The 56,042-nt window shown below is 34.1% G+C and carries 54 protein-coding genes; 18 read left to right on the top strand and 36 right to left on the bottom strand.

Annotation, left to right across the window (positions count from 1 at the left end):
• The first annotated feature begins 93 nt into the window (after positions 1-93).
• Positions 94-348, top strand: coding sequence for a hypothetical protein (locus UMM65_RS14970; protein ID WP_321977705.1), 255 nt, complete (start codon positions 94-96; stop codon positions 346-348).
• A gap of 24 nt (positions 349-372) precedes the next feature.
• Here UMM65_RS14970 and UMM65_RS14965 read toward each other — a convergent pair whose 3' ends face one another.
• The 6 genes from UMM65_RS14965 to UMM65_RS14940 form a co-directional block, all read right to left on the bottom strand.
• Positions 373-1,323 (bottom strand): OmpA/MotB family protein, encoded by a 951-nt coding sequence (locus tag UMM65_RS14965; RefSeq protein WP_321977703.1) that lies wholly within the window; start codon positions 1,321-1,323, stop codon positions 373-375.
• A 99-nt stretch (positions 1,324-1,422) separates the two neighbouring features.
• Positions 1,423-2,220 (bottom strand): exodeoxyribonuclease III, encoded by a 798-nt coding sequence (locus UMM65_RS14960; protein WP_321977701.1) that lies wholly within the window; start codon positions 2,218-2,220, stop codon positions 1,423-1,425.
• Positions 2,221-2,293: 73 nt separating this feature from the next.
• Complete coding sequence (locus UMM65_RS14955) at positions 2,294-4,111, bottom strand: AMP-binding protein (protein ID WP_321977700.1); 1,818 nt, start codon at positions 4,109-4,111, stop codon at positions 2,294-2,296.
• A gap of 11 nt (positions 4,112-4,122) precedes the next feature.
• Positions 4,123-6,420: a penicillin-binding protein 1A gene (locus UMM65_RS14950; RefSeq protein WP_321977698.1), complete on the bottom strand. Its 2,298-nt coding sequence runs from the start codon at positions 6,418-6,420 to the stop codon at positions 4,123-4,125.
• Positions 6,413-6,904: a gliding motility lipoprotein GldH gene (locus UMM65_RS14945; protein WP_321977696.1), complete on the bottom strand. Its 492-nt coding sequence runs from the start codon at positions 6,902-6,904 to the stop codon at positions 6,413-6,415. Before UMM65_RS14945 ends, UMM65_RS14950 begins: the two co-directional genes overlap by 8 nt.
• On the bottom strand, positions 6,897-8,066 hold the full coding sequence (locus UMM65_RS14940) for a PSP1 domain-containing protein (protein ID WP_321977695.1): 1,170 nt from the start codon (positions 8,064-8,066) through the stop codon (positions 6,897-6,899). The genes UMM65_RS14945 and UMM65_RS14940 overlap by 8 nt, the downstream gene beginning before the upstream one ends.
• Before the next feature lie 209 nt (positions 8,067-8,275).
• On the opposite strand from UMM65_RS14940, the gene UMM65_RS14935 reads away from it, so the two are divergent.
• The 6 genes from UMM65_RS14935 (at position 8,276) to UMM65_RS14910 (ending at position 14,180) form a co-directional block, all read left to right on the top strand.
• Positions 8,276-9,649: a peptidoglycan DD-metalloendopeptidase family protein gene (locus UMM65_RS14935; RefSeq protein ID WP_321977693.1), complete on the top strand. Its 1,374-nt coding sequence runs from the start codon at positions 8,276-8,278 to the stop codon at positions 9,647-9,649.
• Positions 9,650-10,807, top strand: coding sequence for a DNA polymerase III subunit (locus tag UMM65_RS14930; RefSeq protein ID WP_321977691.1), 1,158 nt, complete (start codon positions 9,650-9,652; stop codon positions 10,805-10,807).
• A 147-nt stretch (positions 10,808-10,954) separates the two neighbouring features.
• Complete coding sequence (locus UMM65_RS14925) at positions 10,955-11,824, top strand: M23 family metallopeptidase (RefSeq protein ID WP_321977690.1); 870 nt, start codon at positions 10,955-10,957, stop codon at positions 11,822-11,824.
• Entirely contained in the window at positions 11,824-13,332 is a 1,509-nt protein-coding gene (locus tag UMM65_RS14920) for a GH3 auxin-responsive promoter family protein (RefSeq protein WP_321977688.1), read from the top strand. Before UMM65_RS14925 ends, UMM65_RS14920 begins: the two co-directional genes overlap by 1 nt.
• 22 nt (positions 13,333-13,354) lie before the next feature.
• Positions 13,355-13,903, top strand: a complete 549-nt coding sequence (locus UMM65_RS14915; RefSeq protein ID WP_321977686.1) for an MOSC domain-containing protein — start codon at positions 13,355-13,357, stop codon at positions 13,901-13,903.
• 55 nt (positions 13,904-13,958) lie between these two features.
• Positions 13,959-14,180, top strand: coding sequence for a DUF6515 family protein (locus tag UMM65_RS14910; RefSeq protein WP_321977685.1), 222 nt, complete (start codon positions 13,959-13,961; stop codon positions 14,178-14,180).
• 64 nt (positions 14,181-14,244) lie between these two features.
• Here the strand turns inward: UMM65_RS14910 and mscL are convergent, their stop codons facing one another.
• The 3 genes from mscL to UMM65_RS14895 are packed head-to-tail and all read right to left on the bottom strand — an operon-like array spanning position 14,245 to position 16,440.
• Complete coding sequence (gene mscL / locus UMM65_RS14905) at positions 14,245-14,646, bottom strand: large conductance mechanosensitive channel protein MscL (RefSeq protein ID WP_321977683.1); 402 nt, start codon at positions 14,644-14,646, stop codon at positions 14,245-14,247.
• Positions 14,647-14,697: 51 nt separating this feature from the next.
• Complete coding sequence (gene alr, locus UMM65_RS14900) at positions 14,698-15,801, bottom strand: alanine racemase (RefSeq protein ID WP_321977681.1); 1,104 nt, start codon at positions 15,799-15,801, stop codon at positions 14,698-14,700.
• Positions 15,802-16,440 carry a thymidine kinase gene (locus tag UMM65_RS14895; RefSeq protein ID WP_321977679.1) on the bottom strand — a complete coding sequence of 213 codons (639 nt, stop codon included), beginning with the start codon at positions 16,438-16,440 and terminating at the stop codon, positions 15,802-15,804.
• Positions 16,441-16,544: 104 nt separating this feature from the next.
• Here UMM65_RS14895 and UMM65_RS14890 point away from each other — a divergent pair, with 104 nt between their 5' ends.
• The 3 genes from UMM65_RS14890 to UMM65_RS14880 all read left to right on the top strand — a co-directional run bounded on the left by UMM65_RS14890 (position 16,545) and on the right by UMM65_RS14880 (position 17,875).
• A complete protein-coding gene (locus tag UMM65_RS14890; RefSeq protein WP_321977678.1) occupies positions 16,545-16,892 on the top strand; it encodes a hypothetical protein in 348 nt (115 codons plus the stop codon).
• 142 nt (positions 16,893-17,034) lie between these two features.
• Positions 17,035-17,268, top strand: a complete 234-nt coding sequence (locus tag UMM65_RS14885; protein WP_321977677.1) for a hypothetical protein — start codon at positions 17,035-17,037, stop codon at positions 17,266-17,268.
• Between the two features lie 4 nt (positions 17,269-17,272).
• On the top strand, positions 17,273-17,875 hold the full coding sequence (locus UMM65_RS14880; RefSeq protein WP_321977676.1) for a DUF4254 domain-containing protein: 603 nt from the start codon (positions 17,273-17,275) through the stop codon (positions 17,873-17,875).
• Here UMM65_RS14880 and UMM65_RS14875 read toward each other — a convergent pair whose 3' ends face one another.
• Positions 17,876-18,223 carry an arsenate reductase family protein gene (locus UMM65_RS14875; protein WP_321977675.1) on the bottom strand — a complete coding sequence of 116 codons (348 nt, stop codon included), beginning with the start codon at positions 18,221-18,223 and terminating at the stop codon, positions 17,876-17,878.
• A 50-nt stretch (positions 18,224-18,273) separates the two neighbouring features.
• On the opposite strand from UMM65_RS14875, the gene UMM65_RS14870 reads away from it, so the two are divergent.
• Positions 18,274-18,729, top strand: a complete 456-nt coding sequence (locus tag UMM65_RS14870; RefSeq protein WP_321977674.1) for a DinB family protein — start codon at positions 18,274-18,276, stop codon at positions 18,727-18,729.
• Positions 18,730-18,772: 43 nt separating this feature from the next.
• Entirely contained in the window at positions 18,773-19,918 is a 1,146-nt protein-coding gene (locus UMM65_RS14865; protein ID WP_321977673.1) for a cystathionine gamma-synthase, read from the top strand.
• Here the strand turns inward: UMM65_RS14865 and UMM65_RS14860 are convergent.
• The 4 genes from UMM65_RS14860 to UMM65_RS14845 all read right to left on the bottom strand — a co-directional run bounded on the left by UMM65_RS14860 (position 19,915) and on the right by UMM65_RS14845 (position 22,059).
• Complete coding sequence (locus UMM65_RS14860) at positions 19,915-20,715, bottom strand: THC0290_0291 family protein (protein ID WP_321977671.1); 801 nt, start codon at positions 20,713-20,715, stop codon at positions 19,915-19,917. The genes UMM65_RS14865 and UMM65_RS14860 overlap by 4 nt on opposite strands.
• Positions 20,716-20,821: 106 nt before the next feature.
• Positions 20,822-21,142, bottom strand: a complete 321-nt coding sequence (locus tag UMM65_RS14855; protein ID WP_321977669.1) for an MGMT family protein — start codon at positions 21,140-21,142, stop codon at positions 20,822-20,824.
• Positions 21,143-21,177: 35 nt separating this feature from the next.
• A complete protein-coding gene (trmB, locus tag UMM65_RS14850) occupies positions 21,178-21,849 on the bottom strand; it encodes a tRNA (guanosine(46)-N7)-methyltransferase TrmB (protein WP_321977667.1) in 672 nt (223 codons plus the stop codon).
• Between the two features lie 12 nt (positions 21,850-21,861).
• Entirely contained in the window at positions 21,862-22,059 is a 198-nt protein-coding gene (locus tag UMM65_RS14845; RefSeq protein WP_321977665.1) for a DUF6341 family protein, read from the bottom strand.
• A 42-nt stretch (positions 22,060-22,101) separates the two neighbouring features.
• Between UMM65_RS14845 and UMM65_RS14840 the strand changes: the two genes are divergently transcribed.
• Positions 22,102-23,019, top strand: coding sequence for a DUF6427 family protein (locus UMM65_RS14840; RefSeq protein ID WP_321977663.1), 918 nt, complete (start codon positions 22,102-22,104; stop codon positions 23,017-23,019).
• Here the strand turns inward: UMM65_RS14840 and upp are convergent.
• The gene (upp, locus tag UMM65_RS14835; RefSeq protein WP_321977661.1) at positions 23,014-23,667 is read right to left on the bottom strand and encodes a uracil phosphoribosyltransferase; all 654 of its coding nucleotides are present in this window, start codon (positions 23,665-23,667) and stop codon (positions 23,014-23,016) included. The genes UMM65_RS14840 and upp overlap by 6 nt on opposite strands.
• Before the next feature lie 142 nt (positions 23,668-23,809).
• Between upp and lysM the strand changes: the two genes are divergently transcribed.
• Positions 23,810-24,295 (top strand): peptidoglycan-binding protein LysM, encoded by a 486-nt coding sequence (lysM, locus tag UMM65_RS14830; protein ID WP_321977659.1) that lies wholly within the window; start codon positions 23,810-23,812, stop codon positions 24,293-24,295.
• Between the two features lie 65 nt (positions 24,296-24,360).
• On the opposite strand, the gene UMM65_RS14825 is transcribed toward lysM, so the two are convergent.
• The 9 genes from UMM65_RS14825 to UMM65_RS14785 all read right to left on the bottom strand — a co-directional run bounded on the left by UMM65_RS14825 (position 24,361) and on the right by UMM65_RS14785 (position 33,211).
• Positions 24,361-25,431, bottom strand: a complete 1,071-nt coding sequence (locus UMM65_RS14825) for a coiled-coil domain-containing protein (RefSeq protein ID WP_321977658.1) — start codon at positions 25,429-25,431, stop codon at positions 24,361-24,363.
• A 75-nt stretch (positions 25,432-25,506) separates the two neighbouring features.
• A complete protein-coding gene (locus UMM65_RS14820; RefSeq protein ID WP_321977656.1) occupies positions 25,507-26,271 on the bottom strand; it encodes a hypothetical protein in 765 nt (254 codons plus the stop codon).
• Positions 26,258-26,821: an RNA polymerase sigma factor gene (locus tag UMM65_RS14815; protein ID WP_321977654.1), complete on the bottom strand. Its 564-nt coding sequence runs from the start codon at positions 26,819-26,821 to the stop codon at positions 26,258-26,260. The genes UMM65_RS14820 and UMM65_RS14815 overlap by 14 nt, the downstream gene beginning before the upstream one ends.
• Positions 26,822-26,905: 84 nt before the next feature.
• Positions 26,906-27,760: a DUF4846 domain-containing protein gene (locus UMM65_RS14810; protein WP_321977652.1), complete on the bottom strand. Its 855-nt coding sequence runs from the start codon at positions 27,758-27,760 to the stop codon at positions 26,906-26,908.
• Positions 27,761-27,888: 128 nt separating this feature from the next.
• The gene (locus tag UMM65_RS14805; RefSeq protein ID WP_321977650.1) at positions 27,889-28,953 is read right to left on the bottom strand and encodes a glycosyltransferase family 9 protein; all 1,065 of its coding nucleotides are present in this window, start codon (positions 28,951-28,953) and stop codon (positions 27,889-27,891) included.
• Positions 28,954-29,215: 262 nt separating this feature from the next.
• Positions 29,216-30,295: a bifunctional 3-deoxy-7-phosphoheptulonate synthase/chorismate mutase type II gene (locus tag UMM65_RS14800; RefSeq protein ID WP_321977648.1), complete on the bottom strand. Its 1,080-nt coding sequence runs from the start codon at positions 30,293-30,295 to the stop codon at positions 29,216-29,218.
• Between the two features lie 84 nt (positions 30,296-30,379).
• On the bottom strand, positions 30,380-31,231 hold the full coding sequence (locus UMM65_RS14795) for a prephenate dehydrogenase (RefSeq protein ID WP_321977646.1): 852 nt from the start codon (positions 31,229-31,231) through the stop codon (positions 30,380-30,382).
• A complete protein-coding gene (locus UMM65_RS14790) occupies positions 31,231-32,385 on the bottom strand; it encodes a pyridoxal phosphate-dependent aminotransferase (RefSeq protein WP_321977645.1) in 1,155 nt (384 codons plus the stop codon). Before UMM65_RS14790 ends, UMM65_RS14795 begins: the two co-directional genes overlap by 1 nt.
• Positions 32,375-33,211 carry a prephenate dehydratase gene (locus UMM65_RS14785; RefSeq protein ID WP_321977644.1) on the bottom strand — a complete coding sequence of 279 codons (837 nt, stop codon included), beginning with the start codon at positions 33,209-33,211 and terminating at the stop codon, positions 32,375-32,377. Before UMM65_RS14785 ends, UMM65_RS14790 begins: the two co-directional genes overlap by 11 nt.
• A gap of 553 nt (positions 33,212-33,764) precedes the next feature.
• On the opposite strand from UMM65_RS14785, the gene UMM65_RS14780 reads away from it, so the two are divergent.
• From UMM65_RS14780 to UMM65_RS14770, 3 genes are all read left to right on the top strand, one after another.
• Complete coding sequence (locus UMM65_RS14780; RefSeq protein WP_321977643.1) at positions 33,765-35,372, top strand: sulfatase family protein; 1,608 nt, start codon at positions 33,765-33,767, stop codon at positions 35,370-35,372.
• 131 nt (positions 35,373-35,503) lie between these two features.
• The gene (locus UMM65_RS14775) at positions 35,504-36,061 is read left to right on the top strand and encodes a hypothetical protein (protein ID WP_321977642.1); all 558 of its coding nucleotides are present in this window, start codon (positions 35,504-35,506) and stop codon (positions 36,059-36,061) included.
• A 79-nt stretch (positions 36,062-36,140) separates the two neighbouring features.
• Complete coding sequence (locus UMM65_RS14770; protein ID WP_321977640.1) at positions 36,141-36,698, top strand: REP-associated tyrosine transposase; 558 nt, start codon at positions 36,141-36,143, stop codon at positions 36,696-36,698.
• A 295-nt stretch (positions 36,699-36,993) separates the two neighbouring features.
• Here UMM65_RS14770 and UMM65_RS14765 read toward each other — a convergent pair whose 3' ends face one another.
• Both UMM65_RS14765 and UMM65_RS14760 read right to left on the bottom strand, forming a co-directional pair.
• On the bottom strand, positions 36,994-39,273 hold the full coding sequence (locus tag UMM65_RS14765; protein WP_321977638.1) for an inorganic phosphate transporter: 2,280 nt from the start codon (positions 39,271-39,273) through the stop codon (positions 36,994-36,996).
• 71 nt (positions 39,274-39,344) lie between these two features.
• A complete protein-coding gene (locus UMM65_RS14760) occupies positions 39,345-40,556 on the bottom strand; it encodes an OprO/OprP family phosphate-selective porin (protein WP_321977636.1) in 1,212 nt (403 codons plus the stop codon).
• Positions 40,557-40,757: 201 nt separating this feature from the next.
• Between UMM65_RS14760 and UMM65_RS14755 the strand changes: the two genes are divergently transcribed.
• Entirely contained in the window at positions 40,758-41,117 is a 360-nt protein-coding gene (locus tag UMM65_RS14755) for a toxin-antitoxin system YwqK family antitoxin (protein ID WP_321977634.1), read from the top strand.
• A gap of 70 nt (positions 41,118-41,187) precedes the next feature.
• Here UMM65_RS14755 and UMM65_RS14750 read toward each other — a convergent pair whose 3' ends face one another.
• The 10 genes from UMM65_RS14750 to UMM65_RS14705 all read right to left on the bottom strand — a co-directional run bounded on the left by UMM65_RS14750 (position 41,188) and on the right by UMM65_RS14705 (position 55,823).
• The gene (locus UMM65_RS14750) at positions 41,188-43,992 is read right to left on the bottom strand and encodes a TonB-dependent receptor (RefSeq protein ID WP_321977633.1); all 2,805 of its coding nucleotides are present in this window, start codon (positions 43,990-43,992) and stop codon (positions 41,188-41,190) included.
• 112 nt (positions 43,993-44,104) lie between these two features.
• Positions 44,105-45,331: a hypothetical protein gene (locus UMM65_RS14745; RefSeq protein ID WP_321977632.1), complete on the bottom strand. Its 1,227-nt coding sequence runs from the start codon at positions 45,329-45,331 to the stop codon at positions 44,105-44,107.
• Positions 45,332-45,573: 242 nt separating this feature from the next.
• On the bottom strand, positions 45,574-47,142 hold the full coding sequence (gene pgi, locus UMM65_RS14740) for a glucose-6-phosphate isomerase (protein WP_321977631.1): 1,569 nt from the start codon (positions 47,140-47,142) through the stop codon (positions 45,574-45,576).
• 122 nt (positions 47,143-47,264) lie between these two features.
• Complete coding sequence (locus tag UMM65_RS14735; RefSeq protein WP_321977630.1) at positions 47,265-48,425, bottom strand: peptidoglycan DD-metalloendopeptidase family protein; 1,161 nt, start codon at positions 48,423-48,425, stop codon at positions 47,265-47,267.
• A gap of 125 nt (positions 48,426-48,550) precedes the next feature.
• Positions 48,551-49,327: a DUF3108 domain-containing protein gene (locus tag UMM65_RS14730; RefSeq protein WP_321977629.1), complete on the bottom strand. Its 777-nt coding sequence runs from the start codon at positions 49,325-49,327 to the stop codon at positions 48,551-48,553.
• 270 nt (positions 49,328-49,597) lie between these two features.
• Positions 49,598-49,993 carry a hypothetical protein gene (locus tag UMM65_RS14725; protein WP_321977627.1) on the bottom strand — a complete coding sequence of 132 codons (396 nt, stop codon included), beginning with the start codon at positions 49,991-49,993 and terminating at the stop codon, positions 49,598-49,600.
• A 62-nt stretch (positions 49,994-50,055) separates the two neighbouring features.
• The gene (locus UMM65_RS14720; RefSeq protein WP_321977625.1) at positions 50,056-50,997 is read right to left on the bottom strand and encodes a tryptophan 2,3-dioxygenase family protein; all 942 of its coding nucleotides are present in this window, start codon (positions 50,995-50,997) and stop codon (positions 50,056-50,058) included.
• A gap of 183 nt (positions 50,998-51,180) precedes the next feature.
• Positions 51,181-52,578, bottom strand: coding sequence for a tRNA lysidine(34) synthetase TilS (tilS, locus tag UMM65_RS14715; protein WP_321977622.1), 1,398 nt, complete (start codon positions 52,576-52,578; stop codon positions 51,181-51,183).
• A gap of 228 nt (positions 52,579-52,806) precedes the next feature.
• Positions 52,807-55,173: a sodium-translocating pyrophosphatase gene (locus tag UMM65_RS14710; RefSeq protein ID WP_321977620.1), complete on the bottom strand. Its 2,367-nt coding sequence runs from the start codon at positions 55,171-55,173 to the stop codon at positions 52,807-52,809.
• A gap of 122 nt (positions 55,174-55,295) precedes the next feature.
• Complete coding sequence (locus tag UMM65_RS14705; protein ID WP_321977618.1) at positions 55,296-55,823, bottom strand: inorganic diphosphatase; 528 nt, start codon at positions 55,821-55,823, stop codon at positions 55,296-55,298.
• Positions 55,824-56,042: the final 219 nt, after the last annotated feature.

Genomic DNA, 56,042 nt, shown 5'->3' with positions numbered 1-56,042 from the left:
CGCTACAAGATAAAATTACTGAGATGGTAAACCAACTAACTCCTGAACTTATAAAATCTATCACCAGTTATCAATTATACACTAAAACATTTTTTGAGTATTTTTAAATCAGAAATGGTATTAAATGAATCTGAAAAAATTGAACGAGAAATAGATCGTATAAAAAATATTTATGGTTGCCATGTTATCGCTAATGGATTGGTAAATTCATTGAAATATTATTTGCGTCTATTATCTGACACATCAGAATTTATAGAAAACTATGTAAATTTAGTAGAATCTGATAAAGCGTTAAAGTATGAACATAAAAAGCAATGGAATGTCATAATATCTGGAATGTCTCGCTAAGTTATAAAATGAATTCTCTCCATATCACTCCTCCAACAGCTCATTAATAGCATCTAAATTAGGTGCTAAAATGATTTCTATACGCCTATTTTTGGCTTTACCCGTTGAAGAAGCATTACTAGCTATGGGCATAAATTTACTACGGCCAGCAGCTGTAACTTGTTTGGGGTCAACGTTGTTATCCACTAAAATACGTACAATTGCTGTAGCTCTTTTTGTAGAAAGATCCCAATTGTCAATTAGTACGCCTTTTCCGCCATAAGGTACGTCATCAGTGTGTCCTTCGATCAAAACATCAATATCAGGATTTTGAGTCAACACCTCTGCTAAATTATTAACTGCTCTTCGCCCTTCGCTATTTACAGCCCAACTTCCAGAGCTAAACAATAATTTATTTTCCATGGAAACATAAACTTTACCGTTTTTGCGTTCAACGGTCAACCCTTTACCCTCAAAACCTTGCAACGCAGCAGAAACGGCATCTTTTAACTGTTGCATAGCGGCTTCTTTGGCCGCAATCAATCCTTCTAATTGATCTACCCGGGCTGAACGTTCACTTAGTTGACTTTGTAATTCTGCTAATCGGTCACTTTCGGCTGCAAGTTTAGCTTCCTTTTCTTGTAGTTGTACCAATAACTTCCTGTTTTCTTCTGCTTTAGCGGAGAGTTGCTGCTCGCTATCATTTGCCAAATTTTCATATTCTGCTTCTAGTTTGCTTTTTTTAGCCTCCAATTGATTTACAGCATTGGTAATTCGTTCTTTTTCTTCTGCGAGATTATCGAGTTCTGATTGCAACTTTAATCTTGCCGCTTCCAATTCTTTCTTTTGGTCGATCAAATCCTGATTTTCGCTAAATAAAGCTTCGTTACTTCCTCTGAGTTTATCATATTTTTCTTCAAGTTCGGTATATACTTTTTTAGAAACACAAGAACTGAATAAAGTTAAGGTTAGAATTAATAATGCTACTTTTTTCATAATTTAAAGTCTTTAGTCGGTGGTCTTTGGTTATTAGTCCAAAGCTATGATATAATTTAAAATTGTTTTTCTAAATGTTATTCATTCAAAATTTTCACGTCACAAACGTTCCCTTCCCTTGGGGAAGGGCTTGGGATGGGCTTCTATTTCCACTCCAATAGGACAATGGTCAGAATGTTTGGCTTCCGGCAAAATATAAGCTCTTTTCAACCTGTCTTTTAAAGGTTTAGATGCCATACAGTAATCAATACGCCAACCTTTGTTGTTATTTCTGGAATTAGCTCTGTAACTCCACCAACTGTAATGGCCTGGCTCTTTATTAAAATGCCTAAAAGTGTCTATAAAACCACTATCAATAAACTTGCCAATCCACTCACGTTCTATGGGTAAAAACCCTGAAACGCCTTTCATTTTTGGGTTGTGAATGTCAATTTCTTCATGGCAAATGTTATAATCGCCACAGATAATCAGGTTGGGGATTTCCTTTTTAAGTTCGTTTATATATTCCTGAAATTCAGCCATAAAATTAAGTTTAAATCCTAATCTGGCATCATTGGTTCCCGATGGTAAGTACAAGCTCATTATGGAAACATCATCAAAATCCAACCGTAAATTTCTACCTTCAAAATCCATTGTGGGAATACCTGTACCGTATTCCACATGGTTAGGTTTTGTTTTGGAGAGTACTGCCACACCGCTATATCCTTTTTTGTTAGCTGATAGCCAATAATGATAAGGATAACCCGCTTGTTCAAAAATTTCTAAGTCTAATTGGTCTCTATGGGCTTTGGTTTCTTGAATGCAAATAACATCAGGATTTACCGCTTGTAACCAAGTCATAAATCCTTTTTTTAAAGCCGCCCTTATACCGTTTACGTTGTAGGAAATAATATTCACTTTATTGATTTTTTATTTGTGGTTAGTTAGTTTTCGCAAAGTTCAAAAATAATTAATTATCAATAGCTATTTGTTAATCATTTCCCAAATACAAATCTCTAAGTTTTCTACGCATAACTTTGCGCGATGCCGTTCTGGGCAATTTATCGATTTTTTTAAGCTCCTTAGCTCTAAACAGCGGATTTAATTCTGTTTTTATCAATTTATTTACCACATTGAGGTATGTACCATTTTTTTCATCGCTTTCGTTAATGCCATTTTCAACATAATAAATCACAAGTGTACTCGGCCCACCATCCTCGGGGGAAACAGCAATAGCAGCAGATTCTTTAATAAAATCCAGCCGATTTACTACAGCTTCTATTTGAACCGAACTGACTTTTATTCCACCTAAATTCATGGCATCATCAACACGCCCCATGGCTTTATAATAACCATTTTCCAATTTCACTAGTTGATCGCCATGACGGCGTAATTTTTGCCCCTTGTAAGTAGGAGCATCTTTAAAGTAAACCTCGTGATGGTTTCTGTTCAATAACTTCTCCGACAATCCCATTATGGGTGGAATCAAAAAAATCTCTCCTTTATCGGCAACATTATTTTCATCATCTAACAAAACAAATTCACCTCCCAATGCCTGTGTTGAAAATGTGCTAGGTATATTTTCTTGCACCATTGTACTTGTAACATAACCACCACCTATTTCCGTACCGCCACAATATTCAATAATAGGTTTGTTATTGGCCAACTGCATTAAATATTCCATTTCTTTAGAATTGGATGCTTCGCCCGTTGAACTAAAACACTTAATAGCATTCCAATCTAAATTCTCGTTGCACTTGGTATTAATCCAATGCTTTACAATACTTGGCACCAAACCGAGCATGGTTACCTTAGCATTTTGCACAAACTCGCCAAAGTTTCTATCAATTGGGGCTTCATAGTACAATGCAATACTTGCATTATTTATCAGTGCAGCAAAAATGAGCCACGGTCCCATCATCCAACCTAAATTGGTAGGCCAACAAACTACATCGTTTTTCTGAATGTTATGATGATAATATCCATCAGACACTCCTTTTATAGGTGTAGTGTGTGTCCAAGGAATGGCTTTTGGTTCGCCCGTTGTTCCGGATGAAAATAAAATGGTTATTACATCATCAGGATTTTGAATTACGCTTTTAAAAGTTGTATTGTCCGATAAAAAATCGTCCCAAAATATATCATTCTTTCTCAAATTAATTGATTGCATAGTCGCCTTAATTACAACGGCTTTTGGAGTATTTGCTTCCACTACTTTTGAGTATAATGGTAAGGTTTTACCTGCTCTTAACAAGTAATCTTGAGTAAAAATAAGTTTGGGTTGGGTAATTTTTAATCGTACGGCAATTTCATTAGGTGTAAAACTATCTGCAACAGTTGCTACGGGAATTCCCGCTTTAATAGCTGCTAAATAAATAGCTACGGCTTTCAAGGTCATGGGCATATCAATGGCAATAACATCACCTTTTACGAGACCGGCATTGTACAAACTATTGGCAATGCGATTGACCAGTCTTTCTAAATTTTGTTGCGAAATCTTTTGAAGTTGCCCGTTTTCATCTTGATAAATTACCGCCGTAGCCTCATCGTCATTTTGAAAACAGCTATCCACAATATTAAATTTGGAACCTTTTAACCATTGTGGATTTTCAACATCAGTGCTATCAAAAACGGAGGTAAATGGTTTTGACAATTTAATCCCCAAATTATCGATGGTCTCTGACCAAAATTCTTTTTTGTGAGTAACCGACCATTGCCAAAAATTATGATAATCCGAAAAATGATGTTGTAGCATCATTTTTTGGATATTGCTTCTTTTTATAATCTCTTCACTAGGTTTCCAAGACATTTAAAGTCGGTTTAAAATTCAGGATCTTCAACGGTATCTCCATTAGAAATTTCTTGCTGCTTTTTATATTTTTCACAATCTAGCTCAATGTCAAGGCCAGAAGGTTTTTTAAAAGCCCCATCGCTAATTTCAAGTTCTTTATCTGCATAACATTTTTTCATATACAATGCCCAAATAGGTAGTGCCATAGAAGCACCCTGTCCTCTACCAATATCAGCAAAGTGTATGGCTCTATCCTCACCGCCAACCCAAACCCCGGTTGTTAAATTTGGCACAAAACCCATAAACCAACCGTCGGATTGATTTTGTGTTGTACCCGTTTTACCCGCAATAGGATTAGTAAATTTATATGGAAAGCCAGAAACAATACTGTCAGGATATTTACCCCATGATGTACGCAAACGTGCACCGGACCCAAATTGTGTAACTCCTTCCAATAAATTCACAACTGTATAAGCAGATTCTTCGCTCAGCACTTCTTTGGTTTCAGGTGTGAAATTGTCAATAACAGTCCCATTTTTATCTTCAATACGTAGCACCATCATAGGCTTTACATACATACCTTTATTAGGAAATGTATTGTACGCTCCTGTCATTTCAAACAGTGATAGATCTACACTCCCCAATGCAATAGCTGGCACCTCTGGAATTTCATTTTCAATTCCTAAATTCTTTGCTAATTTAACCACGTTTTGAGGTGTGGTTTTATCAATCAATTGAGCAGTAACAACATTGGTAGAAGTTGCCAATGCATTTTTTAAGGTTTTAAATCCACCGTATTTATGGTCCGAATTATCAGGTGCCCAGTCTTTATCCAATCCATATTTTCCTTTTGGTATGGTCCAAATGGTATTAGACAGTTCCTCGCAAGGCGATATTTGTAATTGATTGATGGCCGTAGCATATACAAAAGGCTTAAAAGTAGAACCTACTTGACGTTTCCCTTGTTTTACCTGATCGTATTGAAAATGCTTGTAATTGATGCCGCCTACCCAAGCTTTTACATGCCCTGTCTGTGGCTCCATTGACATTAAACTTGCACGCATAAAAGATTTGTAATATCTTATAGAGTCCATCGGTGTCATTAAAGTATCTATTTCACCTTTCCATGAAAATACACGCATTTCCGTTTTTTCTTCAAAAGATTTTTTAATATCCGCTTCGGAAATTCCTGCTTTTTTCATCCTTTTGTAACGGTTAGAACGCTTCATGGCAGACTCCATATTCCGCTCAATTTGTTTTTCCGTTAAATCGTAAAAAGGAGCTTTTTTATTCTTTGCTTGTTGCTTGTTAAAAACACGTTGCAGATTTGCCATGTGTTCTTGCATAGCATCTTCAGCGTATTGCTGCATACGGGAATCTAAGGTTACATAAATCTTTAAACCGTCTCGGTAAATATTATATTCCGTACCATCAGGTTTTTTATTATCCTTAACCCAATCTTTTAAAAAGCTACGCAAGTATTCCCTGAAGTAAGTGGCAACACCATAACCCGTATCTTCTGGAGAAAAATTGATGACCATTGGCAATTTTTGCAAAGAATCTTTTTGCTTTAATGTAATTACCTCATTTCTTTCCATTTGTTTTAACACTACATTTCGTCGTTGTTTGGCAATTTTTTTGGTACGCTCCCTTTGCGGATTGTACAAACTAGGATTTTTAAGCATGGCTACCAATACTGCTGCTTCTTCTATTTTTAAATCCTTAGGTTCTTTACCAAAATAGATTCGAGCAGCAGAACGCAAACCTACAGCATTATATAAGAAATCCTGCTTATTAAAATACATGGTAATTATTTCATCCTTAGTATATTGTCGCTCTAACCTTAGGGCAATAATCCACTCTTTAATTTTTTGTAAGAGTCTTTCTGGAAGGTTTTTTGAACCCTCACCATGAAACAACAACTTTGCCAATTGTTGTGTTACGGTACTTGCCCCACCATCGCGACCAAAATTTGCAAACGCTCTGGCAGTTCCATAAAAATCAATACCTGAATGTTCGTAGAAACGAACATCTTCAGTGGCAATTAAGGCCTTTACTATATTTTCAGGGATATCTTTATATTTAATGGGCGTTCTATTCTCGTTAAAATATTTTCCTAGGGTTTTATCGTCAATAGAAATTACTTCAGTAGCCAAATTATTTTCAGGGTTTTCAAGCTCTTCAAAAGTTGGTAATTTACCAAACACACCTAAAGAGCCAAGCAAAAACAACAGAGCTATAACCCCAAAACCACTTAAAAACAATATCCAGAGCCATTTTGTATATTTTTTAAATACAGCTGTGTTTTCTGATTTTTTCTTAGTCATTTGTATTCATTTTTTCAATTTTTAAACCTACATCCGTAACACCGTTTAACAATGTTATTCCGTCAACTTCTCCACTTTTACGCATTGCATGTTGAATTGAAAAGGTATAAGTGCCAGTAGTAGGAAAAATTACATTGGTTTTAAATTCTAATGGATTTTCTTTAAGATCGGTAAAACCTTCGCCCAAAAATTTGCCCTCTGCATCGGTCATTTCATATTCTAACGTATCTACAACTTTATAATTGTTAGGAAAGTCTATCCCAACAATTAAAAATAAATTACTGTAGCCATAATCGTTATTGTTTCTGAGATTAATATATAAATTGTTTCTTGAGACAGTATCTATTGGATTGAATTCGAACTTAACGATAGAATCCTTATGCCATTCAGCATTTGGCATTGATTTATATTGATCGAAAACCAAATTGTTAGTACATGAAATTAATAATATTAAAACGATAAGTAGTCCTAAAATATTACGCATTTTTGCGGGGAGATTTTCTTTTGTTATTTCTGTTCTTTCTTCTCTTGTTGTTCTTTTTCCCTTTCTTTTTATCAAATCTAGTTAAACTGTCTTGACCGACCACATTGGTAAAAACTTTTTCAGAAACTGGAGCTAAATTCGTTTTAGAAGCATACATTTCTAAACTAGCTACTTTTTTTCCCTCTTTATTCAGTTTTATAATTTCATTTACCTGATCTACCTCAAGATCAACCCATTGCATGGGATTGTCTTTATAAGCATACCAAAGTAAGCCTTTAAAAATATCCATTTTTTGGAAAACGGCTGTTCCTTTTTCAGTTTGCAACCAAGTATCGGTTTTTGGGAAATTTTTTAAAGCATCTAGATAAGAGTCCAACTCATAATTTAAACAACATTTTAATTTACCACATTGTCCAGCTAATTTCTGAGGGTTCAGGGATAGCTGTTGGTATCTGGCAGCTGATGTGCTAACGGATCTAAAATCGGTCAACCAAGTAGAGCAGCACAATTCCCTGCCACAAGAGCCAATACCGCCAAGTCTGGCCGCCTCTTGACGCAATCCGACCTGTTTCATTTCTACCCTAATTTTAAAGGTCGAGGCCAATTCTTTGATTAACATTCTAAAATCCACCCGCTCATCTGCTGTGTAGTAAAATGTTGCTTTATTGCCGTCTCCTTGAAATTCAATATCCGAAAGTTTCATTTTAAGACCTAAACGGGATACAATTAATCTCGATTTACGCTGTACTTCCTGCTCTTTGTCTCTAGCTGATTGCCAAACATCAATATCACGTTGAGAGGCTTTTCTGTAGATTTGTTTTATTTCTTCGCTATCAAAACCAACATCTTTTTTACGCATTTGTATTTTAACCAATTCACCGGTTAAGGAAACCGTGCCAATATCATGTCCTGGGGAAGATTCTACCGCGACAACATCCCCAATAGCAATGGGCAGGTTTTTTGTATTCTTAAAAAAATGTTTTCTGCCGTTTTTAAAACGCACTTCGGCAATATTAAAAGTGGATTGGCTATTTGGTATATTCATATTAGATAGCCAATCAAAAACCGTTAATTTATCACAACTCCCCGTACCACAGCTTCCATTACTTTTGCATCCTTTAGGTACACCATTTGTATCCGTAGAGCAACTATTACAGCTCATATTTGTAAATTATATTTAAAATTACACCTATTGAAAAAGCATAATGTTAATTCATATTCAATCAATATGCAATAGGTTTTCTACTGCATCATTTTGATTTTTTATTAATCTGTAAATATAATTATAATTCATAACTTTAAAAGTTAATAAATTTATATTTAAAAATTAGGTACTTTTGTTTGAAGAACCTTTGCTAAAATAAGCTAAACATGTATAAATTATTACTAGTATTATTATTGTTGCCATTGTTCGGTTTTTCTCAAATAATTGGGGAAGCGAATGGTGGGGAATTCAAATTTAATCCTGACAATATACCCTGTATAACGGATGAGGTCAAGGCAAAAATCAATGCTGAAGTAGAGGTTAACGTTGCCTATTTGCAGCAACAAGGGAAATTATCGTTTAAAAAATCTAATTTGGCTGCACCTACCTTTATTTGGCCAGTCAAAAAATCTGCAACTGCAGAGTTTAATGATGTTTGGGCAATCTCCAATTACGTAGACCATGATGCGATGTTTCCCGATAAATTGGAAGATTACAATTGTGGTGCCAGAACTTATGATACTGACGATGGCTATAACCACTCAGGAACCGATATTTTTACATGGCCTTTTTCCTGGTATCAACAAGAAAACAATATTGCTGAAGTTGTAGCTGCTGCACCTGGTAAAATAGTTTATAAAAATGATGGAGAATCTGATATGAGTTGTAACTTTAATTCTAACAATTGGAACGCGGTTTATTTAGAACATAGTGATGGTAGTAGAACTTGGTATGGTCATTTAAAGAATGGTAGTTTAACTGCAAAAAATGTTGGAGATGACGTTGTAGAAGGTGAATATTTAGGCATCGTGGGAAGTTCAGGTAATTCAACTGGGCCACATTTACATTTTGAGGTTTATGATAGCAGTAATAATTTAATAGACCCTTTCAACGGCAATTGTAATAATATCACAACTTGGTGGCAAAACCAACCCGATTATCGTGACCCAAATATCAATGCCGTTTTAACACATTCTTCTCCACCTATATTTAATACTTGTCCAGCAACTGAAACCACTAATTTACAAAATAAATTTTTGCCAAATACAAACGTTGTCACTGCTGTTTATTTAAAAGATCAACTCGCCGGTACAACTGCTTTTTGGAGATTATACAGACCTAACAACACATTTACACAATGGACTAACAATTTAGCAAATACTTATGGGAGTTCTTATTGGTATTGGACTTTTAATAACTTGTCTCAATTAGGCACATATAGATTAGAAGTTACTTATCAAGGTCAAAAAGTTACTCATGAGTTTGAGGTAGCAACGACCTTAGGTGTAGAAGATGAAAAATTGGCAAAAGTATCAGTATCTCCAAATCCTTTCGACTCTCAGATAAAAATTTCTGGTTTTTCGTTAGAACAGGCAGACTATAAAATATCCGTCTATAACCAATTAGGACAAAAAGTTGTTCAGAAAAATGGATTTACTGAGCAATTAGAGTTGTATTTTCTGTCAGAAGGGTTGTACTTTCTGAATATTAGTAATAAAGCTACAGGAGGTTCTAAATCTTTTAAAATCATAAAAAAATAAATGCTTTTTTCAGACATTATAAATCAAGAAACAGTAAAAAAACAGCTTTTTTATAGTGTTGAAAGTGGACGGATTCCCCATGCACAATTATTTGTAGCCCCAAAAGGTACAGGTGCTTTGCCTTTAGCTATTGCATACTCCCAATATATTTTGTGCAATAATAAAGATGGTGAAAATACCAATGGTAACGAAGCTTGTAATATTAAGGTTAATAATTTAAGTCACCCCGATCTGCATTTTGCTTTTCCTGTTGCCACTACGGATAAGGTAAAAAGACACCCTGTAAGTGATTTGTTTTTAGAAGAATGGCGTCAGTTTTTAAAAGATAACCCTTACGGAGATTTACTAAACTGGTACGCACATCTGGGGATAGAAAATAAACAAGGGCAGATTGGCGTAGATGAAGCCGAAGCCATTGTAAAAAAACTAGTCTTAAAATCATACGAAGGTGGACATAAGGTGATGATTATTTGGATGGCGGAAAAGTTAAATACCGCAGCTGCCAATAAATTACTTAAACTGGTAGAAGAACCGCCCAATAAAACTATCTTATTGTTGATTACCGAAAATCAAGAACAGATTATTAGTACCATTTTATCGCGTTGTCAAGTCATAAAATTAAAACCTTTAAGTGAAAACCATATCAAAGATGCATTGATGGCACAAGAAGACATTTCAGAAAATGAAGCTCTGAAAATTGCCCATCAATCGGATGGAAATTGGAATAAAGCTTTACATATTTTAAATAATTCTACTAATGAAGAACAATTTGAACAATGGTTTATTACTTGGGTTCGCACTGCTTTTAAAGCGAAAGGCAATGCAGCTGTAATACAAGACTTGATAGCTTGGAGCGATGCTATTGCCAGTAATGGAAGGGAAGTTCAAAAAAGTTTTCTAAACTATTGTCTGCAGTTTTTTAGACAAGCCATGCTCAAAAATTATACAGCAGATTCATTGGTTTTTTTAGAACCTTATACCGAGACTTTTGATTTAGACAAATTTGCTCCATTTATACATAGCGGAAATATTTTGGAAATTTCTAACGAATTAAATGATGCCATTTATCATATTGAACGTAACGGCAATGCTAAGATAATTTTGTTGGATTTATCCATAAAATTGACACGATTGTTGCATCAAAAAGAGAACGCATAAGATAAGTTGTTCATCCTGTTTTTATTTTGTGGATATATGAACTTATAATCAATTTTATTTTCTGGATATCAGATAATAAATATATTAATCTGTACTTTCCCAAACCGTTCCAAACTCAAAAAACCGTCGTATATTTGTTATTTCCATATGGCAAAACAAAAAGTAAATAAAGCAAAAATCAAAGAAAAATTGACGTTTAAATACCGTTTTGTGGTATTGAACGAAGATACTTTTGAAGAACGTTTTTCTTTTAAACTTAACAGGCTTAATGTGCTGATATTAAGTTCTTTGTTTTCTGTTCTGTTAGTGGGTTCCACCATTTTTTTAATTGCATTTACGCCTTTAAAAGAATATATTCCTGGGTATTCTTCTACCGCTTTAAAGAAAAAAGCTACAGACTTGGTTTATAAGGTAGATTCCTTACAACAAAAGTTAGCCGTTAACGATGTCTATCTTCAAAATATTCAACAAGTCTTGACTGGCAAAGTAAAAGACATTGCCATAAATAGGGACTCTATTGAACAACAATTGCAGATTGAAGATGTAAATTTAGATAATAACATTTCCCCAATTGATTCTGCTTTTAGAGAAGAAGTTGAGCGTGAAGACAGGTTTAGTGTTTTTGAAAAAGCTACCAAAAAGACAGATTTAGTGTTTTTTGCACCTATTTCAGGTAAAATTACAGATGTTTATAATCCCGAAGAAAAACATTATGCCATAGATATTGCGGTTGAAAAAGATTCTCCCGTAAAGGCTGTAGCTGATGGAACCGTTATTTTTACGGGCTTTACCGCAGAAACAGGGTTTGTAATTATTTTAGAGCATCAAAAAGGATTTTTATCTGTTTACAAACATAATTCGTCTCTGCACAAAGAGCAGGGCGATATTGTAAAATCGGGTGAGGCGATTGCCAATGCTGGCTCTACGGGCGAATTATCCACAGGTCCTCATTTGCATTTTGAATTGTGGAACGACGGTTTTCCTGTTAATCCCATAAATTTTATAGATTTTAAGTAATGCGTATCAAATCTATTTTAGCGAAACCCATTGCTAAGCGTATTCAAAAACGAACCTATAAATGGGCAAACGTTCCCGAAAAAACCCAAGAAAAAGTATTCAAAAAACTGATCACTCAGGCGAAGAATACCACTTTTGGGAAAGAACATAATTTCGATAAAATTAAGAGCTATCAAGATTTTAAAAAACAAGTTCCCATTAGGGACTATGAGGACTTAAAACCTTATATTGAGCAAATATTGAAAGGTAAATCGGATGTGCTTTGGCACGGGAAACCTCTTTATTTTGCCAAAACCTCTGGCACTACTTCAGGAGCGAAATATATTCCACTCACGGCAGCATCTATGCCTTTTCACATTAAAGCAGCTCGCAATGCTTTGTTGATGTATATTGCCGAAACTGGCAATGCCGATTTTGTTAATGGTAAAATGATCTTTTTACAGGGCAGCCCAATAATTAATGAAAAAAACGGTATAAAAATGGGGCGGTTATCAGGAATAGTAGCTCATTTTGTGCCTAATTACCTACAAAAAAACAGAATGCCCAGCTGGGAAACCAATTGTATTGACGATTGGGAAACCAAAGTTGACACCATTGTTGATGAAACATTACAAGAAGATATGACGCTAATTAGCGGCATCCCTTCTTGGGTTCAAATGTATTTTGAAAAATTAATGGCTAAAACTGGTAAAAGCATTAGTGAAATTTTTCCAAATTTCAATTTGTTTGTTTATGGTGGTGTAAACTATGAGCCTTACCGAAATAAATTTGAAACAATGATGGGCAAAAAAGTTGATTCCATTGAATTGTTTCCAGCATCGGAAGGGTTTTTTGCTTATCAGGACAAACAGAATGAAAAAGGGATGCTACTCCTATTAAATAGCGGTATTTTTTATGAATTTGTTAAGGCTGACGAATTTTTTGACGAAAGTCCTGAAAGGCTTACAGTAGCCGATGTAGAATTGGGCGTAAATTACGTAATGATAATTTCGACCAACGCCGGGCTTTGGGCCTATAATCTTGGCGATACGGTTCAGTTTACTTCGTTAAAACCACTTAGGATAATTGTTTCGGGTAGGATTAAACATTTCATTTCTGCTTTTGGCGAACATGTTATCGCCAAAGAAGTTGAACAAGCTTTGAAGGATGCTACAGCTGGTACAACTATTGAAGTTAATGAATTTACGGTGGCTCCACAGACCAACCCTGAAAGCGTATTGCCCTATCACGAGTGGTTTATTGAATTTGAGAAAGAACCCGCTAATATGGTTGATTTTCTAACTAAAATGGACAATAGTATGCAACAACAAAACTCGTATTACTACGATTTAATTACTGGTAATATTTTGCAACCCTTAAAAGTAACCAAAATAAAAAAGGACGGTTTTCAAGAATACATGAAATCTATCGGTAAATTAGGCGGACAAAATAAGATACCAAGATTATCAAACGACAGGAAAATAGCGGATCAGTTGGCGGAATTCAGAATTGATCAATCAGCCAATTAACGAAACGATTGTAATGACAAGTATGAAAATTATTTCACTAAATATCGGCGAAAGAAGAACCGTTCAATGGCGAAAAAAAACCTTTGAAACGGGTATTTTTAAATACCCTGTAAACCATCCCATTTATTTAGATATTGAAAAAGTAAAAAATGATACTATTGCAGACAGAAAACATCATGGAGGCATAGAACAAGCCGTTTATGCTTATGGGAAAAATCACTACCAATACTTTAAACAGTTACACCCAGATTTAGATTGGCAGTATGGAATGTTTGGCGAAAACATAACACTAAGCCATTTAGAAGAAACCGAAATTCATGTTGGTGAAGTTTATCAATTAGGAGAAGCTAAAATACAGGTTACTAAATCTAGACAACCTTGTTATAAACTAGGTATTAGATTTAACGATCAATCCATTGTAAAACAATTTTGGAATTCTACCAAATGTGGGGTTTATTTTAAAGTGCTTCAAAAGGGCAACGTAACTGTTGGCGATAAATTGATTTTACTTGAAACTGCATTTGAAAATCCTACAATAGCAGAGGTATATCACAGCAAAAAACCTTCTTAATTTAAACTTTTTTATAATCATTTAGTCAAATAGTTAAAATGCTAAAACTATGATTATGAAAAATTTAATTATAATTTTATTAATAAGTATCTTATCAATATTTAGTACATCTTGTGTAACCACTGTTAGACCCGCTCAAGTACATACCAAAACAGTTGTTGTTAAAAAAGCACCCAAACATCATAAAGTGGTTTATGTAAAAGGGTACAGATATTACACTTGGGGCGGTAAATATTATAAAAAGACCAGAAAAGGTTATATAGTGGTAAAGTTTTAAAAACAAAAAACCCAAGTTAAAAACTCGGGTTTTAAGGGTAATTGATTTTGGTTATTACGAAATATTATTTTTTCAAAAGATCTCTGATTTCCGCTAATAACTCCTCTTGAGTAGGTCCAGCTGGAGCTTCTGGTGCTGGTGGTGTTTTTGTTTTGTTGTACGCTTTTACGATCATAAACAATACAAAGCCTACAATAATTAAATTGATGATCGAATTTATCCATTTACCGTACATAACTGCATTTTCGGGTTTAAAATCAGGGTCTCCAGCAACTCCTACCGCAGGCGATAGTACATATTTTAAATCCGCAAAATCTACGCCCCCGGCGAAGTTACCAACAATAGGCATCATAATGTCGGTTACAAATCCGTTTACGACCAAACCTACAGCACCTGCAAGTATAACCGCTACGGCCAAGTCTATGACGTTGCCCGTCATAATAAAATCTTTAAATTCTTTTAACATTTTTAGTTTGTTTAATAGGTTAATAAGCCGCTAATATACAAAAATTAACATTTACTTAACAATTCTTTTTACACGTTGAGAAATTGTGGTCAAAATTTCATAAGGTATTGATTTTATAATATCTGCCCATTCGTTTATCGTTTTTTGATCATTAAAAATTATCACTTCATCCCCTTCCTCGCAATCTATTTCACTAATATTTACCATTAGCATATCCATACATACGTTTCCTACAATGGGTGCTTTAGCTCCATTAATCTTTACAGAGGCTTTACCATTTCCAAAAGCCCTGTGAATGCCATCGGCATGACCGATGGGTATAGTAGCTGTTTTTATGTTTTTGTTAGCCTTAAAAGCTCTGTTATAGCCAACCGATTGTCCTTTTTCTATAGTGTGAATCTGTGATATTATCGATTTTAACGAAGCTACATTCTTTAAGTTTTTGGTCAATTTTTCATCATTTGCAAATCCATACAAACCTATTCCTATCCTGACCATATCAAAATGAGCATTGGGAAAGTTCAAAACACCAGAAGTATTGGTCATGTGGAAAAGTGGCGAATAGTCTATTTTTAATTTGACCTTATTAATGATATCTTTAAAAGTTCGGATTTGCTGCTCGGAAAAATCTTTTTCTTTCAAGTCTTCGCTTGCAACCAAATGCGAGAAAATCGATGCAATTTTTATAGACTTTGTTTTATTGGTTTTTTCTATTATACTATCAATTTCATTACTGTTAAAACCTAATCTGTTAAGGCCAGTGTTGAATTTAATATGAGTTGGGTAATACTTTTGATTTTCCGATTCCGCTACTTTTATAAATGCCTCTAGTGTACGTTTACTGTATAAATTAGGTTCTAAACAATACTTGATAATATCCTTAAAATCAATAATTTGAGGATGCAACACTAAAATTGGTGTCTTAATTCCAGCCCCTCGTAAAGCAACTCCTTCTTTAGCATAAGCAACGGCAAAATAATCTACTTTTAATTTTTCCAAGTGTTTGGCAACAATACAAGCATCCGTTCCATAGCCAAAAGCCTTTACAACCGCTAAGGTCTTAGTGTTCTTATGAAGTTTTGACTTTAAGTATTCGAAATTGTGCTGAAGTGCCTTGAGGTCGATTTCTAAAACCGTTTCTTGCGTTTCGCTCATTTATTGCTCAGGTTTAGGTGTGATTTTTTGAGCATCTTTCACTTCCATGTTTTTTACCTTTTCTTGTAACATTTCCTTGTAATATGCTGCCCTGCTCAAAGGTTCGTATTCTTCGGTCTCTCCTAAAAAAACTACATTGTCATTTTTTATTTTTCTATGGCTGTAATGAGCCAAATTTCCCGTTTTTGTACAGACCGCATGTACTTTGGTAACATATTCTGCCGTTGCCATTAATGCTGGCATTGGCCCAAACGGATTACCTTTAAAATCCATATCCAATCCAGCTATGATTACCCTAACTCCCCTGTTTGCCAAATCATTGCAAACGGCTACAATTTCATCGTCAAAAAACTGGGCTTCATCAATACCCACCACGTCCACATCATTGGCCAAAATTCTAATATTCGCAGCAGCTGGAACCGGGGTAGATCTAATCTCGTTGGCATCGTGCGAAACCACATTGTCCTCATCATAACGCTTGTCAATCGTGGGTTTAAAAATCTCTACTTTTTGTTTTGCAAACTGAGCTCTTTTAAGTCTTCGAATTAATTCTTCTGTTTTACCCGAAAACATAGAACCGCAGATAACTTCTATCCAACCAAATTGTTCTGCTTGATTTACCGTATTTTCGAGAAACATTTTGTAATTTTAAGCGTTGTTATAATAGTAACTTGTTTTAGATTTTAGAATCTTAACAAATCTATTAAAAATTAGTCCTACAACATAAATAAAATTATCATTTTATGCACAAAAAACTAGAAGCAGAGTTAGTGAGTCTAGCTCATAGCATTTTACAAATGAAAAATAGGGATGAGGCTTTGGCCCTGCAAGAAAAGGCAAGATTGCTCTACGAAAAACTCTCTGTGCTTGCTTTTGTAGATGATTATGTGGCAACAACGCCAAATCTTCAAAAATCCAAGGAGCAACTTATTTCTGAAGTTCAAACCAAAATAGAGAAAAAAAGTGCTGAAATACCTGTGGTCAACAAACCTGAGCCTTCTATAATACCCATAGCAAAACCTGTAGTAAAGCCCTTAGAGCCAAAAAAGGAAGTGGAAGAAAAAAAGTCTTTTCGAACCTACTTTCGATAAGGTAAAAATAGATATTAAAGGGCTAAGAGCCAATCAAATAAGTTCTAAAGAAGAATTTAGGGATTCGGTTTCAGCCGATAAGACCTCAACGCTTTTTGACGATGACGATAAACCTAACGAAAAGAAAACACTGAACGATAAAATGTTCAATAAAACTATCCAAATAGGGCTGAACGACAGAATTGCATTTGTAAAGAACCTGTTCAATTTCAGTCAAGCCGATTTCAATAGAGTTTTATCTCAATTGAATACCTTGAAATCTGAAAAAGAAGCAAAAGATTTTATTTACAACCAAATTAAACCAGAATATGACTGGGCAGGAAAAGAAGAGTATGAAGCAAGGTTAATTACTATTATTGAAAGAAAATTCTCATAAAAACATGCAAACATCAGATTTTAATGCCCTTTTTGATAAAGTTATAGAAAAGTACCATATTAAAGATTCAGTTGACCAGCCTTTTGAAAATCCTTATGGCAAAAATACATTGGAACATTTACTTTACCGAAAATGTTGGATAGATACCGTGCAATGGCATTACGAGGACATTATCCGTTTACCGGATATCAATCCTAAAGAGGCATTGATCTTAAAGCGAAAAATCGATGCTTCAAATCAAGATCGAACCAATATGGTTGAGTATATTGATAGTTATTACTTCGATATTTATAAGGGTGTTAACGTCAAATCCAATGCAACTATCAATACCGAAAGTCCGGCATGGGCCATAGACCGCTTGTCTATTTTGGCACTTAAAATCTATCATATGAAAGAGGAAGCCAACAGAACATCGGCTTCTGAAGAACATAGGGCAAACTGCCAACAAAAATTAGATGTTCTTTTGGAGCAACGCGTAGATTTAAGTACCGCTATTGACGAATTATTGAACGACATTTCAGAAGGAAAAAAATATATGAAAGTTTATAAACAGATGAAAATGTACAATGATGATGAGCTTAACCCGATGTTGTACGCTAAAAAATGATTATTTAAGCTGATTTTTTAACGCTTCTATCGTTTTTTTAGCATTTCCCACAAAAATCTTACCGTCAACAATAATTACAGGGCGTTTTAAAAACGTGTATTCGTCTAAAATTAGACGTTTATAGTCTTTTTCCGATAAGGTTTGATTTTTTAAATCCATTGCTGCATACTTTTTGGAACGTTTACTGAACAATGCTTCATAACTATTGGTTAAAGCGTACATTTCTTCTAATTGTTTAACCGTAATCGGGTCAGATTTAATTTCTTGAAGGACAAATCTGTCCGTATTAATTTCTTTTAAAATTCTTCGACAAGTATCACAGGTTTTTAAAAAATATATTTTTTTCATTAAGGTGGATTTAAAATTTAAAGCATTATTTTCACGCTAAATTAAATAATATGGATAAACAATTTGATATTTTAAAGGCAAATAGGCTTTTAATTCTCAAAATAATCGATGGTTTAACTATAAAGCAGCTTAATAAAATTCCCACAGGGTTTAAAAACAATATTGTTTGGAATGTGGCTCATTTAGTGGTTACACATCAGTTGTTATGTTACAGGTTTTCTGGACTGCCATTATATATTTCAGATGAAATGGTCGAAAAATATAAAAAGGGTACAGCTCCGAAAAATGATATTGACCTGGAAGAATTTGAACAAATAAAAACACGGTTTTTATCTTTACCTGATAAATTTGTGCAAGATTATGAAAATGGAACTTTTAAAACCTATCGGTCTTACACTACAAGTGCCAATGTTACCTTAAATTCCATTTCGGATGCCATTGAATTCAATAACTTTCACGAAGGTATTCACTTAGGATACATCCTAGCTTTAAAAAAATTAGTTTAATAGTGCTACATTTGCATTTTAAATTCTCAATCAACAATATTACATGAAATTCAACACAAAAACCATACACGGAGGTCAACAACACGACCCTTCAACTGGGGCGGTAATGCCTCCAATATATCAAACATCTACTTTTGCACAAAGCAGTCCCGGCAAACATAAAGGCTATGAATATTCTAGGGCCGCAAACCCTACCAGAACAGCTTTAGAAAACAATTTTGCTGCAATTGAAAATGGTACTCACGGTTTTGCGTTTTCATCGGGTTTGGCCGCTACGGATTGTGTTATAAAACTGCTGAACCCTGGAGATGAAGTTATTGCCGGAGACGATTTGTATGGTGGTTCATACCGAATGTTTACCAAATTATTCGAAAAATACGGTATAAAATTCCATTTTGTAAATATGGAAGACGCTTCAAACGTGGAAAATTATATCAATGAAAATACAAAGTTAATATGGTTGGAAACACCTACCAATCCGTTAATGAAAGTAGCAGATATTGAGCAAATTTCTAAAAATGTTAAGGCTATTGATAGTTCTATTTTAATTGCCGTTGACAACACTTTTGCTACACCCTACTTGCAACTGCCATTAGATTTGGGTGCTGACATAGTGATGCACTCTGCCACTAAATATCTAGGAGGCCATTCTGATCTGGTTATGGGTGCTTTAATGGTAAAAGATAAGGAACTAGCAGAAAAAATTCATTTTATACAGTTTGCAGGCGGGGCAATTGCTGGCCCTCAGGATAGTTTTTTAGCTTTAAGAGGTATTAAAACACTTCATTTAAGAATGCAACGCCATAGCGAAAATGGACTAGCGGTAGCTGAATACCTATCATCACACCCAAAGGTAAGCGAAGTTTTTTACCCTGGATTACATAGCAATAAAAATTACGCTATTGCTAAAAAACAAATGAAAAGTTTTGGCGGAATGGTATCTTTCAAATTAAAGAATGAAAATAAAAGTGCAACTTTTAAAATATTGGAAAGTTTTAAGGTATTTACCTTAGCGGAATCTTTAGGCGGGGTTGAGAGTTTGGTAAATCATCCAGAAACAATGACGCATGCCTCCATTCCCGAAACTGAAAGAGAAAAGATAGGTATAACTACCAACTTAATAAGATTGAGCGTAGGTATTGAAGATATTGACGACCTCTTAGAGGATTTAAAAAATGCCTTAGATTAATATTTTCTTGCAAAGGTTTCCATGTCAAAAACAACACCTACACTAAAATAAATTAAAGTGTCATTGAACTTACTAGAATTATCTTTTTTAGAATCTAGCCCATCAAATTTATCAGTAAAGAAGTATTGCCATCTTGCATCTAAAACCAAATCAAAATTATTTAGTTTGTAACGCGTACCAGCACTCATAGTCATAGAAAACGCATTTTGTTTACCAACATATACTTGGTCTTGCCATTTTTCAGGTAAAACCGAAGGGTTAGTAGTCCAATCTCCAAGGTCAGATGTAAGTTCTGGAGTAAAAATGTTGAATTGGATTCCTGCACTTATATAAGGTGCAAATCTATCGTCATCATTAAATAAAAGACCATAATCTTCTAAATTCTTAAAATAATATTCTAAGCTAGTACCAAAGTTGAGAGATTTGGTTTTACCTTTCATGGCTCTTAACTCATCTACTATTGGATTGTTTGCACCATCCTGCACATAACGCCCTTTGTGTTCTAGACTATTGTTAAAATAGTAAGACACCTCCGTTTTTAATTTAAAATGATCAGAAAAATAACTGGCCCCATTTCTCCAATTGTAGTTACTACCATAAAAACTTAAATAATGAACTGCCGCCACACCGAAACTAGTAGCCGTACTACTCGGTAAATGATGCCTTTCACCATAATCTGTTTGCATGGTAACTGGTCCTGTGGTAATTCCAAATTCATGACTTAACTCTAACTGTGCAAAGGCACTAGATGTTGAAAAAAGTATGATTAATGTAAATAATTTATAAGATAGTTTCATGTACTCTCCCTTTTGGGTCGCAATTTAGTAAAAAATATGCAATAGCATTATTTAAAAACACTATTAAAACTTAAATTTATTAAAAATATTGTTTGTTTTTTAACATTTACTCTTTTGGGTTCCAAAAAACCGTCTCAAAGTTTATAATCTTAGCATCTTTTACCTCGATTCCTTCGTTTTCCAATAGTTGTTGCATTAAATTAATTCCGTTAAAGTGATGCTTGCCTGTTAAAATCCCATTTCTATTTACAACTCTGTGAGCTGGTATCGTATCGTCAAGGCCACTTGCGTTCATAGCCCAACCTACCATTCTAGCAGACTTAGCAGCACCTAAATGTTTGGCTATTGCTCCGTAAGAGGTAACTCTGCCATAAGGAATTCTCCTAGCAACTTTATATACTTTTTCAAAAAAATTATCTTCCTTCATCTTAAGGAATAAAAATATAAAAAATATTTAGAACGTTAGTAGTTAGTTCTAAATTTAGTATAAGTTATAGCTTTGTCTTGCTCTAAAAATTGTTTTTCGTAAAAAGTTTGGATATTTATAACCTCCAACGGACTGTGATGGTTCTTGTATATGTCATGATGGGCATAAATAATGTCATGCCCTCCTTCTTGTAATAAACCTAGTGTGTATCCGTGTAAAAACTCGCTATCGGTTTTTAGGTGAACTATCCCTTTATCATTAAGTATTTGCTGGTATTTTTTTAGAAATTCGGGGTTCGTAAGACGATGTTTCATTCGCTTAAACTTAATTTGAGGATCAGGAAAGGTAATCCAAATTTCACTAATCTCGTTGTCGGCAAAGCACAAATCTATCAACTCAATCTGGGTGCGGAGAAAAGCAACATTGTTAAGGTTGTCTTCCAAAGCGGTCTTGGCACCACGCCAAAAACGTGCCCCTTTTATATCAATACCTATATAATTTATTTGCGGATTTTGCTTGGCCAAAGCCACAGTATATTCGCCTTTGCCACAACCCAATTCTAAAACAATAGGATTGTTATTTTTAAAAAAAGTGTTCCACTTAGATTTTAAATGAAAACCATCAAAAATTTCTTTTCGAGAAGGTTGTAAAACATTTGCAAACGTTTCATTCTCTCGAAAGCGTTTTAATTTGTTTTTACTTCCCAAAATATGCTTTTGTTAAAGACTATTTTCTCTTTGATGTTTTACCATTTTGCCCAACCAATAAAAAGTTGCAATAAAACCTAAAAGCACTATTATAGTATTAAATATATTAGATGTCCACCAACCATCCATAGATCTAAAAAAATCATATGGTACAAATAAAACATTTGTGAAAAAATCGCCTAAAGCTCTAAAAATATTGTTTGCAATCATATCTTAAGTATATTTACAGGGCAAAAATATGAATAATTACCAATGATTGCCAATTTTTTTAATAAATCAACACCAATAACAACTTTTACGATTTTTATTTTGTTAACATTGGTAATTGTAGCTGCTATTTTTTCACTTCCAGAAGTTGATTTCACCTTAATTTTCTTTTTAAATAGGTTGAGCATTTTAATCTTGCTTTTGCTCACGCTTTTTTTAGTTCAGTTTATTACTAAAAAAAACGGTTTGATAAAAGATAATGCGTATGATTTGTTTTTGACGGTAATCTTTATTGCCATGTTTCCTAAAGTTACCGCTAATTTTACCGTAATAATATCCCATTTCATTTTATTATTAGCTTTTAGAAGAATTTATAGTTTAAGAACCATTAAAAATCCTAAAGAAAAATTATTTGACAGCTCGTTTTATATCGGTATTGCAGCTTTAATTTACCCTTGGTGTATTTTATATATACTTTTGCCATATACGGCAATTACCAACTTTAACAAACGAACCATTAGAAATGTAATTATACCTTTGGTTGGTTTAATAACACCTTTTATAATCTATATTTCTTATCTTATATTAATTGATGAGTTTGAAACATTCGATATTGCTTTAAACTCAAATTTCTTATTTACAAATTACAATAATCTAAATTTGTTAATTCCGGTGGCTTTGTTATTTGGGTTTGTTATTTGGGTTATTATTCCAACTACATTAAAAATTATAACTTTTAACAGTGAGCTAAAAAATTCATGGTATGTTTTGATTACACATTTAATACTAAGTATTTTAATAATAATACCCGCACCAATAAAAGATGGTTCTGAATTTTTGTTCCTATTTTTTCCAACAGCAGTTCTTTTCACCAATTACTTGCAAATGGTAAAAGAAAAATGGTTTAAAGATGTGTTTCTATATTTATTTGCTGTTGGAGCCATTGTCTCTTTTTTCTTATAATTTTTCCCCATAAGAAAGATCTCCCGCATCGCCCAAGCCAGGCAAAATATATCCTCTGGCATTCAATTTATCATCAATTGAGGCAATCCACAACTGCGTATTTTTTGGAAAAACTCTTTTTATATAATTTACCCCTTGTATTGAGCCTATTACCGATAAAATATGAATTTGTTTAGGTGTACCGTGATTTTTAATGGCTTTTAGTACATTTTCCAATGTTTTTCCGGTAGCCAGCATCGGGTCCGCCAACAATAAAATTTTATTATTTAAAGATGGGGCAGCTAAATAATTTACAATTACTTCAAAATCATCACTACCTTCAGGGTGATGCCTATAGGCTGAAACAAAGGCATTTTCTGAACTATCAAAATAATTCAATAAGCCTTGGTGCAACGGAAACCCAGCTCTTAAAATGGAGCATAGTACCAATTCGTCTTGTAAAACCGAAACTTTTTTGTTTCCTAAAGGAGTTTGTACATTTTTTGACTTATAACTTAGTGTTTTGCTCAATTCATAAGATAAAATTTCACCTATGCGTTCAATGTTTCTTCTAAATCGCATAGCATCTTTTTGAACATCAACATCTCTTATTTCCGCTACAAATTGATTTAAAATAGAGTTGTTATCTTCAAAATTGTGAATTATCATAAAAGTGAGCTTTATACAAAAATACACTTTTACTAGGAATTTTAATCGTTATTTTAATGTAGAAAACTTCTGCAATTTTTAAAAATATTGTATCTTCACAAACTGAATACTATTTATTAATCAATTAAAACAAAATTAAATTATGGGATTATTTTCATTTATTAAAAATGCTGGAGCAAAAGTTTTTGGCATTGGCAAAACCACAGAAGAAGAAGCTGCCGAAGATGCGGCAAAGGCTGCTGAGCTAGCTCGGGTAAAAGCTGGTAAATTGGTAGATGCAGTTGAGGCATTGGGCTTTGGTGTAACTGATTTGGATATAACTGTTGACGGTGATTTAGCAACTGTTTATGGTGAAGCTGAAAATCAAGCTACTCGCGAAAAAGTGGTGTTGGTTGTAGGTAATACTGAAGGTATAGCAAGTGTTGATGATAGAATGACAACTGCTGTTCAAGAGCCTGAAGCTCAATTTCATACCGTTGTTAGTGGTGACTCTTTAAGCAAAATTGCTAAAACCTATTACGGAAATGCTATGAAATATCCTGTAATATTTGAAGCAAATAAGCCAATGTTAACGCATCCTGATAAAATTTATCCAGGTCAGGTATTACGTATTCCTGCTGAGGACTAAATTACAAGAACATAAAAGTTTAAAAAAAACCTCCATCTCGGAGGTTTTTTAGTTTCAAATTAATTCTATAAATGAAAACGCAGTCCTAATGAAATATTATGCTGTTCAACCAAAGCGTCTTTAAAAATAGGGTTTAAATCATATTTTAAATATAAAGTTGTGTCGCCAAAACCAGCATATGTACTTAGTCCATAAACAAAATTGGTTGTGTTGTAATCGCGTTTTATCTTGTCTTTTACTTTATCTCCATCTATTTGATATTTTAATTTTTGACGCGTCCCTAAATTAAAACCGGCATACCCACCTATCCCGAACTTAAAATTTCTATGTGTTGAGTATCTAATACTATGCTCTGTTTTTCTGAGCTTTGATGGGCCAAATTCAAAATGAATGGGAAACACCAGATTGTCCATACGTAATTTTGCTTTTTTAAGGTTGTATTGAAATTCTTGTAATTCTGTTTGATTATTATTATCAACAAAATATTGATTGTCCTTAGGTTTTAATCCGTTAAACTGAAATGATAATCCGTAATTAAGTCTTAAAAAGTTTGAATTTTTAAATACTCGTGTTTGCCAAGCCCAACCCAATTCAAAAAAGCGACTTCCACCAATTTTATAAGGTGAATCATCAAAAGACTGATTATCTATCAACGCATTGTTTAAGCCAAAGGCTATAATTAAGTCTGATGTAGTTTTTCGGTCGTATTTTATTTTTTTTTGTCTTTTGTCTTGAACCAACATCCCAAAAACATAATCGTTGTCCCTACTTTTTGCACCAATACCTATTTCAACACTAACTGGTGGTGAAGAATCAATTTCACTTAAGGTTCCATCATTTCTTTCCAATAAAGCTATCTTGTTGTCAATTATAGCTATTCTATTTTCAATATTCAAGGCATGTTTTTTTGCTAGTTCTTCTTTTAAGTCTTGAGCTTCATCTTTAGTTATTTCCTTGTTTTCTAAGCGTTTATTAATAGTTTGAACTTCTTTTTTTAAAACCTCTTTTTCTTGCATTACTATTCTTTCTTTTTGCTCTTTTAAGATTTCTATACTCGTCTTTTGATAATCTTGAGCAGCTAAACTTTGAACGATCAATAAAATAAGAGCGACCAATAGGTGTATCATAATTTTCATAATAAATTGATTTATTTGTTATTACTATCGTTTGAGGCGAATTAGTACAATAATTATTAATAAAATCTTTAAGGTTTAATTATTTCTTGCTGCAATGGCGTTTCTAGATTCGAATATTCCTTTTTTTAGCAAATCGAAAAGCTGATCTTTTAAAGGTTTATCCAATTCGTCTTCTACTTCATTAAGCAAAGCCATAGCATCAACGGTTTGGTTTTGGCGAAATAATTTATTTTGGAGTATTTCTTTTTGAGCTTGTAGAATTAGGGAATCAACTTCTAAATCTGTCAAGGTTTTATGGTTTTGTTCTAAGTTTTCCACTTTGGCAACTACTTCAGCAATCTTTTGCTGTATTAATTCTTCTTGATTAGAAATATCATTGTTAGTCACTACTCCCATTTGAGGATTTACTATCGCAACCTCGGTAATTGCATTTTTTTGAGGATTTCCATTTGGTCTTTCCGACTTTATTTTAGTGTTTTTATCCAACAACTCTTTAATATTATTTTGTTTATCAATAGGTGTATCTGCAATTTGGTTTTCTTCTGAACTTTCGATCGCTTTATCGTAAATGTCACTCTTGATTTCAATGCTATCTTTATCAGTATCAACTATAGTACTATTTCCATCCATATTAGATTTTTTAGCATTGAAATAAATGGTAGAAATAATTATTAATCCAGCAAAACTAGCTGCAATTCCCCACCATAAATACTTGGGCTTTCGTTGTTTTTGTGGTTTATCCAATTTTTGGGAAATTTTATCCCATGATGAAACTTTTGGCTGTATTTCACGCTTATTTAGCTCCTCTTTTATATGTTGTTCAAATTTATTTGGTGCCATAACCTATAATTTTTTGTTGCTTTAATTTTTCTTGTAGCATTTTTCTGGCTTTGTACAATTGCGATTTGGACGTACTTTCAGTAATATCGAGCATTTTAGCAATTTCTTGATGTTTATAACCTTCAACAGTATTGAGTATAAATACCGTTTTGTAGCCAGTGGGCAACGCATCAATTAACAATTGAATGTGGGCTACATCTAATTCAGAAGATTGTAAAGTACCTAAGTCATCATTACGTTCAAAAACCTCATCGTCATAAACTACAAATTGTTGTTTTCTGAGGTAAGAAATAGATTCCCTAATCATTATTTTTCGAATCCAACCTTCAAAACTACCTTCATGCCTAAAAGAACTTAAATATTTAAAAACTTTTACAAATCCGTTAATCATAACATCTTCGGCAAATTGCAAGTCTTTAATGTACTGCCTGCAAACACTCAACATTTTTGGAGCATATTTTTCATACAAGGCCTGCTGTGCCTGTCTGTTAGCAGAAGCGGCTTTTTTAATCAATTGCTTTTCGTTGGTATAAAGTGAAATGATTTTCAATGGTTTTGTTTTCTATAAATATAGACGTGTTGGAAATGGAAATGGTTGCCTGGGTGGTGTAAAAAACGTTGTGATGCAACGTTTCTACCATGTTCTTAAATCATTTTTAGTAAAATTCCATTCAGGGGTGCGGAGTTGTTCTAAACCATCTGCATTGTACCATGGGCTAATATTGGTATCATTAAAATTCTTTAATATATGAATTTCCTGTGCGGGCATATAGCTTTGGGCCAATAAAAACATTTTATTACCTTCCTCGTTTTTAGCTATATCAACCACAATAACCGCATGTCCAGGACTACCACCTTGAATAAAAACATCGCCAACTTGCAAGTCTTTTAAATTGACCTTTTGCATTTCCTTTGCTAAGGACAACGTTCCTGCATAGCTAAAAACCATGGTTAAGTACTTATCGAAATTACTACGTGAATCGCTTTTTTCTCCGCCGTTATACCAACTTACTTTATTGCCCTTAACAGATATGCGTTGTCCGTTTCTCCATTTACTGTATTTGGCGTCAAATCCGTTAGTAAAATTGAATCGGATACTGTCGTATTTCTTCTGTTCGTATAAATAATCCGCACGTAAACGCATAGTGGCATCTGCACATTGTTGTAAATCGCGTTTGCCAACACTAATGTCAAAAATAGCAGCGTGAACATCTTGACGATTTTTAAGATTTCCGTTGAATAGTTGTACTTTTTTACCGTGTTTTTTTAAAGGATAGTTTTGTAGAAAATAGCCGAAAGTGTGTGCTTGAAGCGAATCTCGTTTATAACCTTTCGGTGGATTAAATCTGGTCTTTAATGTTTTTCCGTCAGGATTTATAAGATTTTCTTGTGTGATGGATGTAGTAATTGAGGTAAAAATATTTTGCTTCGTATTTTCCTTTTTGCAGGATAATAGGATGATAATCAAAAAGGGTATATATAGTTTCATAATTTGTATGTATCAAACATTATACCGTTACAAAAGCTAACAATTGTAATTTCAGTTACTTTCAAAAGATTCTTCGCTTTTTGTCTGTCTTAGGCTACTGACAAAAAACTCTGAATGACAGGTAATATTTAAATTAACTCCTCAATTTTATCGACCACAGTTTGAGGCTTTATACTCCGCATTACATCTCCGTATCCTTCGAAAACTTTATTTCCGTAAATGGAACATGGTAATTTAGGATATTTTTCAAAATCAGGTAGAATTTGATGTTCCATCGGTTGGTTAAAGGGTGTAAATCCTGCGTAAGGATGTGTTACGCCCCAAACGGTTATGGTTTTAACACCTTGCATAGCAGCTAAATGGCCATTGGCGGAATCCATGCTAAGCATGCCGTCTAAATTGGAAATTAAAGCCAATTCTTCCTTAAAATCTAGCTTTCCAGCAACAGAAATGGTGTTTTCAAAACGGTTTTCTAATTTGCTTAATACTTTTATTTCGTCTGCTCCACCACCAAAGAGCATAATTTTATAATTGTTGGATTTCACTAATTGCTCAATTACTTTTCCCATCAAATCCAACGGATACATTTTGCCCTGATGTTGTGCGAAAGGGGCTATGCCAATCCATTTCCCATCCCTAACCCTTCCCCAAGGGAAGGGGATATCGGTCAAATCTTTCTTTGATGGAAAAACGGGATTTTCCAAATCAATTGGATATCCCAACTTCCTAAAAACATCGGCATAGCGTTCGTGCGATGATTTTAATTGTTTAAAAACCTTGTTTTCTGGTCGTGTCAAAGCTTTTTTTTCTGCCCTACCTTTATCAATTACGACATTTTTAATTCCCACAAGAAAAAATCGCAACATCTTGGAACGAAGTACATTGTGCAGGTCGGCTATTTTATTGGGTTTTAGTTTTTTAAGCTCTTTGCTTAATTTATGTAATCCCAAAACACCTTTGTGTGTCTCTTTTACATCGGCATCGTAAAAAGTTACATTAGGAATATCATCAAAAAGTGGCTTGAAAAATGCCCTAGAAACCATGGTAACTTTTAGTTCAGGATATCTTTTTACCAAAACCCTTAACACAGGCACAACTATAGCAACATCGCCCATAGCTGAGAGTCTAATAACTATAATATCAGTCCATAGATTGGATGTAGTTAAATCTATATCGGTTTTGGTGCTTGACATTATCTACTTTTAGGGCAGTATATTCCTGTTAAAATTAATAAAATTTCCCAATAAAACTATAATTAAAAAGACCTACAAGGTTAATCTCCTCCGCTAAATGCTTCGGCGGTCGAAGAAGAAACCTTGCAGGTCGTTATATATTGGCCTAGTTCTTCTGAACTTGATGGATACCACACCTGTCAGGTTTTCCATCGCTTTTGCCAAGGCTTAAAACTTACAGGAGCTAAAACTGCCCACTGCTACTGCTTACTGCCAACTTATTTTACCCTTTCACAATCTTCTCTTGATGATCAATAGACTCTTGGTGTATAGACTTGAAAATTTTTTCAATAAAATCTTCACTAAGCCCATGCTCATTTCCTTCTTTTACCATTCCCTGCATAACTTCTGCCCATCGGCTACGTTGTAAAATAGCTACGTTACTCTCTTTTTTTACTTTACCTATACCTTCCACAACGCCCATTCTATCGGCCAACAACTCAATTAATTGTTTATCCAATACGTTGATCTGTGCTCTTAAATTACTTAGTTTTTCCACAGCGTCTTTATCTTCAACCCTTCCTTTACGAACTTTGAGTTGTTCGGTTATTTCATTTAATCTGGCTGGTGTAATCTGCTGTTTGGCATCACTCCAAGCATTGTCTGGGTCAAAATGTGTTTCAATCATTAAACCTTCAAATTTTAAATCTAAAGAAGTTTGGCATACATCAAAAATACCATCACGCTCACCACAAATATGCGATGGATCGTTAATTATTGGCAATGTTGGGAATCTTTGTTTTAACGCAATTGGTATTTGCCATTGCGGTGTATTTCTGTATTTGGTCTTTTTAAATGATGAGAAACCTCTGTGAATAGCTCCTAAATTTTTAATACCCATAGTATGTAAACGTTCAATGGCACCAATCCACAATTCCAAATCGGGATTTATAGGGTTTTTTACCAATACAATCTTGTCAGTACCAGCTAATGCATCAGCAATATCCTGAACCGCAAACGGATTTACAGTAGTTCTCGCACCGATCCAAATAATATCAATATCAAATTCGATGGCTAATTTAGCATGTTCCGCATTGGCAACCTCAACGGTTGTGAGCATTCCTGTTTCTTCTTTTACCTTGGCTAGCCAAGGTAAAGCCTTAACACCGTTACCCTCAAAATTACCTGGACGTGTTCTAGGTTTCCAAATACCTGCTCTGAATACAGTAGCATCTGTATCTTTTAATTGATGAGCAATTTTTAACACTTGCTCTTCTGTTTCTGCACTACATGGACCTGCAATTACCAAAGGATGGCTAAGTTCCATTTTCTTTAACCATATTGAAAAATCTGTTTTTTCCATAATTTCTACTGTTTCTATTAAATACTACTGTGTATTCTATTATTACTATTTATTTTTATTATCTATTGATTATTAATTAGTTACCTACTTAACAATACCGTCTAGTATGTTTTTTATACGGTTGGTATTCTCCATAATTTCAAAAACTTCTTCATTTGAGCCTTCTTCAATCTTTGTTTTAAAAGTTTCCAGATTTTTGATATACTCATTTAATGATTTTAAAATGTTTTCTTTGTTTTGTAAAAAAATGGGCGTCCACATGGCTGGTGAACTTTTTGCCAAACGCACTGTAGACCTGAATCCACTCCCCGCCATATTAAAGATGTTTTTTTCGTTAGGTTCAATTTCCAATACCGTTTTACCTAACATAAAAGCACTGATATGCGATAAATGTGAAACATAGGCAATATGCTTGTCGTGCTCATCGGCGTTCATAAAGGTTATTCGCATTTGTAATTCATCAAACACTTGCAATGCTTTTTCCAATATTTTCTTGTCGGATGCCTTTTTTTCACAAATAATATTGATCTTATTAGTAAACAATCCACTAAAAGCAGCTTCGGGGCCTGAAAATTCCGTACCTGCAATTGGATGAACGGCTACATAATTCTTTCTATTGGGATGATTCTTAATCTGACTACAAACCTGTCCCTTAACCGATCCCACGTCGAAAACCAGAGCATTATCCGAAATGCGATCCAAAACCATTTTTGTAACTGCTGGAATAGCATCCGCAGGAACAGCAACAATAACTATATCAGCTGTAGCGATATCATTTTCAGTTCCAGCGGCATCAACGATATTCAACTCTAATGCCTTTTCGGTATGATTCTCATTTTTATCCAGACCAATAATATGACGATTGCCATTTTTCTTAAGGTCAATGGCCAAAGAGCCACCTATTAATCCCAAACCGATGACAACAATTTTTTCCATCACTTCTCGGTTATTATACGCTGTAAAACTTCCATTAATATTTCTTCAGTTACACAAAGTGATAATCTAATATAACCTTCACCATTTGAACCGAATATTGTGCCCGGAGCCAAAAACACATCATAGGTATATAATAAGTCATCGGCCGTTTGCTCTGCTGTTAATCCTATGGGTAATTTTGCCCAAACAAATAGTCCAGAGCTGTTTTTGTCATAAGTACACCCTAAAGCATCGGCAATTTTCCAGGCTATATTTCTGCGTTTTTCGTAAATGATATTTAGGTTGGCAAACCAACTAGGATCTGATTGTAAGGCTGCAATTGCCCCTTGTTGGATGCCATAAAACATACCCGAATCCATATTGCTTTTTACCTTTAACACCGTTTGGATGTTTTCGGCAGAACCTAATAGCATCCCCACTCGCCATCCTGCCATATTAAAGGTTTTGCTTAGGGAATTAAGCTCTAAAGCCACCTCTTTTGCTCCGTCAACACTTAAAATACTCTGTGGGTTATCATTCAAGATAAAACTGTACGGATTATCATTTATCAATAAAATATCGTGCTTTTTGGCAAAAGTCACTAAATCTTCATACAATTCTAACGTTGCATTTTTTCCTGTTGGCATGTGCGGATAGTTGATCCACATCAATTTTACTTTCGATAGATCAGATTTTTCCAACGCTACTAAATCAGGATACCAACTATTTTCATCGTTCAAATCATAATAAACGGTTTCTGCTTCTAATAAATTAGTTACAGAAGTATAAGTAGGATAACCAGGGTTCGGGATTAAAACTTGATCTCCAGCGTTTAAAAAAGCCATAGAAATGTGCATTATGCCCTCTTTGGAACCCATTAAAGGTAAAATCTCGTTCTCAGGATCTATGGCAACATTATAGTACTTATTGTAAAAATTAGAAATGGCATCCCTAAATTCAGGTAAACCTTGATAGCTTTGGTAACCGTGAATGTTATTTTGTTCCAACGCATTCTGCATTGCTCTACTAACGGTTATTGGCGGATCTAGATCAGGACTGCCAATACCGATATTGATAATAGGTTTGCCTTCCGCTTTTAATTGACGGACTTCCCTCAATTTTTGTGAGAAGTAATACTCCTGAACGCTATGTAATCTATTGGCTTTAGTTGGCATATTTACGTTTACTTTGTTGGTATTCGCCCAATATTTTCAGTTCGCTTACATTTTGTTTTACCTGTCCAATGGCTTTTTGAAACAACCCATAATCATCAAAAATAACATCTGCAAAAAAGGCATAGTTCCAAGGATCATCAATAATGGGTAGCGATTGTATTTTAGATAAATTCATATTGAAGTCGGCAAAAATACGCAAAACGTCTGACAAACTTCCTGTATGGTGATGAGTTATAAACCGCAACGATGCCTTATTGATTACATTTGGTGTTACGATAGCACCATTATTTTTCTTCAAAATAAAAAAACGGGTATAATTTTGCTTACGTGTTTGAATTTTACTTTCAATAATATTCAACTTATATATTTCAGCGGCTTTTTTACTCGCTATGGCCGCAATACCTTTGAGCTTCTTATCTTGAATCTGTTTGGCAACTTCGGCAGTATCAGTTTCCTCAACTAATCTAATTTCAGGATGATCCCTGAAGAATTTTCTGCACTGTAAAATTGCCATTGGGTGAGACCACACTTCTTTTATATCGGTTAGAGATTGACCTTCCAACGCCATTAAATTATGTTGAATGGGTAAATGCACCTCGCCCTGTATTTTTAAATCGAATTCATTAATTAATGCATAATTTGATAAAATTGAACCTGCCAAGGTGTTTTCTATTGCCATAACCGCACCATCAACTTTATTGGCATTAATAAGTTGCGGCATTTCATCAAAGGACAAACACTCGGTCAAAGCAATTTCTTTGCCGAAATATTTGTTTGCCACAATGTGGTGAAAAGAGCCTAATATACCCTGAATTGCAATATTCATCTTTAATTAATATAATTTCCCAATACCTTTTTACTAAAGGTTACCTCCCAAAAGGGGAGGTCGGAATTGCTTTTTGGCAATTCCGGGTGGGGCAAAAAAAAGCCTCGAATTAACGAGGCTTTTATATTATTGTGTTTGTAAATTATTGTTCAAAAACACCAACAAAGCCTCGCTTCATTTTATAAAAATAAAAGAAGTAAAAATAAGCTTGCCAAGTGTTGTTAAGTTTCATCTTCGCTGTTTGAAAGCACAAATCTATACTTAAAATTTAAATTAACAAATTTTTTCTAATGATTTATAGTGTTTTTTATAAACTATTTAAAAATAATGCTGATTTTTTGGATTTACAATGCGAAATAACAGTCATAAACTAAAATTTTATAAACTATGTGTAAAGCTAATTTAAAATCAATAAATTTGAATGGCTTTAAAATAACATATTATGAAAGCCCATAACCTGCCTGCGGCTGGCAGGTGGGCATTTGGTAAACAATGGCTGTTACCAACCAACATAAATAACTGATTAAGAAATAATTATTTAATTTTTATATAGATGAAACATATCCTGTTAATTTTAATACTCGTTTTCGTTGCTTTTTCCTGTAAAGAGGAACAAAAGGACAAGAATACTGTGTTCTCCGAAGCTTCAAACAAAGAAAAACCCAACATCGTCTTCATCATGTCTGACGATCATGCTTACCAAGCCATAAGTGCATATTCCGATAAGTTAATACAAACACCAAATATTGACAGAATAGCCAATGAAGGAATTCTTTTTAGTAATGCTAGTGTTACAAATTCTATTTGTGCACCGTCACGAGCGGTTATCCTTACTGGAAAACACAGCCATTTAAATGGGAAAATTGATAATTTAAGTGCATTTGATACTACTAATGTTACATTTCCGCAATTACTGCAAAAGGCAGGGTATCAAACCGCAATGTTTGGAAAACTCCATTTTGGAAACAATCCAAAAGGTTTTGACGAATTTAAAATCCTGCCCGGTCAAGGCAGTTATTATAATCCCCAGTTTATTACACAAAAAGGTGATACCACAATAAATGGTTACGTAACCGATATTACTACCGATTTAGCCTTAGATTGGTTAAAAAACAGAAGGGTAGCGGACAAACCATTCCTTTTGATGTATTTACATAAAGCACCGCATAGAGCGTGGTATCCTGACGAAAAACATTATAAGGAATTTATCAAAAAAACCTTTCCGCTACCTGAAACCCTTTTTGATGATTATGAGGGTAGAATTGCAGCCAGCACCGCCGAAATGAATATTTTAAAGCACATGAGATTGGCTTATGATAATAAACTGGATAAAGAAGTTCTCAAAAAATTGAACATTAAAGGCGGTGGAGCAAGATCAGAAGTAAATAGAATGACACCAAAGCAACGCAGTAGCTGGGATAGCATTTACAACCCTATTATTGCCGATTTTGAAAATCGTTATCCCAACATGGACGATAAACAGTTGATGGAGTGGAAATATCAACGTTATATGCAAGATTATTTGGGCACCATAGCGTCAGTAGATGATAACGTAGGCAGAATGTTAGATTATTTAGATGAAGAAAATTTATCAGAAAATACTGTTGTAGTTTATACTTCAGACCAAGGGTTTTACCTAGGTGAACATGGATGGTTTGACAAGCGTTTTATGTACGATGAGTCTTTTAAAACACCTTTATTGATAAAATGGCCCAATAAAATTACCGCTGGCACCACTGAAGATGAGATGGTTCAAAACTTAGATTTTGCCCAAACTTTTCTGGAAATTGCGGGTGCCAATATTCCAAAAGATATGCAAGGTGAAAGTTTGGTACCTTTATTAATAGGACAAAAAGAAAAATGGGATAGAGATGCGGTGTATTATCATTATTACGAATATCCCGGTGAACATACCGTAAAAAGGCATTACGGAATTGCAACAAAAGAATACAAAATTATACATTTTTACCACGATATAGATGTTTGGGAATTTTACGACCGTAAAAAGGACCCACAAGAAATGAACAACCTTATCAATGACGAAAATTACACCGATGAAATTGCTGAAATGAAGCAAAAATTAAAAGAAACCCGTGAGAAATATAAAGATTCCGAAACCTTGGACAATCAATATGTTCAGTTGTATAAGGATAAGGAATGAAGTTAATTGCCAACAGTTGCATACCGATAGCTATCGGTATAGTGGGAGCTGAAGAAAACTTCAAAAATTTCTCCCTCTTAAATAGATTTACTTTCATTTCAATAATTTGTATTAAATATCCTTGATTTTTTATGAAAATTTTTTATTTATATATTCTGATAATTTTGACCTACTCTTGCAGTAAAGGATGTTTGGAAGATGGCATGGAGAATATATTACCTCTTGAAAATAGTTCAGTCGAAATCATATATGAGTTTCCAAATACGTTTGATCAAGATTGTTTTCGAGTATTTAGGATTGGAAATAAGATTGCCGTAAAAGAATTACAAAAATATCCAATAATAAAAAAAGATTATAAAACTAGAGAATTAATAAAATGGCATATCCTTGATAGCGATATAGAAAAGAAACTGATTTTGAACACTTTGTACAGTTCCTATATTTTTAACAATAATGAACAATATAAGAATTATCTACTAAAAATTATTTATTGGATTAAAATAAAAAATGAATTGGTCTATTTATCTTATTCAAAGGAAAAAAAACCTTATATATTGATGGCTTATATTTATTCTCCTAGTCAAAATGTAGTATATGCTATCGATGCCTTCACTATCGGGCATATCAATAGTAAAGAAAAGGATCAACAGAGAGTAGATTCAGTAATTATTGAACATAATTTTGATTAATATTATCCCTCGCTCCCCTCGCTCCCGCCAGTTTGCAACTGGTGGTTTTGCATAATATTATTTTCATTATTTTAGTTGCATGAGCAGAAACTATAAATTTCATAATAAAGCAGGTTTATATTTTGTATCATTTGCCACAGTATATTGGTTGGATATTTTTACAAGACAGGTTTATTTTGATATTTTAGCAGAAAGTATTGCCTATTGCAGAAAAGAAAAAGGAATGGAAGTTTATGCTTATTGCTTTATGCCGAATCATGTGCATTTAGTTTTTCGTTCTGTAAATGAAGACCCATCTGGTTTATTAAGGGATTTTAAAAAATTCACTTCAAAAAAGATTGTAAAAGCCATTGAAAATAATGGACGAGAAAGCAGAAAAGAATGGTTATTATGGATGCTAGAACGGGCAGCAAAAAAGAAGGAAAATGTTTCAAATAGACAATTATGGCAACATCATAACAAACCTATTGAACTTTGGACAGATAAAGTTATCAAACAAAAAATTGACTATATACATAATAATCCAATAGAGGCGGGGTTTGTTAACAATTCAACTGAATGGAAATATAGTAGTGCAAGAAATTTTCAAGGCGATAATACTGTTTTGGTAATAGACGGTACTGGTTTTATAGGCTAATTTTGACTGCCACCAGTTACAAACTGGCGGGAGCGGTGAAAATTATGCCGATGAAATTGCTGAAATGAAGCAAAAATTAAAAGAAACCCGTGGGAAATATAAAGATTCCGAAGCCTTGGATAATCAATATATTCAGTTGTATAAGGATAGGAAGTAAAATTAGGTGTATTCCCAGACTAGCTAAAGTGGATCACTTTTCCCTCGCTCCCGCCATGCCGATAGCTATCGGTATGCAACTAGAGGAAATAAAAAAGGGCCTGAAAAAATTTCCAGACCCTGTTCTTTTATAATTTAATTAAAAAATATGATCATCTGTTTTAACAAGTTTTACAGAACGGTCATGTTCACTATAATATGATTCTAAGATGTTCATACCTGCTTTAATCAGATCTTTTGTTTCCAGCAAAATACTAAAATAAAGTGTAGTGTTTTTTGGGCTAGATTCAATGGTTCTGGTGCGTTCTACTTGATGATGGATGGAGTTTTCTACATACGCCAACAATCCTTGTTTTTCGTCCATTAAATCTGGCATAATTTTATTGAAAGAACGTGAATCGAAAACTTCTCTTATCTTTTCAAATAGTGAAACGAGTTGGTTATTAATTTCGACCAATTCGTCCGCTTGTTTTTTCTTTAAAGGTTTATGATTGTTATTAATGTGCTTATGGCTTACTTTAGAAATAAAACTGGCCGATTGTGCCATATCTTGCAAATTACCAATAACATCAATATAAAATTTGCTCGCCCCTAAATAAGAATCGTCTAAATCTTTAATAAAATAAAAGATATTATTCTGTAAGCCTTCTATTTCGTTTTCTAATTTAACAACTTGGCTTTTTGCTTTTTTAAGACTTTTTAAGTCCTCATTTATCAATCCGTCTATGGTACTTTTATTTATTTTGCTTATTCTCTTTAAGGCTTTTGAAATATTGTCCGCACTCTCTTCTATCACTCCATGTATGGAATTACTTTCAGACTTGTTTAAACTGTCTTCTGCCTTTAGTTCCTGTGCTTTAGATTTATGGCTTATGTAATTTCTTGCTAATAGCAATATCGCCAAGAACAATAAAATGGCAATAGCCGTTGGACCACCTAGGTTAATAAGTAGAGCCATAACACCAGCTGCTACAAAAGCTATAATTGCTGTACCAAACCATCCCGCAATAACATTGAGTACGCCTGCAACCCTGTAAACGGCACTTTCACTACCCCAAGCTCTATCTGCCAAGGAAGTACCCATGGCTACCATAAAGGTAACGTAAGTGGTTGATAATGGTAATTTCATTGAAGTAGCAATAGAAATCAATACGCCTGCTACCATCAAATTTACAGAAGCTCTAACTTGATCAAAGGCCGGCAACTCATAAGTTTTATGTTTTGGTAGGTTTATTACAGGTTTTTCAAATTGTTTTTCAATTTTAGCTGTAACTGAACCTGGTAAAACGGTTGCGATATATTTTGTAATAAGCATAGAAAACCTTACAATACCTCTTGATAAGGAGTTAGGTTGGAATTTCTCAGCAGCTTCCCCTTGTCTTGATAAATTGATTTCTGTATCTGCAACGGTACGAGCTTTTTTAGAAAACCACAAAGTAAGTACCATTATACCACCTGCTATAAACAACAATAATGGTTCAGTTGGTACTTTTTTAGATAAAACACCCATTGAAAAGGAATTTGCTTCAACACCAGAGGCCACCCAAGCTTCATACGAATGATATGCCGCCATAGGTACACCAATAAAATTTACCAAGTCATTACCGGCAAAGGCCAGTGCCAATCCGAAAGTACCGATTGCAATTATTGGTTTAAAGATGTTTTTCTTTAGCACACCCATATAGAGTTGAGAAAGAATTGTCCAAAAAACAAATGAAACACCAATTATCATAATTTCATTGCCTTCCAACAAATGACTTATATCATCATAATATGGGGTTCCCTTTAACCCTTTCATAAAAATGAAATAGGTAATGGCGGTTAAGGCTCCACCTCCAAAAAGAGCTCCTAGATATTTAATTTTGCTTTCGTAATGAAAAGAAAATATAAGTCGTGACACATACTGAACCAAAGCACCAACACTAAAGGCAATAACTACCGACAATAATATACCTTGTATTATTTCCAAAGCTTTTTCAGTATTTATATATTTTGTGAGATTTGCAACAGTTTCGGCATCTGAAGCTACAATTTTAATCAATGCCATAGCGACGGCTGCACCCAATAGCTCAAATACAATAGAAACTGTAGTTGAGGTTGGCATACCCAGCGTATTAAAGAAATCGAGCAGTAAAATATCGGTAATCATTACTGCCATAAAAATAATCATGATCTCATTGAAGAAGAATTCGCCAGGAACGAATATTCCTTTACGGGCAACTTCCATCATTCCACTTGAAAAAACAGCACCTATAAAAATTCCTAAACTCGCTACGATCATTATGGTTCTAAAAGAAATGGCCTTAGAACCTATGGCAGAGTTTAAAAAATTTACGGCATCGTTACTTACACCTACAACTAAATCGGCAGCAGCCAAAACAGCAAGTGCAATAATCATTATTAAGTAAATATTTTCCATCTATAAAAATTTGAGTTGCAAATTTGTTAATTATTAATTAGTTAAACATTAATAAATAGTTATCTTTTATTTCAGAAATCTATCTGAAAACGTGCTTGAAAAACGCTAACATTACCGGCATCTTTAATATTTCCCCAAACATGATTTAATGCAATTTTAGTAACGGGGTTCAAATACCAATTTATACCTAACGTAATATCCGATTGCTCTCCGCCAAAAATATCTTTACTGTTCAAATCTGAATTAGAGTAACGTAAGGCAATTTCCCACGCACCTGCACCACCATCTTTGCCCATAAAATTCTGCTTTGGTTTTACACGATCAAAACCAGAATAAGAGCTTTTATATTTCTTTTGTTCGCCCGTTAAAAAGTAACTGACCTGACCATAATAACTTGAAAAATTATAATTTTCGTCCGCTTTTAAATCCGTAATAAGATATTCTGCTTGTAACGATAATGGCCCCGTAACAAATGCGGTTTCAAAATTTAGCATGTTAAGGTTATTTACGTTTTCAATAAGTTCAGTATCAATATATTTTTTATTGCTTAAGTGAGCTTCTGGTCTTGATGAAATTCTATAACTATTGGTGCTATTGGGTTTTCTAAAACTATAGCCCAAACCTAAATGCAGCAGTTGTTTTCTATTTTTTAATGGTAATCCAGAAATTCTGCTCGTAAACACATATCCGTCGTTTGCCATAATATCATTACCATCATCGCCCGCATTTCTAAAAAGACCAACCTGTACACCAATTCTGTCTTCTAAAAATTCATTCATCGCTAATATTCCGTTGTTTCGTGTTGGAGAAAAATCACTTAATAAGGAACGCTCTAAAAAGGTAATATACTTACTGCTCGTGAGCATTTCCAATCGTAACGGTTCTTTTACGTTTCCTATCCTGATTGTACCGAGTACGGGAATATCTTTAATGCCCAAGTAAGCATCTTTAAATGCTACTTCACCACCCTCAAAACCAAGATCTAGTTTAAACTCAATATTTTTATAAACAACACCAGAAAGAAAAAAACGAGCACGCCTAATCTCAGTTGCACTAGTAGTTAGTAATTTGCCATAGACATCATTTAATGCTTCATTTTGAGAAAAAAAGGCGTGGTCGAGCATAATTCTGCCTCCAAATTTAAACTCAAAATTTTCATCAGCACTGTTTACTTTAAAACCGTTGTCCCATTTAAAGTTAAAGGGATTGCCTTCTTTTTCTTGTGCGAAGACTGAAAAAGAGATAGTGCAAACTAAAATTGCAATTACGTTTTTAAGGTTCATTAATTACAAAAATTAGATATAGTTAATGAGTTGCAAGTTATTTTATTTTAAGTAAACAATAAAACATAATAATAATTTTGTATTATTTTGATAATCAGTAATTTATATTTTCAATGTTAATTTAACGTTAAGTAAATGTTGCTTTAATGTAAAATAATTTATATATTTAATCCGTTAAATGTTAACTAAATATTAAAAACCATGAAAAAAATAGCTATTCTTTTAATTGTCTTTTGTGTGAGTTTTTCCTTTGCTCAAGAAAATGATAAAAAAGTAAAATTAGAAAAAAAAGGAGATATAACTGAAGCTACTTTCTATTATGATAATGGAAAGATTGATCAACAGGGGTTTTTCAAGAATGGCAAATTACATGGTTTATGGACCAGTTATGATTTAAAAGGCGAAAAAATTGCAGTAGGCAATTACAATATGGGCGAAAAAGCAGGTAAATGGATATTTAAAACCAACGATGTTTTAAAAGAAGTTGATTACACAAACGATAAAGTTGAAAATGTAAATTCTTGGTCTCGTGAAACTACAGTAGCTATGAAAAACGAGTAGAATTAATTTAAAATTTAAACAAAAAAAAGGAGCTGTTGATAGCTCCTTTTTTTGTTTATGAGGTCACGTTTTAAAATTTGATACTGTACCCTAAAGAAAAAGATGTGCCAGGATTTCTCTTAGAGAAAATTTGGTCTTGTGCCTTATAAGATTGGTAAATGCTTTCTTTTTCCGCTCCTAAAAGGTTTGTAATTTTAAAAGTAAGATTAGCGTTTTTCTCTTTGCCCAATGTCTTATTCAACGTAAAATTCAAACTATTATATGGCATGGTAAATACATCAGGGTTAGCTCCACCCACTACTTCGAGGGTTTTTCCCTGTACATTGTAAAATAATCCTGTTTGTAAGCCTATGTTATCATTATTATAATCTAAACCAGCATTGATTAAATAGGGTGATTGCCCTTGAAGCTCTCTGGTATCGTTTACTGATTCTCCCGGTCTAGCGGTATTTTGTCTTAACGTAAATTCATCATTGCCCATTTCTAATTTTGATTGAATTATAGAGGCGTTTAAGTTAAACCTGAAATTTTCTAAACTAGAAGATAAGAAACCCAAATTTTTTCTCAGCTCGATTTCCGCACCTAAAACATTAGCCTTACCTAGATTTTGAGGTGTAAAATTATCTAATGCCGATTGATAATAGGTCAACTCAATAGGATCGGTAAACGATTTATAAAATCCGCTTACGGCGAATAACTGTGAGTTATCTCCGAAAACTTCATAACGTAAGTCAATATTATTAATGTAGGTAGGTTTTAAATCTATATTACCTATATAAGTGATATCAGAAAGTGCATCGAAAATTTCGGCATTTGATGCTTCTTTAAACGAAGGTCTTGCCGTTGTTCTGGCATACGATAATCTCACATTCTTATTGTCCGTTAAGGCGTAAATGAAATTAACAGATGGAAACAAATCCAGTTTATTTATAATTGATTCATTATTTAAAACTTCTTTCTGACTGTTCTGACCAGTATAATTCAACATAAAATTTTCTACTCTTATACCAAGTATTGTCTTCAGTTTTTCTCCCAAATTGAATTCGTTTGAAATGTAGCCAGCAATATTTATTTGATTGGATTCGAAAATATTTACGGGATCGACAACCGAAGTATTTCTAATAAAAGATCCCTCTTGATTACTGGTTGTCCATAAATTTTCATCGGCTAAAATAGCATTGGCATTACCGTTAAAACCACTTGGTCCTGCAATACCGATTCTAAACGTATAAATATTATAGGTTCTTTGTTTGTAAGAACCATAAGCACCTACTTTTAACTTTGCATCTTTTTTAAATAAATTATATTTTCTGGTAATGTCTAATTTCCCTACATGATTCTCCTCTTCCAAACCTCTCCAAATTCTTCTGGGTTCACTGTTTTGAGGAATACTAAAACTACCATCTTCTTCGAGCCTAAAAGTGGTTGCTCTGATATCTTTATCATAAATTGTAGATAAAGTCGAAGCTAAATTCCATTCCGTTTTCCAGCTGGCATCATTATTTGTATGTGTTCCTGATAACAAGCCGTTGGTAATTGATCTTTCCGTATAAGCTAAGCTATGTTTTTTAGCAGGAGCAAAATCTCCTTCGTTCAATAGCTGATCGAACTCTCCCGCACTAGATTCACCATTTTGAATTCGCATTACATTTATTTTATATTTGGAAAGTTCTGTTTTAAATGACAGACCTACCAAACCGCTAAGCACTACATTTTTTTCACCTAGATTCCCTTTTTGACTTTTACTTAAAGGCATTTCTATATTTGAGGTATTAGGGTCTTTTCTATAAAAGTTATTTTCTGCATCCTCATAAAAATTGGTCTCATTTTTATAAGATAAAGAAGCTATATAACCTAATCTATTATCTTTCTTTCCTATTTTATATTGATTGCCAGCGGTAAAGCCAATACTGTAATCCATGGTGCTGTTTGATTCTTTAGCACCTAATGTAGGGTCGAATCTTTTAGTGATCTCAGTTAAAAAAGGATTATTATCAAAAGTATTGGGTATAGGTTGGTAAGGACTTATTGGCAGAGCTCTTTTACCGTCATCATAACCTAGAAAATCAGTTGCCCCACCTTTATAACTTAAATAATTATTTTTAAAGTGCATATTAGAATTGTACGTGCCGCTCACCGATAAGCTAAATTCCTTTTTTACTGGAAATTCTTTGGTAACAATATCCACTATACCACCAGTAAAATCAGCGGGCATATCGGCAGTTGCCGATTTAACCACTATAATATTATCGATAATATTTGTAGGGAAAATATCCATTTGAATTGTATTTCTGTCCGGATCTAACCCTGGAATATCCACACCGTTTAAAATGGTTTTGGTATATCTGTCTCCTAAGCCACGCACATAAACGTATTTACCCCCTTGAATAGATACACCCGGTACACTTTTTACAGCATTTGCCAAATCACTTGCTCCGAGTTTTTTAAAGTTTTGTGATGAGATACCGTCCAATAAGTTAACCGATCTACGTTGAATGTTTAGCACGGACGCTTCTGTATTTTGAGCAGTTTCTGCGGTTATAACTACCTCGTCAAGTGTGCCAGAAGCTTCTTTCAAAGTTATATCCAATGTGGTGACATCATCCGCATTAAGGATAACACCCGTAACCTCAACCGTTTCAAATCCAAGAAATTTGAATACAACTGTATATGTTCCGGCCTCAAGTTCAAGTGTATAAATACCTTCAAAGTCTGATGTGGTTCCTTTATCGCTATCCTTTATCAAGACCGTTGCAAAAGGTAGCACATCATTAATTTCCCCATCCTTAATTGTTCCTGTTAAAGTACCTTTTTGTGCATTTAAAAAGTTAACAAAAAGAGCAAAAGTAAGTAGTAATGTAATTTTTATTCTCATATTATTTGTTCTGATAGAATATATAAACAGTGTTAGTCAGTGTCTGTTTTTAAATATCAATTGCCCATACTATGTATGAGCAATCGAATGATTCAAATAATTAGTATTTATTTTATTCTAATGCATTTTTTACATTTGCCATAGTCCAAGTAAACTTAGTGGTATCTGCACCAGTTGTTTTAGAGCTTGAAGTAACCGCCGAAGAAAAATTAGCTGCATCAGATCCAAAAGTAGAACCTACATCAGATTTGTCCGCAAAAATAGAAGCTGAAGAATTAACACCCGCAGGTAAAATAATTTGCCAATTATCAAAAACCAATTTACCAGATGTGTAATTTGCAGCAACGCCATCATTATCTAACTCTACATCGGCATCAGCTTTAAATCCGTACGCAAGAACGTTTTTAGTAGTACCCATTGCACCACTTCTATAATCGGCATATTCGCCCCTTTCCGTGGTTTCGTTGCCTATTAAAGTAATACCGTCTAATATAAACTGACCTGTAGCACTACCTTCTGGGCCGTCAATTTCAAGAGCGTGATCAGATGCATTTCCTAAAATAACAACCGAATTGGAGATTGTACCCGAGTACGCTTGGTCAATGTCTATACCATCGTCTCCAGCCGACCAAACAACAAGGTTTGAAGCATTTACCGTGCCTCCAAAAAACTCAATACCATCATCAACATTGGCAACAACTTCAACATTATCTATAACAGTTCCGTTGCCAACGGCACCCAACGTAAGACCGTTAATTTCATTGTCAGGGCTTAGTTCCGCACCGCCATGACGGATAGAAACATATTTAAGTACCCCTGAATTATCTGCTGGGTTACTACCGCCAAAAAGTCCATTGGTATCCGTTGGGGGAATACCTTCAATTTGAAGTTCGGTAACATCTCCTTTGAAAGAACCTGGTGCGTTACCCAAAATAATAAGTCCACCCCATAGACCTCTGTCGTTTTCGGAAAGATTCGTACCAGAAGTTTGTCCAACTGAAATATTATCTGCTTTAGAAGTCATTATAATAGGTTCCGTTGCTGTTCCTTGTGCGTTAATTTTCGAACCTCTGGCTATAACCAAAGCAGAAGCTTGACTACCTGAACCTGCAAAAGCTTTTATAATCGTTCCTGCTTCAATGGTTAATGTAGCACCATTAGCAACTACCACTCTACCACTAATTTCCCAAATTTTATCTTTGGTCAAGGTTTTGTCAGTTGTTATTACGCCCTCAAGAACGGTATCAACAGGTGGCTCTACAATAACATCTGGTGCATCATTTCCTGTACATGACACTAATAAAGCCCCTATAGTTAATGCGTAAAATAATTTTTTCATTTTTTTCTTAATTTTAGTTTGATCTTTTTGTTTAAATTTTACAGTGCAAATAAAGAACACTAATGTAAAGTTTAGGTTAACTAAAAATTAAAGATTTGTTACGATTAGTTTATCGTAGTGTTAACTAAATAAACTAATATGAAGTAAGGTGTATTTAAAAAAAACTCGGGTTATATCCGCAAATACTGGAAATATGCCGAACCTCTATCTTGACAAGATATGTAGTTTCGCTTAAAAAAGGGTTATACCAAAAATTTCTTTGCCAACTCCTTACCCAATTCAACACCAAATTGATCGAAGCTGTATATGTTCCAAATGTATCCTTGAACAAAGGTTTTATGCTCGTAAGTTGCAATGAGCTTACCCAAATTTTTTGGAGTGAGTTTATCCATTAATAAGGTATTAGAGGGTTTATTACCTTCAAACACTTTAAAAGGTAATAATTTTGCTATTTTATCTTGTTGACCTGCGGTTTTTAACTCTAAATGCACGTCCTCTTTTGTTTTGCCCAGATACAAGGCTTCCGCTTGGGCATAGAAGTTTGCCATTAACTTATTATGATGGTCTTTATTTCCGTACAACGATTCTTTGAATCCTATAAAATCAACGGGAATCAGTTTAGTGCCTTGATGCACCAACTGCATAAAAGCATGTTGTACATTGGTGCCTGTGTTCCCCCAAATAATATTTCCTGTTTGATAATCAACGGGGTTCCCATCACGATCAACTGATTTACCATTACTTTCCATTGAACCCTGTTGCAAATAAGGTACAAACTGGGTTAAATATTGTGAATAAGGGATAACCACTTCAGAATCCGTTCCAAAAAAATTATTGTACCATATACTAACCAAGGCTAAAACAACGGGAATATTTTGGTCAAACGAAGCTGTTTTAAAATGTTCGTCAATTTCATAAGCACCGGTTAGTAGTTGATTAAAATTATCGAAACCAAGAGCTAGACTAATGGACAAACCCACTGCACTCCATAAAGAATAACGGCCACCTACCCAATCCCACATAGTAAAAATGTTTTCATCGGCAATGCCAAAATCTGCTACTTTCTCTAAATTAGTAGAAACCGCCACAAAATTATGTTTAATATCACTTTGACTAGCCCCTTTAGATAAAAACCATTTTTTAACAGTTTCTGCATTGGTCAATGTTTCTTGAGTAGTAAAAGTTTTAGAAACAATTACAAAAAGTGTAGTTTCAGGATTCAATTCTTTGATGGTTTCCATAACATGATCGCCATCAATATTGGATATAAAATGCGTTTTTAAGTGATTTTTATAATATTGAAGGGCATCAACAACCATTCTTGGCCCTAAATCAGAACCACCAATACCTATATTTACAACATCTGTAATCGCTTTGCCAGTATATCCTTTATGATTACCTGAGATTACTTCTTTCGAAAATTCTTTTATTTTTTGAAGTGTTTCATTAACCTCGTCCATTACATTTTCGCCATCGACCAATACTGGGTTGCCCGATTTATTCCTTAAAGCGGTGTGTAGCACAGCTCTATTTTCGGTTTCATTAATGATATCTCCTCCAAACATTTTGTTGATTCCATTTTGTACATCCACCTCTTCGGCCAAAGCTATTAACTGACTTAAAACCTTGTCATCAATTCGGTTTTTAGAGAAATCAACACTAAAATCTTCATGTTTAAGGGTGTATCTTTCTTGCCTATCTGCATCGCGTAAAAACAGTTTTTTCATATCAAGATTCTTAATTTCTTGATAAGATTTTTGTAGGTTTTTCCAGGCAATGGTTTTAGTTGGATTTTGATTTTTAAGTGGCATTATTCTTCGTTTTTATAAAACAAAAGTAGTGAAAAAGGATACTAAATACACGAATTATATAAAAGAAGTCTTATGGTCTAAAAAGTAATAGTTCTTAATTCTTAACACTCTCGATTTGAAATCTAATCGACCTTTAAATCGTCCAACTCTGCCTTATAAGGTTTGATAAAAGCTAAATAATTTGTTTTGAGGCTGTCTGCAATTGGTTCAGCCGAAGGTAATTTCTGCTTCAATGGGTCAACTTGTTTTCCATTTTTCCAAAATCGGTAACAAACATGTGGTCCAGAAGTATTTCCGGTCATTCCAACATATCCAATTACATCTCCCTGTTTAACAAAATCCCCTCTTTTTACAGCTCGCTTACTCATGTGTAAATACTGAGTGGAATATACCGAGTTGTGTTTAATTTTGACATAATTGCCATTGCCACCTCGACGTGCTGATTCAGTAACAGTGCCATTTGCAGTACTCATAATAGGAGTACCGACCCTTGCAGCAAAATCGGTACCTCTGTGGGGTTTTATACGTCCATAATACCTAATAAAACGCTTTAAGTTGTATCTAGATGAGATTCTACTGAATTGTAAGGGTGCTTTTAAAAATTGTCTTCTCAAAGAATTGGCTGTTTCGTCGTAATAATCTGATACATTTTTGGTGGAATCAGTAGTGTAATTAAAAGCGTAGAAGGGTTGGTTTTTATGTTCAAAATAGGCAGCTTTTATTTCGCCCAATCCAGCATAAATGGTATCATCAATAAATTTTTCTTCGTAAATTACCTTGAATTTATCCTGCTTTTGGAGGTGGAAAAAATCAACCGTCCAAGCATAAATATCGGACATTTCATTTACCAATGCATAATCCAGGCCTTTTTCATCCATAGCTTCGGAAAGTGATGACGTAATTTTACCGGAAGCGGATTTTATAACGGTTTTAATTTTCTTTTCTTTGAATTTATAGGAAATGGAATCTGTAAAATCTATAACCACATATTCGGTAATTCGAGGGTGATATACAAATACCTGTGCTTTTTCAGTCGTGTCTTTTTTTGCCAAAATAACATAGGGTTTGCCCACCATTAATTTAGCGATATCAAATGAATCCTTAATTGCTTCCACGATATTGTAAACCTCAGTATGGTTAACATGGTGTCTGTCTAGTATTTCACCAAAACTATCACCATTTCTTATGGTGTCTTCAATAACTTTATAATTATTTAAGGTATAGCCAAATTTTTGAATAAGTTCAGGGATTTCGACCTTTTCAGGAATAAGTTCGTTTTCCACATTTTCTTTTTTACAGGAAAAAAAGAGTATTGTTAAAAGGAGAAAAATAACGTTTTTCACTTGATTTTACGGAACTTTTTTAATGAATGGCAAATCTACTATTTTAAAGACAAATCGTAAAGCAATTAATCAAAAATCATTGGAAAAGGGTTTGCCAAGCCTTTATAAAGATCTAAATCGGCTCTTAGAGACCCTACTGCTAAGTCTGCTTTTATTCGTAATGGAATCTTATTTTCATCATTACTTACCCAAACCGTAATGCTCTCTTTGGCTTTAAAAACCCTGCCCGCTTGCACCAATGGCCTAAACTTGGCACTAGCCACTTTACCAAACTTAGTTTTAATGGTTTCGGTACCTAAAAAACGTAATTTAAAAGGGTAATTTTTTTCATCAAAAAACATGGTTAACGTTACCTCATCACCCTTTTTCATTTTTGAAATGTCTTGATTTCTCAAGTAGTACAATGTAGAAAGCATGTCGTGCACACCTTTATTTGTTGCATAAACTTCTTCCGTATTTTTTTCATGATCTTTAACCGTAGCTTTATTGCTTTCTTGGTGAAAATGTATTTCTTTATCTTTCGTATAGCCTCCTTCATCAATTTTGCGAATAAACCTGTAGGGAAGCAAATTATTTTTGTAAAAATATGTTTGGTAATCATCTTCAACCTTAAAAAACCAACTGGTTACCCCTGTAGTTTTTCCTTTACCAACTACATGAAATGCAGATTTGCCATTATTAGAGCTTTCTTTAACTTCTAAAGTGGCAGTACCTGCATTGAACCAATTGCTATAACTGATTCTATACTTTAAAAACTCACCTTTTTTAAACGCAGGTTTAGTCTTTTGTGCATGAACGACAATAGATGCAAAAAATATGAAAAATAGTATCTTTTTATACATGTTTAATTGATTTGTATGATAAAATACAATTATTGTTCCAAAAAAAAATAAACCCTAAAAAATGGTTATTTTTATAGGGTTTAAAATTACATTAATTTATAATGAACTGATTTAAACTTTTCCCATTTGCTAAAAAATTGTTCTTTTTCGCCCACTTTTTGTCTTTTTTTACTTCCGTAGCCCTGCTATGCAACTTAAAAAAGCCTTCAATTGGTCAAAAAATCACTAATTTTCGCTTAAACGCAAAAAGTTTAAATCAGTTCAATTAGTTTATTGACGCTCAAAAACACCATTACTTGTGGTTTCGTCTCCATTTGCTGACAACATGATTAGTTTATTCTGTTCAAATTTTGGAATTATTTTGTCGCCGTCAATATTATAAACATTATTACCGAGGTTTTTCCATGAACCTTCATCTATAATACCCATTGAAATACAGTTATTAGCTTCGTCCGATTCGAAATGTTCCACATCAAAAGTTCCATCTACCTTAAAATGAAGTACCACCCCATTAAAACATTCAATTTTATTGACAACTCCATTATGCTCTAATATTTCAACCAACTTCCATTTTCCAACTAAGTTTTCTTGTTCAGTGGACTCATTACCTTTGTTACACGCAGTAAAAATGATCGCAAAAGCAAGTAATAGACAATATTTTCTCATGGTTAGCAAATGATAAACAGGCTTAAACCTGTTCAATTAGGTTGACTGCTTTAACGAGAAAATCAAGTCAATATTTTATAGGAAGTTAAATTTGTTATTCCCCAGTTTTCAAATTCTTCTTTGCTCCATACATCAGGAAAGAATATTCTCTTTTGATATTTTGGGTGCATATACTTACGCCAGTCACTACCGCCAGTAGCTTCATCATGAGCACCAATATACTTACCCGCAGTGTCGTAATGAGCCATTACCCATTGTATATTAATGGTATAATCTAAATGTCGCATAGCATTTAATAAATCAATATTTTTTTTATCTTTTTTGGGCAATGATTTAAACTTGGACCATAAGTTAATAGTATTATATTCGTCCATTGTTCTCAGAAATTCCGCCTTATATTTTTCTTCGAACTGTTCTAACAAGAACGATTTTTTGCCCGTTTTATAATCCTTACCTGCCGCTTGCCAGTACAAATGCTCAAAGGCAAACTCAAAAGTTGTGTTTCGATCAATTTTAGCTCTAAATCTATAATCGATCAAATTAATTAATTCTGTACTACAAAATTCTATTAATCTGTATTGGGCACTTTGGAAGCCACTTGCGGGAGTTAAAGTGTCTCTAAATTTTGCATATTGTTCACGTTCCATACCATCACCCATAATGGTAAAAGAGGCGGTAAGCATATCAAAATAACGGCTTATCCGCATTAATCTTTCGGTAAAGAATTTAGTTGTCAAATTCTTGTGATGGGCAATTTGGGCAATTTCCCAACGTATCATTTTAAAAATAAGTTCATTGATTTGATGATACATAATAAACACCATCTCATCTTTAAAACCTGTGCGTTGCGTTTGTAAATTCAGTAAAGCATCTGTTTGGATATAATCCCAATAAGTAATGGGTTTACTATATAACAAACCGTCTAACTGTGTTTCCAAATCTTGATCAATGGCATTATATTTCTCTTTTAAAAGTTGTATTCGCTGTTCAATATTGTTATCCATACTTTGTCTTGGTATTTGGCTTACAAATTTATTGAAAATGTTGTTTTAATTTGTTGTTTAATTTTTTATTTAAATCAGCTCAATGTGATTGGGTTTTTTGTATGTCATTCGGGCGAATGCAATTCGTCATTGCGTTTTATATCTCGTTATTGGGCGAGCGAGTGCAATTCGCCATTCTTATATTTATTTTGTTTTTGGGCGAATGCAATTCGCCCCTACGGTGATTTTTAATATTTTTTTTGTGCTGTCCGCTACTTTAAATCTATCGTCTAAACGGTAATCGATTACCCAAATTATTTTATCCTCCGATACCAATACCCATACATTTTCTTTTTCTAATAACGATAGTTTTTCATCTTTGAAAAACTTGCTCAACTTCTTTTTGCCTTGCATACCGAGAGGGTAAAAATAATCGCCTTTTTGCGGTTTTCTGATTGTTAGGGGAAATTTGATGTTGTCTGAATCAACCATGATAAACGACTTCCCTCTAGCCTCCTCTGAAGACCTCCCCCTAGCCCCCTCCGAAGGAGGGGGGATATCATTCTCGAAATCATTAAATTTTCGTGAATCATCATATATTTTAATTGAAAATGTTGGAAAATGGTGTTCTCCTTTCTCTTTGATAATGTAAGCGTTATTATCATTAGTTGAGAGTGCAGTAACCAACAAACTGCCCCTGTTTTTTATAATTCTATGGGTATTGCTATAAACTACCTTTCCAGATTGTGCCTCTAATAAATCATAAATATCGTTCCAAGCAGTAAAATTGTACTCTTTTAGCAATTCGTAGAGGTATGCTTTTGTATGTTTTAAGTTTTTAAGGGCTTTAATATCTAAATCAACAGTGCCATTTTTTTCGGAAATAATTACTTTTTGTTTTGTTTTTTCTACAGATTCCTGAATGATTTGTTGGGTTTCTTTTAGATGTTGAATAGTGTTGGAAAATGCCTCTAAAAACTGTGGGTTAATATCTTTTAAGGTGGGAATTACCTCATGTCTTATCTTATTCCTTACATATTTCGTTTCAGCATTTGAGGCGTCTTCACGCCAAGTTAAATTATGCTCTAGGGCATATTTCTCAATTTGATTTCTGCTAAAGGGCAATAACGGTCTGATTGTCTTTTCGTTTTGTTCAGGGATTCCAGTTAACCCGTCTAAACCTGTTCCTCGGCTCAGATTGATTAAAAAAGTTTCTAAATTATCATCAGCATGATGGGCGGTCAGCAAATAATCTAAGTTATGGTCTCGTAAAAGAGTGTTAAACCAATTATATCTCAATTCCCGAGCCGCTAACTGAATAGATAGTTTTTCCTTTTTTGCATAGGTTTTCGTATTAAACTTCTTGGTAAACACCGGAATTTGTAATCTATTTGCCATGGCGTTGACAAAAATCTCATCTTGGTCTGAATCTAAATCTCGTAACTGAAAATTACAATGAGCCAATGCTATATTGTAGTCAAGTTTGTGCAATAGTTCAGTAAGTACAACACTATCCAGTCCGCCAGAAATGGCGATCAATAGTTTTTTATCCTTTAACTCAGGAAAAACTGTGGTAATATGTTCAGAAAATTGTGCTAACAAAATACGGTAAAGATAAGGGTTATAAAATTACCGAAAGAAAGAACCCCTCCGCCTATCGGCACCTCCCCTTGAAAATAAGGGGAGGCCCTTTTTGAATCTACTTTATTGTCCGATTGTAAGTTGTTGTCAAGAAAAAGCATCCCAAATTGGAATGCTTTTCAAATATTTTAACACAGGCTTGAATCAATTAAAAAACTCAGAATTTTAAACTCAAAACCCGAAACTACTTTATTCTTCGTGATTGGCAACTAACATATCAACATCGTCGCCTTCAACAGTTTTAACAGTTACGTCTTTTTTACCATCAACTTCGGTTGTGGTGATGACCGTAGCATTCTTTTCACCGTTTTCCTTCTTTACCAACACTTTCATTTCTTTATTTACATTCTCATCAACTGGGGCTACCATTTCTTGCTGAACTGGCATATTTTCGTTGTTATATGCAGAAACCGTATCTGAATCTATATAAATACTAGGTGCGATTACCAAAGCTACAACTGACATCAATTTCAATAAAATATTTAATGAAGGACCAGAAGTATCTTTAAAAGGATCACCAACGGTATCACCAACAACAGCTGCCTTATGAGCTTCCGTTCCTTTACGACCTTGTTCCTCTATGGTTTTCTTAGCATTATCCCAAGCACCACCAGCATTTGACTGGAAAATAGCCATTAATACACCACATGTAGTTACACCAGCTAATAATCCGCCAAGCATTTCAGCACCACCTATAAAACCAACAGCAACAGGAACTGCTATGGCCAATAAGCCAGGAAGTACCATTTCTTTAAGAGAAGCCTTTGTAGATATATCTATACACTTACTATAGTCAGCAACACCATCTGCCGCATCAAAAATTGCTCTATCTTCTTTAGAAGCTTTGCTCATATCAGAATCATACTTACGCATAATTCCCAAAGCAGCTTTTAATTCTGGAATATCTTTAAATTGACGACGAACCTCTTCGATCATTGCCATTGCAGCACGACCCACAGCATTCATAGACAACGCAGAAAATACAAATGGCAACATACCACCAATTAATAACCCCGCCATAATATCAGGTCTAGAAACATCAATTGAAGTTACATTGGCAGTTTTCATAAAGGCAGCAAATAACGCCAATGCTGTTAATGCAGCAGAAGCAATTGCAAAACCTTTACCAATAGCGGCAGTTGTATTACCAACAGCATCTAATTTATCGGTACGCTCACGAACTTCACTTGGTAATTCTGCCATTTCAGCGATACCACCGGCATTATCACAAATTGGACCGTAAGCATCAACCGCTAATTGAATTCCTGTATTGGCTAACATACCAACAGCCGCGATAGCAATACCGTAAAGACCCGCTTGGCTGTGAGAAACTATAATTGCCGCAGCAATCAATAAGATTGGAATAGCTGTTGACATCATACCCACACCCAAACCTGCAATAATATTTGTAGCAGATCCTGTTTCAGATTGCTTTACAATTGACAATACAGGTTTTTTACCCGTTGCTGTATAATATTCTGTTATTTTTCCTACTAACAGACCAGCTACCAAACCGGCAATCGTTGCTAAGAAAACTCCCATGGAAGTATAAGTTCTACCATCGGCCACCCAAGATTCAGGTAACATCTGATTGATTATAAAATAAGAAGCCACCAACATTAAACCTGCTGAACCAAATTCACCAATATTTAATGCTGTTTGCGGATTTCCACCATCTTTAACACGAACAAAGAAAGTTCCCAAGATAGACATTATAATACCAACGGCAGCCAATACCAACGGTAAATAAACCGCTCCTAGTCCATCAAATGCTCCTTGAAATTCTGGTAATGTTGCATAAATTGCACCCAATACCATTGTACCTATAATTGATCCTACATAAGATTCAAATAAATCTGCACCCATACCAGCTACATCACCCACATTATCACCAACGTTATCTGCAATTGTAGCAGGGTTTAACGGATGATCTTCAGGAATACCAGCTTCTACTTTACCTACAAGGTCAGCACCAACATCAGCAGCTTTGGTATAAATACCACCACCCACACGGGCAAATAACGCAATTGAAGATGCACCTAATGAGAAGCCTGATAAAACATTTAAGATTTCACCCAATTCCCAGCCTTGTCCGCTGTATATCATAAAAAGTCCACTCAGACCTAAAACACCTAAGCCAACAACGCCTAAGCCCATTACAGCACCACCAGCAAAAGCCACTTCTAAAGCTTTACCTAGAGAGTTTCTTGCCGCCTGCGTAGTTCTTACATTTGCTTTTGTTGCTACCCTCATACCGATAAATCCTGCTAAAGCAGAACAAATAGCACCAACTATAAATGATACCGCTACCATTCCATTAGAGCCGACTTCGTTGTTTCCTTTAAAGAACAATAATACGGCTACTGCGGCAACAAAAACAGCTAAAACCTTATATTCAGCTTTTAAAAACGACATTGCACCAACAGCAATATTTTTAGCGATTTTAGTCATTTTTGCATCACCAGCATCTTGTTTTGATACCCACACATTTTTAATGAGTACAAACAATAACGCCAAAACACCAAATGCCGGTAAAAAATTTACAATATATTCCATAGAATTTAAAATTAGGTTAGTTTATATTTAAAACGTTTGCAAAAGTAGTAAAACTGGATATATAAAAAAAACTACGTTGTAAAATAACGTAGTTTAATTGATTGATTTACTGAACTTAAATGTTAAATAGTAAAAGTTCTATTTTTTTTATGATCACTTTCTTCGTATCTCTTAACACACTCGTGATAAATTTTTACTGCTTCCTCTGAATTGCCCCATCCACCAACATCAACTTTCTTTTTTTCTAAATCTTTATACACTTGAAAAAAATGCTCAATTTCTTTAATCCTGTGTGGATTTAAATCAGAAATATCCGAATTTTTACTCCAAATAGGATCAGATACAGGAACACAAATTATTTTTTCATCTGGGCCTTTTTCATCAGTCATGTGAAATACACCAATAGGTTTTACTTCCATAACCACCATTGGGTAAGTTGGCTCAGTAGTCATTACCAATACATCCAACGGATCCTTATCCAATGCCAAGGTCTCAGGAATAAAACCATAATCACCTGGATACATCATTGACGAGAATAACGTTCTATCAAATCTGATTTTATTTAGGACAAAATCGTATTCGTATTTATTTCTACTTCCTTTGGGTATTTCTATCAGCACATCAAATGTGATGTTGTTTTTTGCACTCATTTTCTCTTTAATTTTAATTTCGGGCAAAAGTAGGGAAAAGAAAATAGTTATTGGTTATTGCGATAGTAGTTATTAGTTAATTGGTCCATAAAATATCTTATACCATTTCTCTTGTTAATTTACTCAATTATTTGTAAATTGCCTTATGGCAAAACAAATAGACTTACACATTAAAGAGAGTGAATCAGAACTAAAGGCTCTTATGAATGCTCAAAGCAA

Source organism: Aureibaculum koreense, from assembly GCF_034296135.1.
In the GTDB taxonomy this organism is placed as follows: Bacteria; Bacteroidota; Bacteroidia; order Flavobacteriales; family Flavobacteriaceae; genus Aureibaculum.
Note: the sequence above shows the minus strand (reverse complement) of the source record. Positions and strands in the feature narration are given on the sequence as shown.

Excerpts from the sequence above, each read along its gene's own strand:
- UMM65_RS14965 (WP_321977703.1), bottom strand. The coding sequence starts at position 1,323 with ATGAAAAAAGTAGCATTATTAATTCTAACCTTAACTTTATTCAGTTCT.
- UMM65_RS14955 (WP_321977700.1), bottom strand. The coding sequence starts at position 4,111 with ATGTCTTGGAAACCTAGTGAAGAGATTATAAAAAGAAGCAATATCCAA.
- UMM65_RS14950 (WP_321977698.1), bottom strand. The coding sequence starts at position 6,420 with ATGACTAAGAAAAAATCAGAAAACACAGCTGTATTTAAAAAATATACA.
- UMM65_RS14945 (WP_321977696.1), bottom strand. The coding sequence starts at position 6,904 with ATGCGTAATATTTTAGGACTACTTATCGTTTTAATATTATTAATTTCA.
- UMM65_RS14940 (WP_321977695.1), bottom strand. The coding sequence starts at position 8,066 with ATGAGCTGTAATAGTTGCTCTACGGATACAAATGGTGTACCTAAAGGA.
- UMM65_RS14935 (WP_321977693.1), top strand. The coding sequence starts at position 8,276 with ATGTATAAATTATTACTAGTATTATTATTGTTGCCATTGTTCGGTTTT.
- UMM65_RS14930 (WP_321977691.1), top strand. The coding sequence starts at position 9,650 with ATGCTTTTTTCAGACATTATAAATCAAGAAACAGTAAAAAAACAGCTT.
- UMM65_RS14925 (WP_321977690.1), top strand. The coding sequence starts at position 10,955 with ATGGCAAAACAAAAAGTAAATAAAGCAAAAATCAAAGAAAAATTGACG.
- UMM65_RS14920 (WP_321977688.1), top strand. The coding sequence starts at position 11,824 with ATGCGTATCAAATCTATTTTAGCGAAACCCATTGCTAAGCGTATTCAA.
- UMM65_RS14915 (WP_321977686.1), top strand. The coding sequence starts at position 13,355 with ATGAAAATTATTTCACTAAATATCGGCGAAAGAAGAACCGTTCAATGG.
- UMM65_RS14910 (WP_321977685.1), top strand. The coding sequence starts at position 13,959 with ATGAAAAATTTAATTATAATTTTATTAATAAGTATCTTATCAATATTT.
- mscL (WP_321977683.1), bottom strand. The coding sequence starts at position 14,646 with ATGTTAAAAGAATTTAAAGATTTTATTATGACGGGCAACGTCATAGAC.
- alr (WP_321977681.1), bottom strand. The coding sequence starts at position 15,801 with ATGAGCGAAACGCAAGAAACGGTTTTAGAAATCGACCTCAAGGCACTT.
- UMM65_RS14895 (WP_321977679.1), bottom strand. The coding sequence starts at position 16,440 with ATGTTTCTCGAAAATACGGTAAATCAAGCAGAACAATTTGGTTGGATA.
- UMM65_RS14890 (WP_321977678.1), top strand. The coding sequence starts at position 16,545 with ATGCACAAAAAACTAGAAGCAGAGTTAGTGAGTCTAGCTCATAGCATT.
- UMM65_RS14885 (WP_321977677.1), top strand. The coding sequence starts at position 17,035 with ATGTTCAATAAAACTATCCAAATAGGGCTGAACGACAGAATTGCATTT.
- UMM65_RS14880 (WP_321977676.1), top strand. The coding sequence starts at position 17,273 with ATGCAAACATCAGATTTTAATGCCCTTTTTGATAAAGTTATAGAAAAG.
- UMM65_RS14875 (WP_321977675.1), bottom strand. The coding sequence starts at position 18,223 with ATGAAAAAAATATATTTTTTAAAAACCTGTGATACTTGTCGAAGAATT.
- UMM65_RS14870 (WP_321977674.1), top strand. The coding sequence starts at position 18,274 with ATGGATAAACAATTTGATATTTTAAAGGCAAATAGGCTTTTAATTCTC.
- UMM65_RS14865 (WP_321977673.1), top strand. The coding sequence starts at position 18,773 with ATGAAATTCAACACAAAAACCATACACGGAGGTCAACAACACGACCCT.
- UMM65_RS14860 (WP_321977671.1), bottom strand. The coding sequence starts at position 20,715 with ATGAAACTATCTTATAAATTATTTACATTAATCATACTTTTTTCAACA.
- UMM65_RS14855 (WP_321977669.1), bottom strand. The coding sequence starts at position 21,142 with ATGAAGGAAGATAATTTTTTTGAAAAAGTATATAAAGTTGCTAGGAGA.
- UMM65_RS14845 (WP_321977665.1), bottom strand. The coding sequence starts at position 22,059 with ATGATTGCAAACAATATTTTTAGAGCTTTAGGCGATTTTTTCACAAAT.
- UMM65_RS14840 (WP_321977663.1), top strand. The coding sequence starts at position 22,102 with ATGATTGCCAATTTTTTTAATAAATCAACACCAATAACAACTTTTACG.
- upp (WP_321977661.1), bottom strand. The coding sequence starts at position 23,667 with ATGATAATTCACAATTTTGAAGATAACAACTCTATTTTAAATCAATTT.
- lysM (WP_321977659.1), top strand. The coding sequence starts at position 23,810 with ATGGGATTATTTTCATTTATTAAAAATGCTGGAGCAAAAGTTTTTGGC.
- UMM65_RS14825 (WP_321977658.1), bottom strand. The coding sequence starts at position 25,431 with ATGAAAATTATGATACACCTATTGGTCGCTCTTATTTTATTGATCGTT.
- UMM65_RS14820 (WP_321977656.1), bottom strand. The coding sequence starts at position 26,271 with ATGGCACCAAATAAATTTGAACAACATATAAAAGAGGAGCTAAATAAG.
- UMM65_RS14810 (WP_321977652.1), bottom strand. The coding sequence starts at position 27,760 with ATGAAACTATATATACCCTTTTTGATTATCATCCTATTATCCTGCAAA.
- UMM65_RS14805 (WP_321977650.1), bottom strand. The coding sequence starts at position 28,953 with ATGTCAAGCACCAAAACCGATATAGATTTAACTACATCCAATCTATGG.
- UMM65_RS14800 (WP_321977648.1), bottom strand. The coding sequence starts at position 30,295 with ATGGAAAAAACAGATTTTTCAATATGGTTAAAGAAAATGGAACTTAGC.
- UMM65_RS14795 (WP_321977646.1), bottom strand. The coding sequence starts at position 31,231 with ATGGAAAAAATTGTTGTCATCGGTTTGGGATTAATAGGTGGCTCTTTG.
- UMM65_RS14790 (WP_321977645.1), bottom strand. The coding sequence starts at position 32,385 with ATGCCAACTAAAGCCAATAGATTACATAGCGTTCAGGAGTATTACTTC.
- UMM65_RS14785 (WP_321977644.1), bottom strand. The coding sequence starts at position 33,211 with ATGAATATTGCAATTCAGGGTATATTAGGCTCTTTTCACCACATTGTG.
- UMM65_RS14780 (WP_321977643.1), top strand. The coding sequence starts at position 33,765 with ATGAAACATATCCTGTTAATTTTAATACTCGTTTTCGTTGCTTTTTCC.
- UMM65_RS14775 (WP_321977642.1), top strand. The coding sequence starts at position 35,504 with ATGAAAATTTTTTATTTATATATTCTGATAATTTTGACCTACTCTTGC.
- UMM65_RS14770 (WP_321977640.1), top strand. The coding sequence starts at position 36,141 with ATGAGCAGAAACTATAAATTTCATAATAAAGCAGGTTTATATTTTGTA.
- UMM65_RS14765 (WP_321977638.1), bottom strand. The coding sequence starts at position 39,273 with ATGGAAAATATTTACTTAATAATGATTATTGCACTTGCTGTTTTGGCT.
- UMM65_RS14760 (WP_321977636.1), bottom strand. The coding sequence starts at position 40,556 with ATGAACCTTAAAAACGTAATTGCAATTTTAGTTTGCACTATCTCTTTT.
- UMM65_RS14755 (WP_321977634.1), top strand. The coding sequence starts at position 40,758 with ATGAAAAAAATAGCTATTCTTTTAATTGTCTTTTGTGTGAGTTTTTCC.
- UMM65_RS14750 (WP_321977633.1), bottom strand. The coding sequence starts at position 43,992 with ATGAGAATAAAAATTACATTACTACTTACTTTTGCTCTTTTTGTTAAC.
- UMM65_RS14745 (WP_321977632.1), bottom strand. The coding sequence starts at position 45,331 with ATGAAAAAATTATTTTACGCATTAACTATAGGGGCTTTATTAGTGTCA.
- pgi (WP_321977631.1), bottom strand. The coding sequence starts at position 47,142 with ATGCCACTTAAAAATCAAAATCCAACTAAAACCATTGCCTGGAAAAAC.
- UMM65_RS14730 (WP_321977629.1), bottom strand. The coding sequence starts at position 49,327 with ATGTATAAAAAGATACTATTTTTCATATTTTTTGCATCTATTGTCGTT.
- UMM65_RS14725 (WP_321977627.1), bottom strand. The coding sequence starts at position 49,993 with ATGAGAAAATATTGTCTATTACTTGCTTTTGCGATCATTTTTACTGCG.
- UMM65_RS14720 (WP_321977625.1), bottom strand. The coding sequence starts at position 50,997 with ATGGATAACAATATTGAACAGCGAATACAACTTTTAAAAGAGAAATAT.
- UMM65_RS14710 (WP_321977620.1), bottom strand. The coding sequence starts at position 55,173 with ATGGAATATATTGTAAATTTTTTACCGGCATTTGGTGTTTTGGCGTTA.
- UMM65_RS14705 (WP_321977618.1), bottom strand. The coding sequence starts at position 55,823 with ATGAGTGCAAAAAACAACATCACATTTGATGTGCTGATAGAAATACCC.